The following is a 56,569-nucleotide window of genomic DNA, read 5'->3' on the forward strand; positions in this document are numbered from 1 at the left end:
CGAGCGGGCTCCTACAAAGAATCCATTCATTGGAGAACACCATGGCCACGCTGATCAAGATCAAGGACCTTGCCAAGACCTACGCGCGCGGCAAGCAGAAAGTCGAAGTGCTGCACCACGTCAACCTGGACATTGCCGAGGGCGATTTTCTCGCGTTGATGGGGCCGTCCGGTTCCGGCAAGACCACCTTGCTCAACCTGATCGGCGGCCTGGACACGCCGAGCGCCGGCAGCATCAGCGTGGGCGGCCAGCGCATCGACCAGTTGGGTGGCGGCGCGCTGGCGAAGTGGCGTGCGTCGAATGTCGGCTTCGTGTTCCAGTTCTACAACCTGATGCCGATGCTGTCGGCGCAGCGCAACGTGGAGCTGCCATTGCTGCTGACCAAGCTGTCGGCGGCGCAGCGCAGGAAGAACGCCGCCATCGCGCTGCAGCTGGTCGGCCTGGCCGACCGCGCGGGGCACAAGCCGGGCGAGCTCTCCGGCGGCCAGCAGCAGCGCGTGGCGATCGCCCGCGCGATCGTCTCCGACCCCAGCCTGCTGGTCTGCGACGAACCCACCGGCGACCTCGACCGCCAGTCGGCCGAGGACGTGCTCGGCCTGCTGCAGCAGCTCAACCGCGAGCACGGCAAGACCATCGTGATGGTCACCCACGATCCGAAGGCGGCCGAGTACGCCAGCCACACGCTGCACCTGGACAAGGGCACGCTGGTCGAACAGGCGCTGGCCTGTGGAGGTCTCCCATGAAATACCTCCACCTGATCTGGGCGGCGCTGTTCCGGCGCAAGACCCGCACCGTCCTCACCCTGGTGTCGATCGTGGCCGCATTCCTGCTGTTCGGCATGCTCGACGGCGTGCGCACCAGTTTCGCCAACGCCGGCAAGAGCGCGGCCGGTGCCGAGCGCCTGCAGACCGGCTCGAAGCTGTCGTTCATCCAGCCGTTGCCCTCGGCGCTGGAGGCGAAGATCGCCAACGTGCCCGGCGTGAAGGACGTGGCCTACGCCAACTGGTTCGGCGGCGCCTACCAGGACTCGCACAACCAGATCTTCACCTTCGCGGTGAGCCCGAACTACGTCGACATGTACCCGGAGATCGTCGTCGCGCCGGAGCAGCGCAAGGCGTTCGAAGCCACCCGCACCGGCGTGCTGGTCGGCGACGTGCTGGCGAAGAAGTACCACTGGAAGGTCGGCGACAAGATCCCGCTGATGTCGAACATCTTCCCCAACCGCGACGGCAGCAAGACCTGGACCGTCGACATCGCCGGCATCATGTACGCCAAGGATCCCGACCACGGCGAATTCCTGCAGGGCGGCATCCTGATGCACTGGAAGTACTTCGACGAGTCCAATCCTTACAACCAGGGGCAGGTGGGCTGGTACGTCAGCCGCGTGGCCGATCCTGCCCAGGCCGACCGGGTGGTGCAGGCGATCGACGCGTTGTCGGCCAACTCCGACCACGAGACCAAGACGCAGACCGAACAGGCCGCGATGGCGTCGTGGATCAAGCAGATGGCGAACATCGGCCTGATCGTGTTCTCGATCATGGGCGCGGTGTTCTTCACCCTGCTGTTCCTCACCGGCAACACCATGGCGCAGGCGGTGCGCGAGCGCACCTCGGAGCTGGGGGTGATGAAGACCATCGGCTTCTCCAGCACCAGCGTGCTGATGATCGTGCTGGCCGAATCGGTGCTGCTGGTGCTGATCGGCGGCGTGCTGGGGCTCGGCCTGGCGGCCGTGCTGGGGCCGGTGGTCAGCGCCGGCAGCGGCGGCGTCATCAACATGCCGCCGGTGCATGCGGGCAGCTGGCTGCTGGGCGTGGGCCTGATGGTCGCCATCGGACTGCTGGTGGGGGTGCTGCCCGCGTGGCGGGCGATGCGCCTGAACATCGTCGATGCACTGGCCGGCCGCTGAAGGAGAATCCGTCATGGACAAGTTGAAATCGTTTCTGCGCGGCCTCGGCCTGAGCCTGGTCGTCGCCGCCGGCATCGCCGCCTGGACCGTGCTGCCGTGGCCGGCGCTGCTGGCGCTGGCCGTGCTGTTCGCGCTGTGGCTGCTGCTGGCGCGCACCGGTCGGCAGGCGGGCTCGGTCACTCGCGTCGGCGTCAGCACCCTGCCGCAGCGCATCGGTGCCTCGTCGGTGGTGGTCATCGGCGTCGCCGGCGTGGTCGCGGTGCTGGTGTCGATGCTGGCGATGGGCGTGGGCTACCGCGAAACGTTGAGCAAGAGCGGCAGCGCCGACACCGCCATCGTGCTGCGCGGCGGTTCGGCCTCGGAGGTGTCCTCCGTGCTCGACCATGCCAGTACCACGGTCATCGCGCAGGCGCCGGGCATTGCCCGCGACGCCGCCGGCAAGCCGATCGCCTCGCCGGAGCTGGTGGTGGCGGCGAACCTGCCGCTCAGCGATGGTAGCGGCGACGAGGGCAGCGTGCAGGTGCGCGGCGTCGGCGAGCAGGCCTGGACGCTGCGGCCGGAAGTGAAGATCGTCGCCGGGCGCAAGTTCAAGCCGGGCCTGCGCGAACTGGTGGTGGGCAAGGGCGCGCAGCGCCAGTTTGCCGATCTGGTGCCGGGCCGCGAGATCAAGCTGGGCAGCCAGACCTGGACCGTGGCCGGCGTGTCCGAGTCGGACAACGCGATGGATTCGGAACTGTGGGGCGACGCCAACGTGGTCGCCGACACCTACCGTCGCGGCAGCAGCCGTACCTCGGTGTTCGTGCGCCTGACCAACCCCGCGGCCTATGACGCGTTCAAGGCGGCGCTGTCCGCCGACCCGCGCCTGCAGGTGGACACCAGCACCACGCTGGACTACTTCCGCAAGCAGTCCGAGGGCGTCACCAAGGCCATCACCATCATCGGCATCGTGGTCGGCGTGATCATGGCGATCGGCGCGGTGTTCGGCGCACTCAACACCATGTTCGCCACCGTCGCCACGCGCGCCCGCGAGATCGCCACGCTGCGCGCGATCGGCTTCCGCGGCCTGCCGGTGGTGGTGGCGGTGATGCTGGAGACCATGCTGCTGGCGCTGCTCGGCGGCGTCGTCGGCGGCGCGCTGGCCTGGCTGGTGTTCAACGGCTACAGCGCCTCGACGCTGGCCCAGGGCACGGTCGGCACGCTCAGCTTCAAGCTGGCTGTGACTCCCGCGTTGCTGTGGACCGGCCTGAAGTGGGCGCTGGCGATCGGCTTCATCGGCGGTCTGTTCCCCGCCGTGCGCGCCGCGCGCCTGCCGGTGACCACGGCACTGCGCGAGCTGTAATGCAAACCATGCAGGAGCGCACTCTATGCGCTCCTGCGCATCACCGGCGGCACGCAGAGCCGTAGGGCGGGTACTGCCCGCCGCTCTCCGTCACTGCGCGAATTGGCGGGCAGTGCCCGCCCTACACTCATTGGAAAGGAGTCCCGGATTGTCGGCTTCTCCGAATCCGAATCCCGGCCCTCAAGGCATCACCGGCGGCACGTAAGTCAGCGTCATGCCCAGCAGCCACAGCATGCCCAGCACCAGTGGCACGTGCACCACCAGCTGCATGAAGGTGTAGCCGACCACGTCGCGCGCCTTCAGCCCGAGTACGCCGAGCAGCGGCAGCATCCAGAACGGATTGATCAGGTTCGGCAGCGCCTCGGCCGCGTTGTACACCTGCACCGCCCAGCCCAGGTGCACGTGCAGGTCGTTCGCCGCCTGCATCACGTACGGCGCCTCGACCAGCCACTTGCCGCCGCCGGAGGGCACGAAGAAACCTAAGATGGCCGAGTACGCGCCCATCACCGCGGGGAAGCTTTCCTGACCGGCGATGTGCACGAACAGGTTCGACAAGCGGTGCGCCAGCGTCGAGCCATCGGCGCCAGGAACATGGGTGAGCAGGGCGGCGATGCCGCCGTACAGCGGGAACTGGATCAGCACGCCCGACGTGCTCGGCACCGCGCGATGCACGGCGTCGAGGAAGCTGCGCGGGCGCCAGTGCAGCAGGATGCCGAGGGTGAGGAACAGGAAGTTGTAGGTGTTGAGGTTGGCGATCGCGGTCACCGCCGGCTTGCTGGCGAATTCGTGGCCCAGCCAGCCCAGTCCGAGCAGGCCGATCGCCAGCGCCAGCAGCGGACTGTATTCCAGCCACTCGCCCGGACGCGTGCGTGGCGGCAGCGCCGGCGTGGAGCTTTCGCCGATGTCGAAATCCTTCGAGGTGCGCGCGTTCGCATCCGACGGCGCGGTGAACCAGCACACCAGCAGCGAGACCACGATCAGCACCGCGGTCAGCACGATCGACTGCCACAGGAAGATGGTCTGGCTGAACGGCAGCACGCCGGTGATCGCCAGCAGCCCCGGCGGCATGCTGGCCGGGTTCGCCTGCAGCTGCGCCGCCGACGAGGACAGGCCCATCGCCCAGATCGCGCCAAGGCCGAGATACGCCGCCGCACCGGCCGCACGGTAATCCATGCGCAGGTCCTCGCGCCGCGCCAGCGCGCGCACCAGCAACCCGCCAAACACCAGCGAGAAGCCCCACGAGAGCAGCGAGGCCAGCATGCTGACCAGCGCGATGTAGACGATCGCGCCGCGGCCTGTGCGCGGCGCCCGCGCCAGCACGTCGATGAAGCGCGCCACCACCGGCGCGGTGGCCAGCACGTAGCCGCCGATCACCACGAACGCCATCTGCATGGTGAACGGGATCAGGCTCCAGAAGCCGTCGCCGAACGCGGTGACCGTGGCCGTCGGCGTGGCGCCGAAGGCGAACGCTGCCAGCGCCACGACGACCACGCCCAGCGCGGCGAACACCCATGCATCCGGAAACCAGCGCTCCGCCCAAGCGGCGCTGCGCAATGCCGCGCGCGCCATCCACCCGTCCTGCCTCGCGTTCATGCCGCTCTCCGCCGGTGACTCGCGCCATCGTCGCGCGGCGGTGGCCGCGTGGGCAAGCCGACCATGGTCGAGAACACCAGGTAGGAGCCCGCTCGCGGGCGATGCTTTGAAAGCCGGGATTCCGGATCCGCGAAAGCAAGAGCATCGCCCGCGAGCGGGCTCCTACGGTTCTGCGGTGTTTCCCTTGCGCTTCGCCAGCGTGATCACCGCCACGCCGGCCAGGATGATCGCCATGCCGGCCAGGTCGAACGGCCCCACGTGCTCGCCGGCCAGCAGCACGCCGAACAGCACCGCCACCGGCGGGTTCACGTAGGCGTAGCTGGTGGCCAGCGCCGGGCGCGCGTGCTTGAGCACGTACAGGTAGGCGCTGAACGCGATGATCGAGCCGAACACCGCCAGGTAGACGATCGCCAGAGTGGAACGCAGGGTCGGATGCACCGGCAGCCGTTCACCGCTGAGCAGGGCAAAGCCGAGCAGCGCGGCGCTGCCGCAGATCATCTGCGCGGCGGTGTTCATCGGACCGGGCGGCATTGCCTGGCGCCGGCTCCACACCGAGCCGAACGCCCAGGCCGCCGCGGCTACCAGCAGGGCAGCCGCGCCGATCGACGAGCCGGCCAGGCTGCTGCCCAGGTTCAGCACGATCACGCCGGCGAAGCCGATGGCCAGGCCGATCGACTCGCGCCGGTGCGGCCACTCGCCATACATGCCCGAAAACAGCGCCGCGAACAGCGGCATGCTGGCGACTGCCACCGCGGCGATGCCCGAGCTCACCCGCTGCTCGGCGAAGCACACGAGGCCGTTGCCCAGGCCGAGCAGCAGCAGGCCGGCGACTGCCGCGTTGCGCCACTGCTCGCGCGTCGGCGGTGCCATGCCGCGGCAGCGCAGGAAGCCATACAGCGCCACGCCGGCGCCGAGGAAACGCACGCCGGCGAGCAGGAATGGCGGCCAGCTTTCCAGCGCGAAGCGGATGCCCAGGTAGGTCGAGCCCCAGATCACGTACAACGCCAGCAGCGCCAACGGAATCAGAAAGCCGGGATCAGTCAGGCGGCGCGGCCTTGCGGCCGCGATGGAGGCAGCGGTATCGGACATGGGGGTGGATCGCGTGGGGAAGGCGCATTATCCGCCGGTTTCCCCGCCGCGGGTTCAATGCGTGACCGGTCGTCCCTGGCGGATCACCACGAACTCGCCTTCCATCACGGCCGGCCTAGCATCTGTCCTGGCAGCGGCCGGTCGGGCCGGGGTGCTGACCAGCTTCCACTGGCGCACGGCCAGCCACACCAGGCCACCGAGCAGCAGCACGCTGGCTACCACCAGCCCGAACACCAGCAGCACACCCAGCACCGCGATGCCGAGCAGCAACGACAGGGCACGCGCCAGCGGATGGCGGGGACGATGGTGGAGCGGCAGGACAAAACGCATGTGTTAAAAATCCGTGTGGTAAAATCAACGACTTACGCGTGCAACCATGGGGCCATCCGGCCCGCGAGGCAAGTGCCGATGGATACATTCACTCCCGCCCAGTCGACGAACCGGCAGGCGCTGTGCCGGCTGGACGAGATCCCCGATGGCGGCGCCACCGCCGTCGACGCCCGCCTGCTCGACGGCGAGGAAAGCCTGATCCTGCTGCGCCAGGGCGACGAGGTGCGCGGCTATCTCAACATCTGCCCGCACGCCGGCCGCCGTCTCGACTACGCCCCCGGCAAGTTCCTGCTGAAGGGCGACACCCTGACCTGCTGCGTGCACGGCGCCACCTTCAACCAGGCCGACGGCCTGTGCATCGGCGGCCCCTGCCGCGGCGAGCATCTGCGCACGGTGGCAGTGCAGGTGGAGGCGGGCGTGGTGAAGCTGGCGCAGTGAGGCTGGGGGATCGGGTTACAGCCGGCCGTCCACCGCAGCGGGCGGCAGCAGGCTCTTGATGTCGAACACGACACAGTTCTCGCGGCCGTAGCGGCGGATGTCCGCGTCGCCGTGGCCGAGGAAATCCCGGTGCGCCACGGCCAGCACGATGGCGTCGTAAGCATGCTCGACAGGCGCGTCGATTGGAGTGATGCCGAGTTTCTGCAGGGCTTCCTCAGGGTCGGCCCAGGGGTCGTGTACATCCACCCGGGCATGCGTGGCCTCGAGCTCGCGCACGATTTCCACTACGCGCGTGTTGCGCAGGTCTGGGCAGTTCTCCTTGAAGGTCAGGCCGAGCACCAGGATGCGCGAGTCGACCACGTGGATGCGCTTGTTCGCCATCAGGCGGATCACCTGGTGCGCCACGTACAGCCCCATGCGGCTGTTGATGCGCCGCGCGGCGAGGATCAGCTCGGGGTGGTAGCCGAGGATGGTGGCCTTGTGCGTGAGGTAGTACGGGTCCACCCCGATGCAGTGGCCGCCGACCAGGCCGGGCTTGAACGGCAGGAAGTTCCACTTGGTGCCGGCGGCGTCGAGCACGTCCTGGGTGTCGATACCCATGGTGTTGAAGATCATCGCCAGTTCGTTCACCAGCGCGATGTTGACGTCGCGCTGGGTGTCCTCGATCACCTTGGCCGCCTCGGCCACCTTGATGCTGGGCGCCTTGTGCGTGCCGGCGGTGATGATGCGGCGGTACAAAGCATCGACGAAGTCGGCGGTTTCCGGGGTGGAGCCGGACGTGATCTTGGTGATCGTGGGCAGCCGGTGCAGCTTGTCGCCGGGGTTGACCCGCTCCGGGCTGTAGCCGCAGGTGAAGTCGTGGTTGAAGCGCAGTCCGGAGGTGCGTTCCAGCACCGGCACGCAGATTTCCTCGGTGGTGCCGGGGTAGACGGTGGATTCGTAGATCACCACGTCGCCGCGCTTGAGCACGCTGCCGATGCTGGCGCTGGCGCTCTCCAGCGGGCGCATGTCCGGCCGGTTCGCCTCGTCCACCGGAGTGGGCACGGTGACGATGAACACGTTGCATCGCGCGAGGTCGCGCACGTCGGTGGTGAAGCTGAGCCGGCCGGCCGCGGCGAGTTCCCCGGCGGGGGTTTCGAGCGTGTGGTCGTGGCCCTGCCGCAGTTCGTCGACCCGGCTGGCGCTGGTGTCAAAGCCGATGGTGTCCAGCTGCTTGCCGAACTCCACCGCAAGCGGCAGCCCGACGTAGCCGAGCCCGACGAGGGCGATCCCGGGTTCGTTCAAGTGCGTATTCCCTGTTGCTGATGGCGGCGCATCGTGCGGCGCGCGGTCCGGCGGCGAAAATACCAGCGATGCGTGCTGCAGTCGCTCGTCCGGCGTGCATTCAATGGAACATCAAGTTGATCGCGAGCAGGGTGACGACGAGGACCAGGAAGGTCAGCGGCAGGCCCACGCGGAGGAAGTCCTTGCCCTTGTAGCCACCGGGGCCGGTGACCATCATCAGCGCGGGGTGGCCGGAGCTGAGCAGGAAGGTGTTGGAGGAGGACACCGCCACGATCAGCGCGTAGGCCGACGGGTTGCCTCCGGTGGCGACGGCCACGCTGATCGCGATCGGCACCATCATCACGGTGGCACCCACGTTGGACATCACCTGCGAGAACAGCAGGGTGAGCACGGCCAGCACCAGTTGCAGCAGGTAGGGCGAGGAGTTGCCCAGGTAGTGCAGCACCTGCTGCGCCAGCCACGCGGCGGTGCCGGTGGCGTCCATCGACCAGCCCAGCGGGATCAGGCAGGCGATCAGGAAGACGGTTTTCCAGTTCACCGCCTTGTACGCCTCGTCCATGTTCAACACGCCGGTCAGCAGCATCGCGATGGCGCCGGTCATCATCGCGATCGACAGGTCGAGGTTGGTGAACAACGCCAGGCCCTGGGCCAGCAGGAAGAAGCCCACTGCCTGCCAGATCTTGCCGGGGCGCTGCTGCTCCTTCGGGATGTCGGTGACGACGACCAGGTCCTTGTCTTCCGCGGCCAGTGCCAGGTCGTGCCAGTTGCTGTGCAGCACCACGGTGTCGCCGGCGCGCAGGCTGACGCCGCGCACATCGTCGCGGAAGACCTGATCGCCGCGGGTCACCGCCAGCACCGAGATGCCGAAACGCTTGCGCAGGCGCAGCTCGCCCACGGTGTGCTTGATGAAGCGCGACACCGGCGGGATCACTACCTCGGAAATGCCGGCGCGGGTCGGGTTGAACAGTTCGCCGAGCTGGCGCATGCGGGTGGACAGCCGGCACAGCTGGTTGTTGGCGAACTGGTTCAGTTGCTCGCGCGGGCCGAGTACGCCCAGCACCGAGCCCACCCAGATCACGTGGTCGGCCGGTGGCGCCATGCGCGCGTCGTTGCCGCTCTTGATCGCCAGGATCAGCGGCGCCTCGTGCAGCTGCTCCACTTCGCCGATGCTCATGCCGACCAGCGGGCTTTCCGCGGTGACGGTGAGTTCGGCGGTCTCGCCGACGATGCCGTAGGTCTCGGCGAAGTAGCTCTCGGTGCGCCCCGGCGTCACCTTCAGCCGTTCGTCCTCGTGTCCGGGCAGCAGCTTGCTGCCGAAGAAGTAGAAATACGCCACGCCAAGCAAGGCCAGCGTCAGGCCGATCGGAGTCACGCTGAACAGGCCGAATTTGGGGATGGTGTGCGCGCCGGGCATCAGGTTGGCGTTGGCGCTGGCGATCAGGTCGTTCAGCACGATCAGCGAGGAGTTGGCGATCAGTGTGGTGTTGGTGGCAGTGAGGATGCAGAACGCCATCGGCAGCAGCAGCCGCGACAACGGCACGCCGGTGCGCGCCGCCAGCCGGCTGGACACCGGGATCATCAGCGCGGCCAGCGCCTGGCTGGGGATGACCGCGCTGAACAGGCTGGCCACCAGGTTGATCACCACGCCCAGCCGCGACTCCACGCCGCGCGCCATGCGCATCACGAAGTTCGCGGTGAGGTTGAGCACGCCGGCGCGGTCCAGCCCCTCGCCCATGATCATGATCGCGATGATCGCGATCACCGCGTTGCCGGCAAAGCCGTTGAACACCCGGTCGGCGGGAATCAATCCGGTGAGGCCGATCACCACCACCACCAGCAGCGCCACCATGTCGGCGCGGATCCACTCCAGCACCAGCATCAGCATGGTGAAGCCCACCAGTCCGAGTACCAGGATCATTTCGGGGGTGAGCGAGAGTGCCACTAGCCGACGTCCCGGCGGGGCAGCTGGCAATCATGGATACGGCGGGGCAGTGGGAGCTTCACGCTGCGGTCGATTCGTCCCTGGCGGATGAGCGCGAGTATAAGCGGGGTGGTGCGATGACTGGTGAACCAAGGGCCAAGAGCGACCCCACCCCAGCCCTCCCTGCGACCGAAGGAAGTTCCTTTAGAGGCAAGCAGGGAGGGAGTGCAGCAGACGGGCCGGGTAGCTTTTCTTCCTCCCTCTGCGCAGTAGGGGAGGACACCGCCGCTCTGCTTCTCCCCCTGCGAAGTAGGGGGAGGTTGGGAGGGGGTCAGGCTCTGCGATAAAGCAGATCCCACACCCCATGCCCCAGCTTCAGCCCGCGCCGCTCGAAGTGGGTCTCGATGCGCCATGCAGGCTTCTCGGCGTACTCGCCAGGGCCGGTGGCGTTGCGCCAGTCGGGCGCCGCTTCCATCACCTCCAGCATCTGCTCGGCGTAGGGCTGCCAGTCGGTGGCCAGGTGCAGCAGGCCGCCGCTTTCCATGCGCGTGGCGAGCAGGGCGACGAATTCGGGCTGGATCAGGCGGCGCTTGTGGTGGCGCTTCTTGTGCCACGGGTCGGGGAACCAGATGCGCGCCTCGCTCAGCGTGCCCGGCGCGATCTCGAGCTGCAGCACTTCCACGGCGTCGTGCTTGTACAGCCGCACGTTCTGCGCGTTGCGCGCGGCCAGCGCGTTCATCAGGCGGCCCACGCCGGGGCCGTGCACTTCCACGCCGATGAAGTCACGCGCCAGGTCGTGCTCGCTGGCCCAGGCCAGTGCTTCGCCGTTGCCGAAACCGATCTCCAGCACCCGCGGCGCCGCGCGGCCGAAGGTCGCGGCGAAGTCGTGCGGGGTGCCCTGGTAGTCGATGCCGTAGCGCGACCACAGCGTGTCGAATGCACGCTGCTGCGCCGGTGTCATGCGCCCTTCGCGCAGCACGAAGCTGCGGATGCGGCGAATGTATTCGGGGGGCGTGTCGTCGATCGTCGGCATCCGTGCATTGTAGAGCTTTGCCCGACCCCAGCCCTCCCCGGCGAGCAGGGGAGGGGGCCATGCTCGCGGGTTCAGTGCTCTCCCTGGTCCTCACGCACCTGCCGCTTGGGGTTGGACGCTTCGCCGCGTTGTGGCTGTCGCGTTTCTGCGCGAGGCTGCGGCATGGCGCGCGGTTCCGGCATCGCGCGGGGTTCCGGCATGCCGCGCGGCTCCGGCATCGCGCGTTGCTCCGGCATGGCGCGGGGTTCCGGCATCGCACGTTGCGGCGGCTGGTAGCGCGGCATCGGTTCGCCGCGGTCCGGGACGGGCAGCGGACGCGACGGTTCGCGCACGTACTCGCGCGACGCGGGTTCGGGCCGCTGGAAGCGCGGCGCAGCCGATTCGCGCAACGTCGGCTCCATCGGCTGCGGTCGTTGCTGCTGCATGGCGCGTTCGGACCGGTAGCGCTGGAAGCGACCATCGTCCGCTGGCGTCGGCAAGCGGCGGGATTCGGCGCGACGGATCGGCGCCGGCTCCGAAGGCAGCGGGCGGTTGTCGGGGATCGCGCGCGGCCGCCCTTCGGTGGCTGGCGTGATGTAGCTGACGCCCGGACGCGGCATCGCCTCGGGGCGGTTCGCGTCGTCGCGACCACGCGGATGGGCGAAGCGAGCCGAGCGCAGTTCGGCAGCGTCGCGCGACATCTGCGGCCGGTCCCCGGGACCGGCCGCGGTGATGCGCGGAGCGACCGGAAGCTGCCCGGACATGGTCGCCGGCCGCCGCGGGCTGGCGTCGTTTCGATCGGTCAGGTCCGCGTGCTGGCTGCGCCCGGGCCGACCCGTGTCGTCGAGCACGCGTACGTTGCTGCGCGGCGTGGCGAAGCGATTGTCTCCGGGGCGGAAGGCAGCCTCGCGGGGCGCTGGTGGTACGCGTCGCGCCACCACCTCACGGTCGAAGCCGCCGGCAGGCAGGTCGCGCGCGTGCGCGCTGCGCGGCGGCCGGTCGGCGTTTTCCTGCGGGCGCAACCGGTCGATGCCGCGCACCGGCACCGGTGCGCCGGCGAGCTTGCGCGGATCGACATTGAGCAGGTCGCGTTGTACGCGGCGTCCTTCGGCGAAACTGCGGCCGGGTACGGCGGTGAAGCCGCGCGGCGCCATGCGGTTGGCGTAACTGGCGTCGCGGAGCGGACGGCCCGTGCGGTAGTAGTTGTACTGGTTATTGATGTTGTTGATGACGGTGGTGCGGTTGACGGTGTTGTGCACGTAGATGTTGGTAACGTTGACGCGCGTGTAGTAGCTGCGGTCGCAGCGATACCATGGGTTGTAGACCTCGCCCGGGCCGAGCGGGAACCAGCCCACCGGCGCGCTGCCGATGCCGATCGACCAGCCGCCGCCGCCGACGAAGGCCACCAGCGCTGGCGCGTAGACCGGGCGTACCTCGATCGGGCCCGGGATCCAGCCCCAGCCGCCGCCGAGGTAGGCCCAGCGGCCGTAGTGGTAGGGCGCGAAGCCCCACGGCGCGTCGTCCACCCAGGTCCAGCCCCAGGGTGCGATGTACGCCCAGTGGCCGCTGCGGTACGGCGCCCAGTCGACGTCGACGTCGGAGGGGTACCACACCGCGCCGTACTCGCTGGTTTCCCGCCAGCTGCCGTAGCGGTCGAGGTCCTGGTAGCCCACCACGTCCTCGGACACGTAGCGGCGGCTGGACGAGCGCGTGTAGCGGCGATCGCGCTGGCTGGCCCAGTCGTCGAACGCGTCGCCACCGGCGTCGTCGGTGATCGTCACCGTGGCCAGGCTGGAGTCGGTGAAGAGGTAGCTGCGGCCGGGGTTGATCGGGCGCTGCGCATTGTTCTCGCCGAACACGGTGGCGCGGCCGTCGAGCGCGGTGACCCGGGTGCTGCCGTCGCGATCGTCGACGTCGACGCGGAAGGTGCCGGGCTGGTCGGCCACCAGCGCCACCGTCGGAGTGTCGATCTCGTAGCTCTGGCCGTCGTCGAGGCGGCGCACGGTGAGGCTGAGCGTGCCTTGGGTCAGCTCGACCTGGGCCAGGTTGTCGTTGAGGTCGAGCAGGCCGAAGTCGGTCCGCCCGTCCATGCGCAGCGTGCCGCCGCCGAACTCCAGTTCGGCGCGCGCGCCGCGGGCGGTGGACAGTTTGTCGCCGCGGGTCAGCGGGCGGTTGATGTTGGCGTCGCTCCAGTCTTTCGCGCCGGCAGGCAGAAAGCCGAGGTCGCCGGCGATGTACGACAGTCGCGCCACCCGGCTCGGCGGATCGGCGCGGTCGTTGGCACGGTTCTGCGCGTGGGCCAGGCCCGCGACCAGGCACAGCAGCATCAGCGCCAGCGCTTGCCAGCGGCGGCGCCACGAAACGGGGAACTCGGCAAACCTGGGCATGCGACTCTCCTTGGGGAGCGCGTATGAGGCTGGAGCGGGGCGGGCGTTCGTCATGGTGCGGTCAACGTGCATTGTCAGGCCGGCGATGACGGCCGCCAGAGTGTCCGCAGAGGGCTGTTCAGCACGCGTTGGGCGCCGTGCCGCCGTTCTGCGTCCGCGCTGCATGCGGGGGTGTCCTGCGCCAAGCCAACATCAAGAGCCTCCCCCCGTCCTGGCCCCCTGCGATGCAGGGGGAGGGGCCGCCCGTGAGGCTGCGCGCCCTGCTCCCTCCCCTGCCCGGCAGAGGAGGGGCAGGCGACCGCAGGGAGTGCTTTAGCTGAGGGGTGCTCTTGGCTGACCGCGCATGAAGCCGCACGCTCTGCTCCCTCCCCTGCTAGCAGGGGAGGGTTGGGGAGGGGGTGCTGTTGGTCTCCCCAAGCTTTCCAACCACGCGAATCCCGGGTTACCATCCGTCGACCCGGCGGGTGTAGCTCAATGGTAGAGCTGTAGCTTCCCAAGCGTGCGACACGAGCCGTGTACGTGCGCGTTAAAGGCAGCCAGGGCCTCATAGCCTGGTAACCGAAGCCCCAAGCACTCCATTGTGCGCAAGGCGGGACACGGCCCGAATCCGTGGCACGTCAGCGTCGGTCACCGACAGTTGTGCAACAGGCTGTTGCACAATTTCAGGGGCCAACGCTATACACGGCGAACGCCGTGCGAGTAATTGTCAGTCGGCCTCAGGCCGAACTGACCCGGTGTTCAGCCACCGGTAGCCTAGGAGCAGTGCGGAACTGGAAACGGTTCCGTGCCAAGCGCTCTGACAATGTAGCCACCCTCACGGGTACGCTAGTTCCGCGAGGGACCAGCGTGACCTCGGAAGATGCATCCGAGTAGGCGCTAGGCTGTGCAGCAAGGGTTAGCGCAAGCGAACCATCGTCCTAAACGTCGTCAAGCTAACTGGGCCAAAGGCATTTGATAGGCCCTGCCCAAAACGGGACGAGGTCGGTCATTCCCCTGCTTGGTGGGAATGCGCTGATGGAGTACCTCCGGCGAAAAGATGGAACCCCAGCTACACTGTTACTTGTACGGAACGTGGAAACCCCGATAGGCTGTCGACACTTCGGTGCCGACTAAACATCCCGCAAGGGACGTTGAAGGCTTAGCGGGCACAGGATCGCGGAAAAAGCGAAGGCCCGGCTGTAATGGCCGGGATAGGGGATGAAACGATCGCCCCGACCCGAAAGGGTGCAGACTTCCGCGTGGTGGCCTGTCGCTAGACAGGCCTGACAACCAACTCCCGATGGGGCGACGCCCCCATCAGGGGACGTCCATCCCCAAAGGGTCATGGGCGGGTGTAGCTCAATGGTAGAGCTGTTGCTTCCCAAGCAACTGACGAGGGTTCGATTCCCTTCACCCGCTCCAACTTTGGAGGACTGATATGGACGCCAATACCCTTGGCGATGTCGCCTCCGCGCGCTGGAACCAGTGGCACACGATCCCGTGGGCCGAAGCGTTCCAACACGTCAGGAGGTTGCAGGCACGCATAGCGAAGGCAGCAAAGGACGAAAACTGGCGCACCGTGAAACGGTTGCAAAAGTTGCTAGTCCGCTCGACTACCGCACGAGCAGTCGCGGTGCGTCGAGTTACGGAGAACCGAGGCCGGAAGACCCCCGGTGTGGATGGCCTCACTTGGTCCACACCCAAGGAGAAGTGGAAGGCGATATCAGCGCTGGACTCGCGCGGGTACCGTCCCAAACCGCTTCGCAGGATCCACATCCCGAAGGCCAACGGCGGGAAGCGGCCCTTAGGCATACCCACGATGAAGGACCGAACCATGCAGGCGCTGCACTGGCTTGCACTCGATCCTGTCGCGGAAACCCGAGGTGACCTCAACTCGTACGGCTTTCGCTCTGGACGCTCAACGGCAGATGCCATCGCCCAGTGCCATAACGCACTGAGCCGAGAACATTCGCCGCAATGGGTGTTGGAGGGCGATATCAAGGCGTGCTTCGACAACATCAGCCATGACTGGCTGGTGTGCAACGTGCCGATGGATCGGCGCTTGCTGGAGAAGTGGCTAAAAGCCGGATTTGTGGAGGGTCGGAAACTGTTCCCGACGGATGCAGGTACGCCACAAGGCGGGATCATCTCCCCGTGTTTGGCAAACCTGGCGTTGGACGGCATGGAACGGTTGTTGAAAGACAGCCTCCCACGCCGGGACAAGGTGAACTTCATCCGGTATGCGGACGACTTTGTGGTGACCGGGGCCTCAAAAGAGGTTCTGGAAGCCAAGGTCAAGCCGCTGATCGTGGGTTTCCTATCCGAGCGCGGATTAGTGCTCTCGGAAAAGAAGACAAAAATCACTCACGTGACGGAGGGGTTCGATTTCCTTGGCTGGCATGTTCAGAGGCACAAGAAATTTCTGAACATTGTCCCGTCGAAACGAAACGCCAAGGCGTTCTACGCGAAGGTCAGGGACCGGCTGCGTGAACTACGAGGCGCAAGGCAGGATGACGTGGTGTTCGCCCTCAACCCGATTCTCAGGGGATGGGCCAACTACCACCAAATCGTGCATGCGTCACGGACGTTCGCAAAGCTGGATTACCAGATCACGCGCGCGCTATGGCGATGGGCAACGCGTCGGCATCCCATGAAGGGCAAGCGTTGGATCAAACGGCGGTACTTCCGCCGGGACGATTCCCGCGATTGGCTCTTTCGGACGGATGTGTCCAGCCTGATGCACCTGGCCAAGGTTCCTGTGGTCAGGCACGTGAAGGTTAGGTCCGATACCAACCCATACGACCCAAAGGACGAGGCCTACTTCGACGAGCGACTGACTCGGCGGATGCGGTCCACTCTGCAAGGACGCAGGAGGTTGTACTGGCTGTGGAACCGACAGGAGGGCGTCTGCCCAATCTGCTCCGCCAAGATCACCAAGGCCACGGGATGGAACGTTCATCACGTGGTCTGGAGGGTCTACGGCGGCTCGGACAAACTGTCCAACCTGCAGTTGCTCCACCCGACGTGTCACAAGCAGTTGCACGCGCGAGGCACGAAGGGATAGGCTGCCGCTCGTTCCGCGGGTGTGGATCGAGTTCTTGGCTGCTTGAGCCGTATGAGGCGAAAGTCTCACGTACGGTTCTTAGGGGAGGGGGTGGCCGCGAGGCCACCTCCTCACCCGACTACTGACGAGGGTTCGATTCCCTTCACCCGCTCCACTCCCCGGTCGCCGAACATCCCGAAACCCTATGGCGGATCTGATCACCGCGGCCCTGACGACCTTGGGCTGGCGCGAGCGGCTGGCGTTGCCGCAATTGGGCATCGACATGCTCAAGGCCAAGCTCGACACCGGTGCGCGCAGCAGTTCGCTGCATGTGGATACCCTCGAAGAATTCCAGCGCGACGGCGCGACCTGGCTGCGCTTCACGCTCCATGTGGGGCGGCGCCAGCCGGTGGAAACCCGTTGCGAGGCGCCGGCGTGGGACCGCCGCGCGGTCACCGACACCGGCGGGCGGCGCACCGAGCGCTGGTTCATCCGCAGCGAGATACAACTGGCCGGGCAGCGCTTCAGCGTCGACATCAACCTGACTGATCGCCGGCATATGCTGTTTCCGATGCTGCTGGGCCGCAGTGCGCTGAACGGGCGCTTTGCGGTGGACCCGGCGCGCTCCTACACCCAGCCGCGCCCGCCGCTTGCGGCCACGGACCTTCGATGACCCGCCCATGAAGATTGCGATCCTCTCGCGCAACACCCGGCTCTATTCGACCAAGCGCCTGGTCGAGGCGGCGCGCGAGCGCGGGCACGTGGTACGCGTGCTCGACCCGTTGCGCTGCTACGTGCGCGTCGCGCCGGGCGCCTCGTCGATCCGCTACAAGGGCAGGGAAGTGCGCGACATCGACGCGGTGATCCCGCGCATCGGCACCACCAGCACGTTCTACGGCACCGCGGTGCTGCGCCAGCTGGAAATGATGGGCGTGTACACGCCGAACCCGTCCGACGCGGTGCTGCGCGCGCGCGACAAGCTGCGCTGCCTGCAGATTCTCGCCGCGCAGGGCATCGACATGCCGGTGACGGTGTTCGGCGACAACCCGGACGACGCCGACGACGTACTGGCCCTGCTCGGCGATCCGCCGCACGTGATCAAGCTCAACGAGGGCAGCCAGGGTACCGGCGTGGTGCTGGCCGAGAAGCGTGCCGCCTCGCAGAGCGTGATCGAGGCGTTCCGCGGGCTGTATGCGAACTTCCTGGTGCAGGAGTTCATCGCCGAGGCGAAGGGCAGCGACTTGCGCTGTTTCGTGGTCGGCAAGAAGGTGGTGGCGGCGATGCAGCGCGACGCCACTCCGGGCGATTTTCGCGCCAACCTGCACCGTGGCGGCACTGCGATGGCGGCCACGCTGAGCGTCGAGGAGAAACGTATCGCCGTGCGCGCGGCCGGCGCGCTGGGGCTGGGTATCGCCGGCGTCGATCTGCTGCGCTCGAAGCGCGGCCCGCTGCTGCTGGAAGTGAATGCCTCGCCTGGGCTGGAAGGCATCGAGGCCGCCACCGGCGTCGATGTGGCCGGCGCGGTGGTGGAGCTGCTGGAGGCGCAGGCGCGCGAAGTGCCTGCCGAGACCCGCCCGCATCGCAAGCCGGTCAGGGCCTGAGCTGCCATTGCACGATGGCATCACGACCGGATGAGAACGGGTTAACCGCACCGTAACCCGGCACCCCCTATAAAGCGGTCACTGTTTTTTGCGGTACCGCGGCCTGCGTGGCCCGGTGAGGCAGACAATGGTATCGGGGCAGTAGCTCTTGGGCCCGGGTGGGCGACGGCGAGTCGCGCATCCGGGCTTTTTTCTTGCCGTGCACGTCCCCATTCAGTTTCACGGTGCCGCCGGCGCACCGGCTTCACCCAAGATTGTTAAGCTTGCAGCTCCAGCCGGCCCGTGCGCCGGCTGCGCAGGAGTGACCCATGCGCGTACTGGTAATCGAAGACAACAGCGATATCGCCACCAACATCGGCGACTATCTGGAAGACCGCGGCCACGTGGTGGATTTCGCCGGTGATGGCGTGACCGGCCTGCATCTGGCGGTGGTGCACGATTTCGACGTGATAGTGCTCGACCTCACCCTGCCCGGCATGGACGGCCTGGAAGTCGCGCGCAAGCTGCGCCATGAGGCGCACAAGCAGACCCCGATCCTGATGCTGACCGCGCGCGATGCGCTGGAGCAGAAGCTGACCGGTTTCGAATCCGGCGCCGACGACTACATGACCAAGCCGTTCGCGCTGCAGGAGCTGGCGGCGCGGCTGGAAGTGCTGGCGCGCCGCGGCAAGGGCCCGCAGAGCCGCGTGCTGAAGGTGGCCGACCTCACCTTCAACCTGGACACGCTCACGGTGAACCGCGAGGGCAAGTCGATCCAGCTGAACCCGATCGGCCTGAAGCTGCTGCAGGCGCTGATGGAGGCGAGCCCGTCGGTGGTCACCCGGCAGGACCTGGAGCAGCGCGTGTGGGGCGAGGAACTGCCCGACAGCGACAGCTTGCGCGTGCACATCCACGGCCTGCGCGCGGCGATCGACAAACCCTTCGACAAGCCGCTGATCCACACGCGGCACGGCATTGGCTATCGGATGGTCGAGCCGGATGCAATCCAGGCGTAAGCTGCGGTTCCGCCTGGTCGTCTCCTTCGCGCTGTTCGGCTTCGGCCTTAGCGCGCTGTTTGCGTTTGCGGCGTTGAACATCCGCACGCGGGTGGAGGATCAGCTGGTCAATGCCAGCCTGATGGACGACGCCAAGTGGGCGAATCAGCAGGCGCGCGAGCATCCCGGTGCCCCCAGCGGCTCCCGCCTGCTCACCGGCACGGTGCTCAGTGACCGCACCTTGTACAAGGCACCGCTCACCTGGCAGAGCCTCAAAAACGGGGTGCACGACATTTTCGAAGCAGGGCCGGACGGCAAGGAGCACCATTACAAGCTCGCCGTTTATCGCGAAGGCGGCATCATCAGCTTTCTGCAATATGACGTGTCGCGCGAAGAGCTCGGCAAGCAGCAACTGCTCTTCAGCGTGATCGGCGCGGTATTCCTGTTTGGCCTGCTCTCGCTGGTACTGGGCCTGTGGCTGTCGCGCAAGGTGCTCAAGCCGGTCAGCGAGCTGGCCAACCGCCTGCGCGATTTTCGCAAGGCCGGCAAGGCCGAGCCGCTGGCACCGCATTTCGCCGACGACGAAGTGGGCGAGCTGGCGCACGCGCTCGACGAGTACTCGGCGCGGCTCACCGCGATGGTCGAGCGCGACCGCGAATTCAATTCCGATGTCAGCCACGAGCTGCGCACGCCGCTGGCGGTGATCGCCTCCACCACCGAACTTCTGCAGGGTTCGCCCGACCTCACGCCCAAGCTCGCCGAACGCCTCAAGCGCATCGAGCGCGCCTCGCGCCAGGCCACCGAACTGATCGAGGCGCTGCTGCTATTGTCGCGTGCCGAGCGGCGCGGGCCCACCCGCGGCGAGACCACCGAGGTGGGCAAGGTCGCCGCCGACGTGATCGAGAGCCAGCGCCCGCAGATGCGCGGCAAGCCGCTGACCATCGAACTCGCCGTCAGCGCGCCGGTCAGCGTCAACGCGCCAGCTTCGGTGCTGTCGGTGGCGCTGACCAACCTGGTCGGCAACGCAATCAAATACACGCTTGAAGGCAGCGTGCGCGTCGAAGTGGGCGATGGCCGCATCGAGGTGATCGACACCGGCCCCGGAATCAAGCCGGAGGACGCCGAGCGACTGTTCCTGCGAGGCGTGCGCGGCGAAGGCGCGGGTGGCAGCGGCGCCGGCCTCGGCCTGGCGATCGTGCGCCGGCTGTGCGAGCTCTATGGCTGGGATGTCTCGATGCGCCCGCGTGCCGACGCCAACGGCGCGATCGCCAGCATCAGGTTCGGCTGAGCGCGGGGAGTGAATGGTGGAGCGAAGAGTGAGGAACGGTAATTAGCGCGTAGGCCGGGCACCACCAGCCGTTTTGTCACCGGACCACCGATCGAAAAGCCGGCGGGCAGTGCCCACCCTACGAAGCGTGGCTTGGGAGCGTGTGAGGAAGAGTGGGGAATGAAGGCTTTATGCTCTCATTTCTCACTCGTCGCTCCCACACGCACTTCTGCCCTCAGACCTGCTCCAGCCAGCCCCATTTGTCGTGGGTGCGGCCGTCGAACAGGCCGAAGAACAGCTCCTGCAGGCGCAGCGTCACGCGGCCGGCCTTGCCGGTGCCGACCTGCTTACCGTCGACCGAGCGGATCGGGGTGATTTCGGCGGCGGTGCCGCACATCAGCACTTCCTCGGCGAGGTAGAGGTATTCGCGCGGGATGTCGCGCTCGACCACCTCGATGCCGTCTTCGCGGGCCAGCGTCATCAGCGTGTTGCGGGTGATGCCGGTGAGCAGCGAGGCGCTGGCAGGCGGCGTGTGCAGCACGCCGTCGAAGACCAGGAACAGGTTCTCGCCGGCGCCTTCGCTGAGCAGCCCGGTGGAAGCCAGCGCAATGCCTTCGCCGAAGCCAAGGCGGCGCGCCTCGCGCGCGATCAGCTGACCGGACAGGTAATTGCCGCCGGCCTTGGCGCCGGCCGGGATGGTGTTCGGCGCGAAGCGCTGCCAGCTCGACACGCAGGCGTCGATGCCGTTCTGCAACGCTTCGGCGCCGAGGTACGGGCCCATCGGCCAGGCGGCCACCGCCATGTCGATCGGGGTCTCGGCGGACAGGCCGAAGCCGCCCAGTCCGCGATACGCCAGCGGGCGCAGGTAGGAAGCGCCCAGGCCGTTCCTCTTGATCACTTCGCGGCAGGCTGCGGCCAGTTCGTCAGCCGTGTACGGCAGCGCCATGTCGTAGATCTTGGCGGACATGTACAGCCGGTTCAGGTGGTCGGTGAGGCGGAAGATCGCCGCGCCGTCGGGCGTGGCGTAGCTGCGGATCCCCTCGAACACCGACGAGCCGTAATGCAGCGCATGCGACATCACGTGGGTGGTCGCCTCGGCCCAGGGCTTGATGCTGCCGTTCTGCCAGATCCATTCGGGGTATTGCTGGGCCATGTCGGTTCTCCGTTGGGGACCGCCCATGATAACTGCTGGCCGCCGGGGCGGCGTCAATGGCTGCGTCAATTCGCGCTGCGCAGCCACAGGCAGCCGGCCTGCCGTACCAGGTCGAAACGCAGTTCGCGCGGGGCGCCGCTGCCGTCGTTGCCGGCGACATGCAGCACCAGTTGCTCGCCGGGCGATGGCGCCGCCGGCGCGGTGTCCGTCACTGGCGGGGTGTCGGTGCTGACGGCAGGGGCCGGTGTGGCACCACCCGGCAAGTCCGCGTCCAGCAGCGGCTGCTTCATCAGTTCGGCCAGCGAACGGATATCCGCGATCACCGCACCGCGGCCGTAGCCGTTCCACAGCATCAGGCCGGCGAGGCGGTTGGCGTCACGGCTGGCGAAGGCGTCGATCACGCTCTGGCGCAGTTCGTCGGGGCTGGCGGCGCACAGGACGGGCGACGGCGCTGTCAGCGAAGTGGCCGGCGCGGACGGAGCGTTAGGGTTGACCGGAGTGGCTTGCAGCGCCGTGCAGGGCTGGTCGGTGAACACCGCGCCGCCGTTCGCGCCGATGCAGCGATGGATCGGCGACTGTGCCGCGGCGGGGGCGGTGACGGCCAGCAGGATCAGCGAGAGCAGGGCGGCCAGGCGGTGCATCGCGCCAGCATAACCGCCCCGCCAATCAGGAAAGTTGCTGCAGTACCGCCTGGGTCGCCTTCGCCCGGTTCAGCGTATAGAAGTGCAGCCCGGGCGCGCCGCCGTCGAGCAGGCGCCGGCACAGCTGCGCCACCACCTCGGCACCGAGCGCACGGACCGAATCGGCGTCGTCGCCGTGGGCCTGCATGCGCTTGGCGATCCAGCGCGGGATCTCGGCTCCGCACAGGTCGGAGAAGCGCTTCAGCTGGCTGAAGTTCGCGATCGGCATGATGCCCGGCACGATCGGCACCTCGACGCCGAGCCGGTGCACGTCGTCGATGAAGCGGAAATACGCATCGGGGTTGAAGAAGTACTGGGTGATCGCACCGTTCGCGCCGGCGTCGATCTTCGCCTTGAAATGCATGAGGTCGCGCAGCGCATCGTCGGCCTGCGGATGGGTTTCCGGGTACGCCGCCACCTCGATGTGGAAATGGTCGCCGCAGTACTCGCGGATGAAGCCCACCAGTTCGGCGGCGTAGCGGAAGTCGCCCGCGCTGGCCATGCCCGAGGGCATGTCGCCGCGCAGCGCCACGATGCGCCGGTAACCGGCGGCGCGGTAGCCGTCCAGCAGCGCGGCGATCTCCGCCCGCGTGCCGCCCATGCACGACAGGTGCGGCGCGACGTTGAAGCCATGCTGCGTGTGCAGCCGCGCCACGGTGTCGCCGGTGTAGCTGAGCGTCGAACCGCCGGCGCCGAAGGTGACCGAGGCATATTCCGGCCCGTGCGCCTTCAACACCTGCGCCGCGCGGTCGAGCTGTGCGCGCTGCTCGTCGGTCTTGGGCGGGAAGAATTCGAAGCTGATGGCTGGCATGGGCGTCCTTCGCGGCGGCTGCGGGCAATTCTATACGTTCATCGCGATGGAAAGATAGACGTCCGGATACGAGGCAGGGAAACCCCGCGTGATGTCCGCGCAAGCGGGTATCCACGTGATCTTTGGCAGACCCTCAGGGGATGCCCGCTTGCGCGGCCATGACGTCATCGTCAATCGGGCATGGCTCCCGGCAGGAAGAAGCACCGCGTGCGCTACGCTGGGGTTTTTTCATCGGCTCGGTCATGTCCATCGTCCTCACCCCGTTCGCCCGTGCCCGCCTGTTCCCGCGCGAGAGGCGCGGCAACACCATCCAGGACTGCACTCCCGAAACGTTCCAGCAGCGCCTGAACGACGAGCCGCCGTCGCGCGTGCTGGATGGCTACGCGCCGTTCTGCAAGCTGCACGTGCACCGCAACTGGACCTCCACGCGCTGCCTCACCGTGCCGATCACCGAGGCCAACCGCCCCCGGCTGCGCAGCGCCTACGAGGCACGCACCAAGGCCGAACTGGCGGTGCTGGTGCGCTGGTTCGAGGGTGTGGAATCGCCGGTGGCGAACTGGCTGATCCCCATCCTCTACAGCCGCGAGCAGCTGGCGAAAGAGGGCGAGCCGATCGACGCCGACTGGGGCATCGTCGGCTGCCTCTACACCATGGAGCCCGCGGAAATCCCGATGGCGCCGATCACCATGCTGCGCAACGCGCTGGGCGTGGACGAGGGCGGCTCCGGCGTGCCGCTGGACCGCGAGGCCTATCGGCGCAGTGTGGCGTTCTGGGAGGCCAACGCGAACTGGCGGCCCTGATCCATCCGGGCGTTGCGATGGGTGTTTTGCGTCCCCGCAAATGAAACGGACGCCGTGAGGCGCCCGTTTCATAGATGCACCAACGAAGCCCCGCTCAGTAGCGGTAGTGATCCGGCTTGTACGGACCTTCCAGCGGCACGCCGAGGTAGGCGGCCTGGGTCGGGGTGAGCGTGGTCAGTTTCACGCCGATCTTTTCCAGGTGCAGGCGCGCGACTTCCTCGTCGAGCTTCTTCGGCAGGATATAAACCTTGGCCTCGTAGCTGTCTTTGTGCGCCCACAGGTCGATCTGCGCCAGGGTCTGGTTGGAGAACGAGTTCGACATCACGAAGCTCGGGTGGCCAGTGGCGCAGCCCAGGTTGACCAGGCGGCCCTCGGCGAGCAGGAAGATCGCGCGGCCATCCTTGAAGGTGTACTTGTCCACCTGCGGCTTGATGTTGAGCTTGGTCACGCCGGCCATGGCGTTCAGCGCGTCGACCTGGATCTCGTTGTCGAAGTGGCCGATGTTGCAGACGATGGCCTGGTCCTTCATCGCTTTCAGGTGGTCCAGGGTCAGCACGTCCTTGTTGCCGGTGGTGGTGACGTAGATGTCGCCGCGGCCCAGCGTGCTCTCGACCGTGTTGACCTCGAAGCCTTCCATCGCCGCCTGCAGCGCGTTGATCGGGTCGATCTCGGTGACCACCACGCGCGAACCGTAGGCACGCAGCGAGTGCGCGCAGCCCTTGCCGACGTCGCCGTAGCCGCAGACCACGGCGACCTTGCCGGCCAGCATCACGTCCATCGCGCGCTTCAGGCCATCGGCCAGCGACTCGCGGCAGCCGTACAGATTGTCGAACTTGCTCTTGGTGACTGAGTCGTTGACGTTGATCGCCGGGACCAGCAGCGACTTGGCCTCGGCCAGCTGGTACAGGCGGTGCACGCCGGTGGTGGTCTCCTCGGAGACGCCCTTCCAGTCCTTGACCACGGTATGCCAGTAGCCCGGGCGCTCGGCGTGCACGCGCTTCAGCAGGTTCTTGATCACCTGCTCCTCGTGCGAGGAGGCCTTTTCGTCGACCCACTTCGAACCGTTCTCCAGCTCGTAGCCCTTGTGGATCAGCAGCGTCACGTCGCCGCCGTCGTCCACCACCAGCTGCGGGCCAAGGAAGCCGCCCTTGCCGTCGGGGAAGGACAGCGCGTCCAGCGTGCAGTCCCAGTACTCCTCCAGCGTCTCGCCCTTCCAGGCGAACACCGGCGTGCCGGTGGCGGCGATCGCGGCGGCGGCGTGGTCCTGGGTCGAGAAGATGTTGCAGGAGGCCCAGCGCACGTCAGCGCCAATGTCCTTCAGCGTCTCGATCAGCACCGCGGTCTGGATCGTCATGTGCAGCGAGCCGGTCACGCGCACGCCCTGCAGCGGCTTGGCGGCGGCGTACTTGCGGCGGATCGACATCAGACCCGGCATCTCGTGCTCGGCGATGTCCAGTTCCTTGCGGCCGAAGTCGGCCAGCGACAGGTCGCGGATCTTGTAGTCCTGGGTGTTTTCTTTGAGCGCGGCGTTCATCGGTGATCTCCGGTTAGTGCGAGGCTCTTTCGAGGAGCCCGGCCATGGATGGCCGGCCTGCTGCGAAGGGACTCGCGTACAAGCAACCGGGCGCCGTTGTGGAACGTGCCGCGCCGAGCCTGGCCGGTTCCCGCGAAGTTCGTTCACGGAACGGTCGCAGCGCCCCTCGGCGGGCAGTGCAGAAGGGCATTGTAACGGCAGACATGAGCTTATGCCGCATGGTTGGGTGTCGCCCGCGTCGGGATTGGTTACGCTGGGGATCAGGCCTGTCATGGAGTAGCCGTGTGGAAGCAAGTCGCGAACCCGAATTCCTGCCGCCCGACGGCCCGTTGCGCGAGGATGTCGGCCGGCTCGGCGCGATGGTCGGGCGCATGCTGGCCGAACAGGGCGGCAGGGCGTTCTTCGAGCGGGTCGAGCAGGTGCGCCAGGCGGCGATCCGCCGCCGCCGCGAAGGCGCCACGCTGGAGGAACTGGCCGCCTCGCTGGCCGGCCTCGACGCCCGCGACGCCGAAGCGCTGGCGCGCGCGTTCGCCACCTACTTCCAGGCGGTGAACACCGCCGAGCGGGTGCACCGCATCCGCCGCCGCCGCGACTACCAGCGCGAGGGCAGCGCGCCGCAGCCCGAATCGCTGCTCGACGTGCTGGGCCGGCTGAAGGCCGAAGGCGTGGGCGCCGACGAACTGGTCGGCTGGCTCGACCGGCTGTGGATCGAGCCGGTGTTCACCGCGCACCCGACCGAGGCGGTGCGCCGCTCGCTGCTGGAGAAGGAGCAGGCAATCGTTGCTTCGCTGATCGACGGCTTCGATCCGCAGCGTACGCCGCAGGAGCGGCAGGAGGACGACGACCGCATCTACATGGCGCTGTCCGCCGGCTGGCAGACCGCCGAGGCCTCGCCGGTGCGGCCCAGCGTGCAGGACGAACGCGAGCACGTGGATTTCTACCTGGCCCATCCGCTGTACCGGATCGTGCCGGCGCTGTACGAATCGCTGGCGCAGGCGCTGCAGACGACCTACGGCGTGGCGATCCGGCTGCCACGGCTGCTGCGCTTCGCCAGTTGGGTCGGCGGCGACATGGACGGCAACCCGAACGTGGGCGCCGACACCATCGCCGACTGCCTCGACTCGCAGCGCGCGCTGGTGCTGGAGCGCTACCGTGAGGACGTGGCCGCGCTGGCGCGGTCGCTGAGCCAGACCGAGGGGCGGGTGGCGGTGTCCGATGCGCTGCGCGTGCGGCTGGCCGACTACCGCGCGCGTTTTCCCGCGGCCGCGGCGCAGATCCGCCCGCGCCACGCCGACATGCCGTACCGCCGCCTGCTGCAACTGGTTGGCGCGCGGTTGGCGCTGACCCAGGACGACGACGCGGACGGCTATGCGACCAGTGACGAGTTGCTGGACGACCTGCAGCTGATCGCCGACAGCCTGTTCCAGCATCGCGGCGTGCACGCCGGCGCCTATGCGGTGGAACGCCTGCAGTGCCGCGTGCGCAGCTTCGGCTTCCACCTGGCCCGGCTCGACGTGCGGCAGGATTCGCGCGTGCACGACGACGCGCTGGCGGCACTGCTGGCCGAGCCGGACTGGGCCGCGCGCGACGGCGCTGAACGGGCCATGCGCCTGCGCCCGTACGCCAGCGGCGATGCGGTTTTCCCCCACAGCGAGGATGCTGGCGCCACCTCGCTGCAGGCGGTGTTCGCCACCCTGCGCGACAGCCGCAAGAGCCACGGCTGCGACGCCACCGGCCTGTACATCATCAGCATGGCGCGCTCGGCCGCCGACGTGCTGGCGGTGCTGGCGCTGGCGCGGCGTGGCGGGCTGGTCGATGCGGCGGGCGACGTGCCGCTCAACATCGCGCCGCTGTTCGAGACCGTCGACGACCTGAAGAACGCGCCGGCCACGCTGCGCGCATTGCTCGGCGATCCGGTCTACCGCCGCCACCTCGCCGCGCGCGGCGACCAGCAGTGGGTGATGCTGGGTTACTCCGACAGCGGCAAGGACGGCGGCACGCTGGCCTCGCGCTGGGGTCTGCAGCGCGCCCAAGTGGAATTGCTGGAGGTGGCGCACGCAGCCGGCATCCAGCTGGCGTTCTTCCACGGCCGCGGTGGCTCGGCCAGCCGCGGCGGTGCGCGCATCACGCCGGCGCTGATGTCCGCACCGCGCGGCGCGGTGGCCGGCGTGCTGCGGGTGACCGAGCAGGGCGAGGTGATCCACCGCAAGTACGGCATCCGCGCGCTGGCGCTGCGCAACCTGGAGCAGACCATGGGCGCGGTGCTGCGCGCCTCGCTGCGCCCGCGCGAAGACGAACCGCGCGAGGAACGCTGGCGCGAAGTGATGAACACGCTGTCGGCGACCAGCCGACAGAGCTACCGCGCCTTCGTCGAGCGCGACGGTTTCGTCGACTATTTCCGCAGCGCCACGCCGGTCGACGTGATCGAGCAGATGACCCTGGGTTCGCGCCCGGCCAGCCGCCGCAGCATGCGCGGCGTGCAGGATCTGCGCGCGATCCCGTGGGTATTCGCCTGGACCCAGTGCCGCTCGATCCTGCCCGGCTGGTACGGCCTGGGCAGCGCGCTGGAGCAGGGTGTACGGCAATTTGGCAAAGAAACGCTGGCGGAGATGGCGCGCGACTGGCCGTTCTTCTGCAACCTGCTCGACGACGTGGAAATGGTGCTGGCCAAGTGCGACCTGGACATCGCCGAGGCGTTCTCGAAATTGTCCGGCCCGGCGCACGACGAGTTCTTCGGCCTGATCCGCGCCGAGTTCGCACGCACCCGACACTGGCTACTGCAACTGAAAGGCAGCGACGTACTACTGCATGGCGAGCCGCGCCTGGCCGCCTCGATCCGCCTGCGCAACCCCTACGTCGATCCGATGAGCCTGCTGCAGGTCGACCTGCTGCAGCGCTGGCGCGCAGGCGAGCGCAGCGACGACGCCGTACTGCAGGCGCTGGTCGCCTGCGTCAACGGCGTTTCGCAGGGCTTGCAGAACACCGGCTGACCGCGCCCTCACCCTTTTTTGTAGGAGCCCGCTCGCGGGCGATGCTTTGAAGTCCGGGATTCAGGATTCGCAACAGCAAAAGCATCGCCCGCGAGCGGGCTCCTACGACGCGTGCGTGGTGGCGAAGTGGAGGGCCGCGATGCGTTCGGCGCGTGGCAACCGCTTCCACGCCATCTCCAGCTTCAGCGCCTCGCTGCGACTGGCCACCCACACCCAACCCAGCAAATGCCGCGGTGGGTTGGAGCGGGTGAAGCGCGCGCCCTTGCCGCTGAGGTGTTTCGCGTAGCGTTGTTTGGGGTCGCGCGCGATGCCGGTGTAGACGCGGCCATCGGCGCATTCGAGCAGGTAGACGGCCCAGGTGTCGGCGCCGTCGCTCATGCGTTCAGGCCCACTCGACCAGGCCTTCGGCCTCGCACGCCTGCTTCCACGACGTGCGCGCCTTCAGCCGTGTGGCCAGCGCGGCCAGGTGCGGCCACTCGGTGGCGGGCTTGGGCATGTTGCGCGACCAGCGCATCAGCATCAGCGCGTACAGGTCGACCAGGCTGAAGCGGTCGCCGAGCATGTACGGACCGTGCTCGGCGAGATGCGCGTCGATCTTTGACCAGCATTTCTCGATGCCGGCGCGGGCCGCCTGCTTGACCGTGTCGGCACCCTCGGGCAGGTGGTCACCGGGATAGAACCATTGGCGGAACAGCGGTTGCAGGTTGTTGGCCAGGTACAGCATCCATTGCAGGAACTCCGCACGCTGCGCGCTGCCGGGGGCCGGCGCCAACGCGGCTTCCGGATGCCGCTCGGCCAGCAGCATCGCCAGCGCCGCAGCCTCGCCGTGCGGCACGCCATCGACCACCAGGGTCGGCACCACGCCGTTCGGGTTGATCGCCAGGTACGCCGCGCTGCGCTGCTCGCCCTTCTCGATGTCGATGCGCTTGAGCTCATGCGGCGCGCCGATTTCCAGCAGCGCCAAGTGCACCAGCAGGTTGGCCGAACCGGGGGCGTAGTAGAGCGTGTACATGGTGGGTTTCCGTGGAGACAAGTCAGCAATTGTACGCCGCGGCAAGCCATCCAGTTCTGCCCGGTGCGGGTTCCGTCAGCGCCGTCCTTCCAGTTCGGCGATGGCATGCTGAAGGTTCACTATGGCCTGCTGTTCCATTGCATCAGGAAAGCAATCGCTGGTGTAGATTTTCGGCCGTTCCAGCAAGCTGCGCAGGATCGCCGCCCGCTTTTTCCGATAGAGAAACGCAGACACGAGTTTGTATTCCTGTCGCACTTGCTGCTCATAGCGCGCGTACACCGGCGGACTCGCGCCAAGTATCGACAGGTCGATGTCCACCAGTGCGGCCTCATCCCTGGTTTGCGCAGAGCCTGTGTGACGGGTGGTCATGATGAGCCGATGCACGCGGGTGGCAGCATCCGTGGCCACACCGTTATCCCGCATGAAAGCAGTGGCCCAATCTGCGCTGCGCAGTTCGTTGTCGTGGGACAGGGGTTTGTAGATCGCGTCATGGAACCACAGTGCGATCTCCACTTCATGAGGAGCATCGAGCCGAGCAGTGGTCAGGTCCAGATGCCGCAGGCACGCCGAGATGTGTTCGGCCGTGTGGTAATGGCGCCAGCTTTCCGAGTAGGCAGCCACCAGTGTGTCGAAAACCTCATGCCTGCGTGGGAAGCCCCAGGCAGTCATCAGCCGCGACCAGCGCTCAGGCGTCATCTGTGAGTCGTGGAGCATCGTCCCTCCTCAATCCGAAGGCCTGCAGCAGGTTCTTGCCAGCCAGCACGGCGTACAACCATGCCTTGCGCCAGCGGTTGCCAAGCAGAATGACATGAACGTGCCATCCCTTCTCGCGCCTTGCGCTGTACCCGCTGTAGAGAACCGTGAAGGCTTCGGTGTCGTTGAGCAGTTCCTGTGACAGGCGTTGTGCCTGGCGAATGCCAAAGTCGAGCATCTCGGCCACCTCCTCGGCCGATGGCTGACCTTGGCTCTTCGGGAAGGTCAGCAAGTAGTAATTCGGAATCAGCTCGTTCCGGATGGCGGAAAGCTCACAGCGCCGGCCGGAGGCCAGGTGAAGGGTTTTCATCTTCGGGGTGGTGGGCACGTCGAGTTTCCTTCGTCCATGGTCAGGGAAGGCCGGAGCAATCGGTTTCTTGCAGCAGGAAGCTTTTCAACAGCTGCAGGATTGGTCAAGCAGAGTCACCCTGTCTCCGCACGCCTTCATTGGGAGGCGCTGGATCCCGGCTTGACCGGCCTTCGGTCGTCATGAGGCGCCTCGCTGGGATGACGGGCAAAACGCGACTTCCCTCCCACGTTCAGGCAGAGGCTGCGCGCTCAGCCGTCCAGTTCCGACCAGCGTACATAGGCCGCGTCGAGTTCGGCCTGCAGCGTCACCAGCGCTTCGTTCGCCTTGACGATGGCGGCGCTGTCCTGCTGGAAGAACGCGGACCCGTTCATCGTCGCGGTGCGCGCGGCGATGTCGCCTTCCAGTTGCTCGATGCGTTTCGGCAGCTGTTCCAGTTCGTGCTGTTCCTTGAAGCTGCGCTTGCGCTTCGGCGCAGCCGGGGCAACGGGAGCCGGTGCGGTAGATTTGCCCGCAGTGGCGGCACTGCGCGGTGCCGGCCGCTGGCGCAGCCAATCGCTGTAGCCGCCCACGTATTCGCCGATCTGGCCTTCGCCTTCCAGCACCAGCGTGCTGGAGACCACGTTGTCGAGGAAGGCGCGGTCGTGCGAGACCAGCAGCAGGGTGCCCTGGTAGTCGGTGAGCAGTTCTTCCAGCAGTTCGAGCGTCTCGACGTCGAGGTCGTTGGTCGGTTCATCCATCACCAGCAGGTTGGACGGCTGCGCGAACAGCTTGGCCAGCAGCAGGCGGTTGCGCTCGCCGCCGGACAGGCGGGTGATCGGCGCGCGAGCGCGCTCGGGCGAGAACAGGAAATCCTGCAGATAGCCGATGATGTGCTTGCGCTGGCCGTTGAGCTCGATGTACTCGCGGCCCTCGGCCACGTTGTCCAGCGCGTTGAGCTGGTCGTTGAGCTGCAGCCGGTGCTGGTCGAAATAGGCGACCTGGATGCCGGTGCCCAGCTCTGCGGTGCCGCGTTGCGGCTGCAGTTCGCCCAGCATGATCTTCAGCAGGGTGCTCTTGCCGGCGCCGTTCGGACCGATGATGCCGATGCGGTCACCGCGCATGATGGTGGTGGAAAGGTCGTCGATCAGCACACGGCCGCCGTAGGCCTGGTGCACGTGCTTGAGGTCGATCACCTTCTTGCCGGAAGACTGCGCGTTGGCCGCGGTCATCCTGACGTTGCCATTGAGGTTGCGCCGCTCCGCACGCTCCACACGCAACGCCTTCAGCGCGCGCACGCGGCCTTCGTTGCGCGTGCGCCGGGCCTTGATGCCCTGGCGGATCCACACTTCCTCCTGCGCCAGCTTCTTGTCGAACAGCGCGTTCGCCTGCGCTTCGGCGTGCAGGCGCTCCTCGCGCCGGCGGAGGTAGTTGTCGTAGTCGCCCGGCCAGTCGGTCAGTGCGCCGCGGTCGATTTCGACGATGCGGGTGGCCAGCGCGCGCAGGAAGCTGCGGTCGTGGGTGACGAAGATGATGCTGCCGGCGAACTGCTTGAGGAAGCTTTCCAGCCAGCCGATCGCCTCGATGTCGAGGTGGTTGGTCGGCTCATCCAGCAGCAGCACGTCGGGCTTGCGCACCAGTGCCTGCGCCAGCAGCACGCGGCGCTTCATGCCGCCGGACAACGCGGCGAAGTCGGTCTCGCCGGGCAGCTCCAGCTGGGTGATCACGTCGCTGACGCGGCGATCCAGGTCCCAGCCGTGCTGCGCCTCGATCTGGTGCTGCACGTCGCCCAGCGCATCGAAGTCGCCGGTATCGAGCAGGTGGTGATAGCGCGCCAGCAGCCGGCCGAGGTCGCCCAGGCCCTCGGCGACCACGTCGAACACGCTGCCTTCGGTGCCGTGCGGCACTTCCTGCGCCATCCGCGCGACCACGATGCCGTTCTGCACGCGCACCTCGCCGTCGTCGGCATGCAGCTCGCCGGCGATCAGCTTCATCAGTGTGGATTTGCCTTCGCCGTTGCGGCCGACGATGCATACCCGCTCGTTCGCCTCGATCGACAGATCGACATGTTCGAGCAGGAGCGGGCCGCCGATGCTGAAGTCGACGCGTTGCAGTTGGATAAGGGACATACTGCAATTGTAGATGGCCGTGGCCGTCGGTGACATGGGTATCCAGGCGCGCGGAGCGGGATCATCGATCCATGCAGACATCGGGAGTTGCGCATGAACCAGTGGGATGAGCGTTACGCCGGGGAGTCGTTCCACTTCGGGACGATGCCGAACGCGTTTCTTGCGGCGCAGCGGCATCGCCTGCCCGCCCGCGGGCTTGCCCTGGCGGTGGCCGACGGGGAAGGGCGCAACGGTGTGTGGCTGGCCGAGCAGGGCCTGGACGTGCTGGCGGTGGATGCCTCGCCGGTCGGGCTGGACAAGAGCCGGCGGCTTGCCGCGGGGCGCGGCGTCTCGCTGCGTTACGAGCTTGCCGATCTGGCGACCTGGGATTTCGGTCGCGAGCGCTTCGACGTGATCGTCGCGATCTTCATCCAGTTCGCCGCGCCGGCGCTGCGCACGCGGATATTCGCGGGCCTGGGCGACGCCCTGAAACCGGGTGGCCTGCTGTTGCTGGAAGGCTATCGCCCTGAACAGCTCGCTTACGGTACCGGGGGTCCACCGATCGCGGAGAACCTGTACACCGAGGCTATGCTGCGGCAGGGCTTCGCCTCGCTGCAGATCGATGAGCTGGCGGCTTACGACGCGCCGATCCACGAAGGACGCGGCCACGACGGCATGTCGGCGTTGATCGATCTGGTGGCGCGCAAGCCGTTGCGTTGAGTGGACAAAAAAACGGGCCGCGCGAGGCGGCCCGTTCCTGTCGGCGGCTGAGGCAGCGGCCTACTTCAGTTTTGCATCCTTGCGCAGCGCCTCGGCGCGGTCGGTCTTCTCCCACGAGAACGTGGTGTAGGACTTGCCGTTGGCGTCCTTGACCAGCTGCGGGGTGCGGCCGAAGTGGCCGTAGCTGGCGGTCTGCTGGTACATCGGGTGGATCAGGTCGAGCATCTGCAGGATGCCGTACGGACGCAGGTCGAAGTGCTTGCGGATCAGCTTCTCGATCTTGTCGTCGCTGATCTTGCCGGTGCCGAAGGTGGTGACCGAGATCGAGGTGGGATGCGCCACGCCGATCGCGTAGCTCACTTGCACCTCGCAGCGGTCGGCGATGCCGGCGGCCACGATGTTCTTCGCCACGTAGCGCGCGGCGTAGGCGGCCGAACGGTCGACCTTGGACGGGTCCTTGCCGGAGAACGCGCCACCGCCGTGACGGGCCCAGCCGCCGTAGGTGTCGACGATGATCTTGCGGCCGGTCAGGCCGCAGTCGCCCACCGGGCCACCGATGACGAACTTGCCGGTAGGATTGATGTGGATCTTGGTGCCCTTGTGCAGCAGCTTGGCCGGAAGCACGGGCTTGAGGATGGTCTCGCGCACCGCCTCGATCAGGTCCTTCTGCTTGACCGACGGATCATGCTGGGTCGACAGCACCACGGCGTCGATCGCGGTGGCCACGCCGTGCTCGTAGCGCAGGGTGACCTGGCTCTTCGCATCTGGGCGCAGCCACGGCAGCGGCGAGTTCTTCCGCTTGCGGACTTTTGCCTGCTGCTCGACCAGCCGGTGCGAGTAGTAGATTGCCGCCGGCATGAAGTCCTTCGTCTCGTTGGTGGCGTAGCCGAACATGAGGCCCTGGTCGCCGGCGCCCTGGTCTTCCGGGTTCTTGCGGTCCACGCCCTGGTTGATGTCCGGCGACTGCTTGCCGATCAGGTTGATCACGCCGCAGGTGGCGCCGTCGAAGCCGACGTCGCTGGAGTCGTAGCCGATGTCGACGATCACCTTGCGGGTCAGCGCCTCCAGGTCGATCCAGGCGCCGGTGGTGATCTCGCCGGCGACGATCGCCACGCCGGTCTTGACCATGGTTTCGCAAGCCACGCGGGCGCGCGGGTCCTGCGCGATGATCGCGTCGAGCACGGCGTCGGAGATCTGGTCGGCGACTTTGTCCGGATGGCCTTCGGAGACCGATTCGGAGGTGAACAGGTAGTTGGACATCGCGGTTTATATCCCTTCGTACGGATAGAAAGATAAATGAAGTCGGGCATGATACATCGCCGCCCCCGGTTTTGCAGCTTGCGGCGATTCTGGCGGCTGCCGGGTTAGGCCCGTGTTCAGTCGTTTGGACGGCTTTACGGCCTGCTGCGGCGCTGCGGGGCGGCACGCGCATGACTCAGTAGGGGCTCGCGCGCGCCTGCACGAACGCGAAGAAGAACACCGCATCGGGGTCGTTGCGGACCGCCTGGAGTTCCGTGCGCATGCCTGCGACCGTGGCGGCCTCGACCTTTCCGGCCAGCACCAGCTGTTCGGCCGCCGACAGCAGCAGCTCTTCCCAGAATTCGATCATGTGCTTGCGGCGCGCCGGCTGGCGGTTGTCCAGATGGATGCTCTTCACTTCCGTCTGCACGTCGCGGTAGCCGCCGGCCAGCAGCAGGTTGCCCAGCTTGGCGCCGATGAACGGGTCGCCGCCGCTGTCGTACTGGTAGTCGTTGAAGGCCATCCAGTAGCGCAGCAGGTTCGGCGAATAGGGGTCTAGGAAGAAGGAGGAGTTCAGCACCTCGGTGACGTAGACAGTGGCGCCGGGGCTGAGCACGCGGCGTACCTCGCTGAGTACGCGCGCCGGGCTGGGCATGTGCTCGAGCACCCAGCACAGGTAGGCCGCATCGAAACTGCGTTCGGCGAAGGGAAGGTCCGTGGCGTCGGCCTGCTGCAGGGTATAGCGCGTCGCGCACCAGGGGGTTTGCGCCAGGTTGTGGCTGGCGGCGGCAAGTTGCGCGGCGGAGCGGTCGATGCCGGTGACGTGCAGTTGCGGAAACCGTCGCAACAGGATTTCGGTCTGGGCGCCAACCCCGGAACCGACTTCCAGCAGGCGCGTCGCGTCGCTGTAGTCGATGTGGCTGAACAGGCTGGTTTCGAACATGTGCGCCTGCCGCACCAGCCGCGACTGCTCCTCCGCGGAAAAGCCGTGGATATAGGGGAATTCACCTGCGGTCGTGCTGCTGTTCATCGTCGACGTTCAAGGAGCCGCTGCTGCCGGCTACGGTACTCCTCCGCCATGGCCGCGGGGCGCGGTCGACGATTCTGCGGCGACCGCGTTCAGGCCGCCAGGCGCGCCTCGTCCTGCAGCGCGGCGAAGTAGTCGCGGGTCAGGCGCAACTGCTCGGCGGCGTTCTCGGCGCGGTTGACCACCTGGCGGAAGGCGGCGTTCTCGGCGCGGTCCTTCGCATACCAGCCCAGGTGCTTGCGCGCGATGCGCACGCCGGCTTGCTCGCCGTAGAACGCGTGCAGATGTTCGAGGTGGCCGAGCAGGATCGCGGCGACCTCGGCCGGTTCCGGTTCGGGCAGCAGCTCGCCGGTGGCCAGGTAGTGGGCGATCTCGCGGAAGATCCAGGGCCGCCCCTGTGCGCCGCGGCCGATCATCACCGCATCGGCGCCGGTGGCGGCGAGCACCTGCTTCGCCTGCTGCGGGGTGCAGACGTCGCCGTTGGCCAACACCGGGATGCGCACCGCGGCCTTCACCGCGGCGATGGTCGCGTACTCGGCCTCGCCCTCGTACTTGTCGGCGCGGGTGCGGCCGTGCACGGCCAGCGCGGCGATGCCGGCGTCCTCGGCGATGCGCGCGATGTTCAGTGCATTCCTGTTGTCGCGGTTCCAGCCGGTACGGATCTTCAGCGTCACCGGCACGTCAACCGCATCCACCACTGCCTTCACGATGCGTGCCACCAGCGGTTCGTCCTGCAGCAGCGCCGAGCCGGACCACACGTTGCATACCTTCTTGGCCGGACAGCCCATGTTGATGTCGATCAGCTGCGCGCCGTTGGCGACGTTGAAGCGCGCCGCCTCGGCCAGCATCGCCGGATCGTAGCCGGCGATCTGCACGCTGACCGGCTCCGGCTCGCCGGCGTGGTCCATCCGGTGCAGCGACTTGCGCGTATGCCACAGCTTCGGGTCGGCGTTGGTCATCTCCGACACGGCCAGCCCCGCGCCTAGCCGCTTGCACAGCAGACGGAACGGCTTGTCGGTGACGCCCGCCATCGGGGCGAGCACCACCGGCGGGTCGATGCGGTAAGGGCCGATTTGCATCGGCGCATTGTAGCCGCGCCGGTTCGTGCGCGATGAATCGGGCCGTTCAACCGCGCCGCCGCGTCCGCGCGCGCCAGAACAGGAAGCCGGTCACCAGGAAGAACGGCGGCAGCACGCCGGTCACGGTCACGGTGAGCCGCCACGCCCGGCCGCCGACGCTGCCCGAGTGCAGCGGGTAGACCGCGTTGTTGATGCGCGTGCCGACGCCATCGGCGGTGGCGTCATGGCTGCCCAGCACGGTGGCGTTCCAGGGATCAAGCCAGATCGTGCTGCGCCCGACCGGGTGCCATTCGCCGGGCGCCTGCGCGCGGATCGCCAGCTGGCCGTTGCCGGCTGCCGGCAGCGTCACGCGGTGCAGGGTGGCGCCGGGCAGCGCCCGTTGCGCGGCGGCCAGCACGGCGGCCCAGTCGATCGGGGTATCGCGCAGCGCGATCGCCGCCGGTGGTTTCGGCGGCGGCGGTTCGGCGAACACGGCGCGCAGCAGCCGGCCGGTGCCGGCGCCGTAGACCATCAGCGTGCCGGTGAGGCTGACCAGCAGGATCAACGGCAGGGTGAGCACGCCGGCACTGCGGTGCCAGCTCAGCCAGCGCCGGGTGGGCGGCTGCGCGTGCGGGCGCAGGCTGGCGGCGAGGTTGCGTCGTCCCGGCCACCACAGCAGCGGCCCGGACAGCAGCAGGCACAGCGCCAGCCAGCCGAGCACGCCCAGCACTTCCTCGCCGGTTTTGCCGGCCAGCAGGTGGGTGTGCCACTCGCGCACTACCTGCAGCAGGTCGCCGCGCGGCGCGCGCGTCAGCAGCAGTTCGCCGCTGGCCGGGTCGAGATAGCGGCGCGTGCCATCGCCGAAATACAGCTGCCACACCGGCAGGCCGGGCAGCGGCAGGTCGGCCGCGCGCAGGCCTTGCGGCTGCCATTCCGCGGCGATGCGCGAGAGCACTGCCGCGCGTTGCGCCGCGTCGGGCAACGCGTGCCCGGCGAGCTGCGGGTAGGCCGCGCGCAGCCACGGATGCTGCCAGGCGAGCAGGCTGCCGCTGAGCGCGATCAGCGCATATGCCACGCCGACGCTGAGGCCGAGCCACAGGTGCAGCCGCTGCAGCCACTGTCGCGTGCGTCCGCGCAGTCGCCAGGGCGTCGGTTCGGCGGTGGCAGCCCGCCCGCTCAAAACACCTGCTGCCAGGTCAGCGAGACCACGCGGCCGCGGCCGGCGAAGTAGGAGTCGTTGTCGCCGACGGTCTGCGCGACGTAGTTGATGTATTGCTCGTTGGCGAGGTTCTGCACGCCCAGCGTCCAGTCGCCGGCGCCGCCGGTGTGCCACTTCAGGTAGGCGTCGGCGGTGCTGTAGCCGTCAAAGTGCGCGCTGCGACGGCCCAGCGTGGCGAAGCCGCGGCTATAGGCGTGGCTGACTTGCAGGTAGCTCGACCAGGCGTCGTTCCAGCGCTGCGTCCACGACAGGTTGAGCCGGTTCGGCGCGATGTTGGCGCCGTCGAGGTCGGAGTCGACCTGGCCGTCGCCGTTGCGGTCCGAGCGGCCGCGGTTGATCGCGAAGGAGGCATCGAGGCGCGTGCCGGCCAGCGGCTGCCAGTTCGCGCGCGCCTCCCAGCCGCTGATCGCGGTGCGCTGGCGCATCACGTTGTAGACCTGGTTCGGCGCGTCGAACACCAGCACCGAACCCAGCCGCGAACGCGAGACGTAGTAGCTGACCCGCGCGCCCACGCGGTCGGCGGCGTACTCGGCGCCCGCCTCGCGGTTGTCCGAGACCACCGGCTTCAGGTCGAGGAAGCTGGCCACGCTCTGGCCGGGCTTGTTGATCGCGCGCAGCACGCGGCCCACGTCCGGCAGGGTGTAGCCCTCGGCGTAGCTGGCGAACAGGTTGAGCCGGCCGCTGAGGTACCAGACCGCGCCGAGGTTCGGCAGGGTCTTGCTGAAGCTGGGCGAGCCGCCCTGCACGGTGACGCCGCGGTAGGCCGCCAGGGTGCGGAAGGTCGGCACCTTCAGCGTGCCGTGTTCGCGGCGCAGGCCACCGGACAGCGACAGCGATTCCAGCGGCCAGTATTCGGCCTGCAGGAACGGCGCCCAGCCGGTGTAGGTGCTGCTGGGCACCCAGTGGCGGCCGGTGTGGGTTAGTTCCTGGTAGGTGCGGTCGCGGTAGCCGTCGGCGCCAGCCAGCATGGTGAGCGTGCCGTCGAGCAGGCCACGCTTCGCCCACGACAGCCGCGCGCCGTCCTTGGTCGACACGTTCTGCGACTGGTCGAACAGCAGGCCCGGGCCGTAGGCCGGGTCCTGGAAGGTGTGCCGAAGGTGCCGCCGCCGAACAGCTCGCGGTTCTTCTGGTGATAGAGCTGCGCACGCAGTTCGCCGCCGGCCAGTTGCGGGTCGCGGTAGTCGAGGCTGCTGGTCAGCACGCGGTTGCGCGGCGCGTCGCCCGGCTGCTTGCCGCGCACCGAGGTGGTCGGCAGGTTAGCGGCTTTGTTGCCCGGCACGGCGGTGTAGTCGCCGTTGTCTTCGAGGTCGAAGCGGTTGACGGTGAGCTGCAGACGGCGTCCGCCGGCGAAGTCGTAACCGAACTTGGCGAAGCCGTCGGTACTCACCGAATCCATGAGGTCGCCCTGGGTGCCGTCGACGCCGATCAACCGCCCCTTCGCGTCCGAGTACATGCTGCGCTGGCGCCACGCCGCGCCGGCGACCAGGTCGAACGCGCCGCTGCGCGCGGCAAGCAGATACGAGGCGCCGTAGCCCAGCCCGTTGCCACCGCGGGTGGGTGCGCTGGTGCTGGCGGTGACGTCCTGGCGCACGCCATCCTGCTTCGGCGCCTGCTTGGTGATGATATTGATGATGCCGCCAGCGGCGCCGAGGCCCTGCATCGAGTTGGAGCCTTCGACGATCTCGATGCGCTCGATCATCGCCGGGTCGATGGTGTAGGCATCGCGCGAACCGTTGCGCAGAGGGCTGGATTGCGGCACGCCGTCGATCATGTACAGCGGGTTGCGCCCGCGCAGGGTCTGCCCGCGCGAGCTGAGCTTCTGCGTCGAGGGGGCGAACGAGGGCAGCAGGTTGCCGATGGCGTCGGAGAGGTCCGGGTTGATCGCCAGCTGCTGGTGCAGGTCCTCGGCGGTGATCACCGTGATGGTGGTCGGCAGCGCGCCCTGGCTCTGCGGCATGCGCAGCGTGCTCTCGGAAACCTCGATGCGCCGGAGTTCGACGGCATCCTTCTGGTCGGCAGCATGGGCGATGCCGGCGAGGGCGAACACGAGGGCAAGGGCGAGCGGTGGATGACATGGGGCCTCCGGTTGGGGAGGCGCATGTTAAATGAAAATGATTCGCAATAACAAACGCCGCCGCACCTGCTTCGCCCGGTTCAGTGTGTCGGCACGGCCCGTTGTGCCGCGAGTGGGTCGTGCCGGTGCTTGAACAGCGGCACGAACAGCACCGCCATCACCAGCGAGTAGCCGGCGAACGCCAGCCAGATGCCGTGCCAGTCCTTGCAGATCGCCACGGCGTCGTCGCATTGGTGGTTGGTGAAGAAGTGGTCGATCACGAAGCCGGCGATCAGGCTGCCGAGCACCGCGCCGACGCCGTTGGTCATCAGCATGAACAGGCCCTGCGCGCTGGCGCGGATCTTCGGGTCGGCCTGGCTTTCCACGAACAGCGAGCCGGAAATGTTGAAGAAGTCGAACGCCATGCCGTAAATGATGCACGAGAGCACGATCATCCACAGCCCGCCGGCCGGGTCGCCGAACGCGAACAGGCCGAAGCGCAGCACCCAGGCCAGCATGCTCATCGTCATCACCGCCTTGATGCCGAAGCGCTTCAGGAAGAACGGGATGGTGAGGATGAAGGCGGTTTCGGAGAATTGCGAGATCGAGATGATGATGGTCGAGTACTTCACCGCCAGCAGGTTGGCGTACTCGGGCACCTTGACGAAGTCGCTGAGGAAGGCGTCGCCGTAGGCGTTGGTCAGCTGCAGCGCCGCGCCCAGCAGCATCGCGAAGAGAAAGAACACCGCCATGTTGCGGTTCTTGAACAGCGTGAACGAGGTCAGCCCCAGTCGGTCGGCGAGGCCGCGGCCTTGCGCGCCGCGCAGCCGCGGTGGGCACTTGGGCAGGGTGAAGGCGTAAAAGCCGAGCAGCAGCGAGGCGGCCGCGGCCACGTGGAACTGCGCCGGCGAAGCTTTGAAGCCGAGCAGGCTGGTGGTCCAGGTCGCGGCGATGAAGCCAATGGTGCCCCACACGCGGATCGGCGGGTAGGTACTCACCACGTCCAGGCCGTCCTGCTTGAGCGCGTTGTAGGCCACCGTGATCGCCAGCGAGATGGTGGGCATGTAGAAGCACATGTTCAACAGCATCACCCAGAACATCTGCTCCGGGTCGCGCACGTGCGGGATTGCGAACAGCACCACCGCGCCGGCGATCTGCAGCATGCCGTACAGGCGTTCGGCGTTGATCCACTTGTCCGCCACGATGCCGACCAGCGAGGGCATGAACAGCGAGGCGATGCCCATGGTCGAGAAGATCGCGCCGAAGCTGGTACCCGACCAGTGCTGGGTCTGGAACCACCAGGTGCCGATGGTCAGCAGCCACGCGCCCCAGATGTAGTACTGGAAGAAATTGAGTACGGTAAGGCGGAGCTTGAGGCTCATGGACGAGGTTTCCCCTGCAAGGCCGGGGTCGACCCCGTGGCCACGATGTCGTGGCAGGGCAGGTTAGACGACGCCGGCGCCAAGCGGCAAGGTGCGATGCGGCAGCTCAATCGGTGTCGGCCAGCGCCGCGGCCACGCGCTTGCGCAGCACCGGCAGCAGCTCGGCCTCGAACCACGGGTGGTGCATTACCCACGGGCGGTTGCGCGGGCTCGGATGCGGCAGCGGCAGCACGCCGCGGGCCAGGTGCGTGCGCCAGTTGCGCACGGTGTCGGTGAGCGTGGCATCGCGCGCGTCGCCGAGCATGCCCACCTGCGCGTACTGGCCGATGGCGAGCGTCAGTTGCACGCCGGTGAGCAGCGAAAACAGCCGCGGATGCCAGATCGCCGCGCACGCCGGCCGCGGCGGCAGGTCGCCGCTCCTGCCCTTGCCCGGGTAGCAGAAATCCATCGGCACGATCGCCACGCGATCGGCGTCGTAGAACGTGGCGCGGTCGATCCGCAGCCAGTCGCGCAGGCGCTCGCCGCTGACGTCGTCGAACGGGATGCCGCTCTCCTCCACCTTGCGCCCCGGTGCCTGGCTGACGATCAGCAGGCGCGAGCGTGTGGAAGCCTGCAGTACCGGCCGCCGCCCCGGCGGCTGCTGCATCGCGCAGGTATGGCCGCAGCGGATCTCCGCCAGCAAGGCGTCGAGGCTGTGTTGCTGTCGAAGGCCGCCCGTGCTTTTCCTGTTTCCCATCTGCAACCACTCCCGCTACCGCGTTCGCGTGTCCCGTAACCCGAAACCCCGTACTCCGCCGCTCAAGGCAGCAACTTCCCGGGGTTGAGGATGCCGTCGGGATCGAACGCGGCCTTGATGTCGCGCATCAGCCCCAGCGTGGCCGGTTCCAGCGCCAGCGGCATGAACTCGCGCTTGACCAGGCCGATGCCGTGTTCGCCCGACAGCGTGCCGCCCAGCGCCAGCACCAGCGCGAACAGCTCGGGCAGCGCCGCGTAGGCGCGCTCGATCTCGTCCACGTCGCGCGGCAGCAGGTTCACGTGCAGGTTGCCGTTGCCGGCGTGACCGAAGCACACCAGCGGCACCGCGTGTTTCGCCGCCAGCGCCTGGGCGCCGTCCACCAAGGCGGGCAGGCGGCTCACCGGCACCGCCACGTCCTCGTTGATCTTGTGCTCGGTCACCGTGCGCTGGGCGAACGAGAGCGCCTTGCGCGCCGCCCACAGCGCGGCGTTTTCGCCGGCGTCGGCCGCGATATCCAGCGCTACCAGGCCTTCGCCGCGCGCCGCGCGCGCCACCGCGTCCTGCGCAAAGCCCACGGTCTCCGGGGTGCCATCGACCTCGATCAGCAGCAGCGCACCCGCCTGCGGAACGTCGGCGTCCGGCGCGTGGTCGCGCGCCAGCTTGAGCGCCAGCGCATCCATGAACTCCAGCGCCGCGGGCGTTACCGGCTGCGCCATGATGCGCGCCACCGCCTGCGCCGCGCTGGCCGTGTCGCGATAGGTGGCGCGCAGCGAGCGCACGACGGGAGGCCGCGGCGTGAGCTTGAGCGTGGCCTCGGTGACGAGCGCCAGCGTGCCTTCGGAGCCGACCAGCAGGCGTGTGAGGTCGTAGCCGGTGGAATCCTTGGTGGTGTGCGTACCGGCGACGAAACCCGCGCCAGTGCCGGCCACCGCGCGCAAGCCCAGCACGTTGTCGCGGGTGGCGCCGTACTTCACCGCGCGCGGGCCGCCCGCATTGCAGGCAAGGTTGCCGCCCACCGTGCACCACGGGGCCGAACCCGGATCGGGCGCCCAGAAGAAACCGTGCGGCGCCAGCGCCTGCTGCAGCGCCTCGTTGGTGACACCCGGCTGCACCACCGCAAGGCGATCGTCGGGAGCAATGTGCAGGATGCGGTCCATGCGGATGAAGCTCGCCACCACGGCGCCCGCCGCCGGCACCGCGGCGCCGGTGGAGCTGGTGCCGCCGCCGCGCGCGGTGAGCGGCACGCGATGTTCGCGACAGGCGCGCACCAGCACCTCTACCTGTTCGTGCGAGGTGGGGAACACCACGGCCTCGGGCAACTGCTCGTAGCGCGAGTTGTCGCGGGCGAACGCGCGTCGCTCGGTCTCGCGGATGGCGAGCGCGTCGTCGGGAAAGATCTCGCGCAGGCGCGCGAACAGTGCATCAGGCAGGGGCATCAGCCAAGCGTAATCCACTCGCGGGAAGAAATTGCTGCGCCAGCTCAGTCGAATCTGATCAGCCGGCTTCGAACGCGCCGCGCAACCATTCGCGGCGGATCGCCTCAGGCGGGCCGTCGTAGCTCACCACGTCGAAGCGGCAGTTGCGCCGCGCGTGCTGCGGATGCGCGGCGAGCCAGTGCTGCGCGGCAAGAATCAGCTTCGCCTGCTTGGCCGCGGTGACCGAGGCAACGGCATCGCCGTGGCTGGCGCTGCGCCGGTAGCGCACCTCGACGAAGACCACGGCGTCGCCGTCGCGCATCACCAGGTCCAGCTCGCCGTGGCGGGTGGTGTAGTTGCGCGCCAGCAGTTTCAGGCCGGCGCGTTCCAGCTCGCCGCAGGCGCGCTGCTCGAAATCGTCGCCGGCGGCGCGCATCAGTTCGCGGCGGGCTGGAAGGTTCCGCTCGGCACGGAACCCGCCGGTGCCGGCTCGGCGCTGGCGGGCGGGGCGTTCGAGGGCGCGTCGTCCAGCTGCAGGCTGCCGCCCAGCGGGCGCGCGAGGCCATTCTGGAACTGCGCCCAGATCAGCACCCGGCGTACCCGGCCGAACTGGTCGGCGGCGAGCTGGCCGCTGGCGCCGGGCACGTAGCTGCCCGGGTGGGCGCGCAGCCATTCCAGGTAGGGCACCAGGTTCCAGGCGTCCATGCCGAACGCGAACAGCCGCGCCGCGCCGCCGCGCGCGGCCGGCAGCCGCGCGGCGACGCCGTCGTGGTTGGGCAGGCCGGGCTGGGCGTCGAACAGCCACGGCGCGTCGCAGAACTCCACCCCGTCAAGGTCGCGGTTCGCGGCGACGTCGTCGCTGCCTTCGTAGACGTGCGAGGTGGCGATCACCGGCAGGTTCACCTGTGCGATGCGCAATTGCGGCAGCAGCAGGCGCGCCTGCTCCGGTCGCATGCTGATGAAGATGCCGGTGTCGCCTACCGCGCCGCTGGCAGCAGGCGCCGCGGTGGTGCCGGCTGCCGCAGGCTGGACCGGCGCCGCCGCTGCATTGGTGCCGACGGGAAGCTTCAGGCCGGCGATGAGGCTGGCGTAACTGGTGACGCCCGGCGGCAGGGTGACCATGCCGGCCAATTCACCGCCGCGCGCCGCCAGCTCGGCCTTGAACGCGCTGGCGGCGCGCTGCGCGAAGTCGTCGGTGGAAACCACCGCATAGACCCGGCGCAGGCCGCGCTCGACCATGTGGTCGGCGGCCTGGGCGCCTTCGGTCTCCGGCAGCAGGCCGAATTCGCTGGCGTCGCCGGCAGGCAACTGCTTGTCGTCGGGGTGGTTCAGCGCCAGCAGCGGCACCGGCAGCCGCGGCTGACTGAACACCGCGGCAACCTCACCGCGAGTCAGCGGTCCGACCACCAGTCGGGCGCCGTCGCTGACCGCCTGCTGGTACGCCTTGACCGCGCCGTCGGCGGTGCCCTGGCTGTCGTAGACGCGCACCGACGGGCGCGGTGCGTGATTGCGCCCGGCGTCGAGGTAGGCGGCGAAGAAGCCTTCGCGGATGGCCGTGCTTGCCGCGGCGTAATTGCCGTCGCTGGGCAGCAGCAGCGCGACCTGGCTGGGCGCCTTGTAACCCTCGCGCACGTTCGCGTTGGCGCCGGGCAGCAGGGTGCCGACCGGCTGCTGCAGCTCCGGCGGCGGCTGCGCCACGGCGACGCCGAGCCGGCTCAGCGCTTCGTTCACCCACGGCAGCATGCGGTCGCCGCGCTGCATCGCGGCGGCACGCTGCTTGAGCGAGTCGACACCGACCTGGCCCAGCAGGTCGAGCACCTGCTGGCGGTTCTGGGAGTGGTCGTAGCCGCTCAATTGGCCGTCCATCTGCACGCGGGTGCGGGCGGCGCCCCAGGGGTCGCCGCTGGCCGCCATGGCGCGGGCACGCCACTCGAGCAGGCGCAACTGCAGTGGCGCGGGCACCGTCACGTTCGGCTGGGTGGTCAGCCGCAGCGCGGTGGCGGCGTCATGCCGGTTGAGCGCGAGCTCGGCCTGCAGCAGGTCGAAGCGCAGCGGTTCGTCGCCGCTCAGGCGCTGGCGCTTGATGTCCGCCAGCACCGGGATGACTTTGTCGAGCTGGCCTTCCTCGCGCCATGCTTCGGCGGCCAGCAGGCGGTAGCTGTCGGCATGGCCGCGCGATTGCGCGGCGAGTGCCAGCCACGCCTGCGCGGCCTGGTCGAACTGGCCCTGGCGGGACAGCGCCTCGGCGCTCTGCGCGGCGGCGAGCTCGGCCGGCGAGCGCGGCGTATTGGCCGGCACGCAGGCCACCAGCACCAGGGCGGCCAGCAGTGCGATCGCGGCGACGCGCGAGAGGCGCATGAAGCGCATGGGAGTTCCCTTGTTCGTCATGGTCGTCAATGCGCGATCATAGCGGATCGACTTGCCGGCTTACGGCGCAGGAGTTTGCAGATGTCAGCACAAATGGGCTGCCTGTGGGTGGTCGCCACGCCCATCGGCCACCGCGACGATCTTTCCGCGCGCGCCATCGACACGCTGCGCCAGGTGGCGGTGATCGCGGCCGAGGACACCCGCCACAGCCGGCCGCTGCTGGTGCATCACAACATCGACACGCCGCTGATCGCGCTGCACGAGCACAACGAGCGCGAGGCGGTGGAAGCGATCGTGCGCCGCATGCAGGCTGGCGAGGCGGTGGCGCTGATCTCCGATGCGGGCACGCCGCTGATCAGCGATCCGGGTTTCCGGCTGGTGCGCGCCGCGCGCGCCGCCGGCATCCGTTGTATTCCGGTGCCGGGCGCCTGCGCGGCGATCGCCGCGCTGTCGGTGGCCGGCCTGCCCAGCGACCGTTTCGTGTTCGAGGGTTTCCTGCCGCCGAAGGCGGCGGCGCGGCGCAGCCGGCTGCAGGAACTGGCGGGCGATGGGCGCACACTCATCTTCTATGAGTCGTCGCACCGCGTTGCCGAAAGCCTCGCCGACATGCGCGACGTGTTCGGCGCCGGGCGCGAGGCGGTGCTGGCGCGCGAGCTGACCAAGCTGTTCGAGACGGTGCTCGGCAAGCCGCTGGCGGAGCTGGCCGAACGGGTGGCGAACGATCCCGACCAGCAACGCGGCGAATGCGTGATCCTGGTCGCCGGTCGCGGCGAGGAGGCCGACGCGAAGCTGGCCGAGGGCCAGCGCGTGTTCGCCATCCTGCGCGAGGAACTGCCGCCGGCGAAGGCGGCCAAGCTCGCCGCCGCGATCAGCGGCGCGCCGCGCAAGCTCTTGTATGGCGAGCAGGGAACAGGGAATCGGGAATAGGGGAATCGGAAAAAGCGCGGCGCGCGAGCTTTTGCTTCTTCCCATTCCCTATTCCCGACTCCCGGCCACTACAATGGCCAGTGGAGTCGGCCGGACAGTCGCGTCGCACGCAAGTGCATCGAGGAAAGTCCGGGCTCCGCAGGGCAGAGTGCCAGGTAACTCCTGGGCAGCGTGAGCTGACGGCCAGTGCAACAGAGAGCAGACCGCCGATGGCCTCGCAAGAGGATCAGGCAAGGGTGAAAGGGTGCGGTAAGAGCGCACCGCGTACGGGGCCAACGCCGTACGGCACGGTAAACCCCACTCGGAGCAAGACCAAATAGGGGAACGATAACGCGGCCCGCGTTGTTCCCGGGTAGGTTGCTGGAGCCAGGCGGCGACGCCTGGCCGAGAGGAATGACTGTCGCGCCGCAAGGCGTACAGAACCCGGCTTACAGGCCGACTCCACCTCGTTCCCGCCTTCGTCACCACCGCAACCGCATCGCGGTGGTGACGAAGGCGCTTGTGTGAACGGTGGTTCATCCAGGAACGCCAGCGCGGGCCGATATGGCCGGGTTTCGCCCGGTTCGGGCGCCATGCGGCGCATTTTAATTTATAAAAAATTCCCTGCTTTCAAACACCTTGCTGGTGTTCCTCAGAAAATGCTGCACATGTGGTCAGTATTCTGCCTTTACTCCTTGATTCACAAGCGAAATTCCCTTGACAGTCTCATGGGGCGAGATTATCGTGGGCCCCAGTGTGAAATCGTGGGTTTTAGTGGAGTCCATTGAACGTGTTCCAGGGCGAAACCGCCATCACCGTTGACGACAAGGGCCGCCTGACCATCCCGACCGCTTATCGGGAGCAGGTGGCGGGCGAGTGCGCCAATCGTCTGGTGATCACCTACAACCCGTTCGAGCCGGGCTGCCTGTGGCTGTTCCCGTACGCGGCGTGGGAGCTGGTGCGCGACCAGGTCAACGCGCTTTCCAAGGTGGTCAAGGCGCATCGCGACATGCAGATGAAGCTGGTCGGCGCGGCCGCGGTGGTCGAGCCCGACTCGGCGGCGCGGGTGCTGCTGCCGGCCAGCCAGCGCGCCACCACTGGCATCGAGAAAAAGGCGGTGCTGCTGGGCATGGGCGACAAGTTCGAGCTGTGGAGCGAGCAGGAACACCTCAAGAAGATCCGCCAGACCATCGGCGAAGCGGAGATCACGCAGGCAATGGCGGAATTGCGCCTGTAAGGCGCGATCGGCATGTGGGCGGGACGGGAGCGGGAGTGCGGCATGGCCGAGCAAGTTTTGCGGCACATCCCGGTGATGCTGGGTGAAGCAGTGGAGGGACTCGCCGTGCAGGCTGGCGGGCGCTATCTCGATGGAACCTTCGGTCGTGGCGGTCACGCCCGCGCGGTGCTGTCGCGCCTGGGCTCCAGCGGCCGGCTGCTGTTGATGGACCGCGATCCGACGGCGATCGCCGCCGCGCGAGCCGAGTTCGCCGGTGATCCGCGCGTGGCGATCCGCCACGCGAATTTTTCCAGCCTGGCCGAGTGGGACGAGACCGCCGCCGGCCTCGATGGCGTGTTGCTCGACCTCGGCGTGTCCTCGCCGCAGCTGGACGAAGCCGCACGCGGCTTCAGCTTCATGGCCGACGCGCCGCTGGACATGCGCATGGACCCCAGCCAGGGCGAGAGCGCCGCGGAATTCCTGGCCCAGGCCAGCGAGCGCGAGATCGCCGACGTGCTGTGGCATTACGGCGAGGAACGCCACAGCCGGCGCATCGCCCGCGCCATCGTGGCGGACCGCGACGCCACCCCGTTCACCCGCACCGGCCAGCTGGCCGCGCTGATCGAGCGGGTGGTCGGCCGGCGCGAGCCGGGCAAGCATCCGGCCACGCGCAGCTTCCAGGCGCTGCGCATCCGCGTGAACGGCGAGCTGGATGCTCTCAAGCAAGGGCTGGACGCGGCGCTGGAGCGGCTCAAACCCGGCGGCCGGCTGGCAGTGATCAGTTTCCATTCGCTGGAAGACCGCGCGGTAAAACTGTTCATCCGCGACCACTCCGGCCGCGTGCAGAACAGCCGCCGCGGGCCGCCGGTGCAAGTCGCGCCGGCGCGGCTGACCGCGGTCGGCAAGGCGCAGTTCCCGTCCGCGGCCGAGCAGGCGGCGAACCCGCGCGCTCGCTCGGCCGTGCTGCGCGTGGCGGAGAAGTTGACGTGAGGGCGCTCGGCGCCCTGAGCCTGCTGATGCTGCTGATCGCGGTGCTGGCCAGCGCGCTCGGCGTGGTGTGGACGCGCCACGAGAGCCGCGTGCTGTTCGTCAACCTGACCGCGCTGCAGAACCAGCGCGACGAACTGAACATCGAGTACGGCAAGCTCGAGCTGGAGCAGGCCACCTACGCCGAACCGCGGCGCATCGACGACGAGGCCCGGCAGAAGCTGGGCATGGTCGACCCGCGTCCGCAAGACATCCGGTTGCTGCGCTGATGAGCTGGCGCAACCACAGCACTCCCGCCCAGCCCGGTCGCCGCCGCGGCGCCGGCCCCAGCGCGCGCCGGCGCCTGGTGGTGGTGGTCGGCCTGCTCGGCCTGGTCTCGGTCGGGCTGGTGGCGCGTGCGTTCGACCTGCAGGTGGTGCGCAAGCAGTTCTACCAGCGCCAGGGTGACGCGCGCTTCCTGCGCGAGATGCCGATTCCGGTGTCGCGCGGCACCATCTTCGACCGCAACGGCGAGCCGCTGGCGGTGTCGACGCCGATGATGTCGATCTGGGCCAACCCGGCCGAGGTACTGGACAGCGACGAGCGCATCCCCGCGCTGGCGCAGGCGCTGGGGGTGGACGCGGACAGCCTGAAGGCGCAACTGGCGCAGCGCTCGGACCGCGAGTTCGTCTACCTGCGCCGGCAGATGGCGCCGGCCGCGGCGCAGGCGGTGCTGGACCTGGGCATTCCCGGCATCAATGGCCAGCGCGAGTTCAAACGCTACTACCCCTCCGGCGAAGTGACCGCGCACGTGCTCGGCTTCACCAACATCGACGACCGCGGCCAGGAAGGGCTGGAGCTGGCCTACGACGACTGGCTGGCCGGCAAGCCGGGCGCGAAGCGCGTGATCCGCGACCGCATGGGCCACGTGGTAGAGGACATCGAGCAGGTGCGCGCGCCGAAGCCGGGGCAGAACCTCACCCTCAGCATCGACCGCCGCATCCAGTTCCTGGCCTACAGCGAACTGAAGAACGCGCTGGAGAAATCGCAAGCCGACTCCGGCTCGATCGTGGTGCTCGACGTGAAAACCGGCGAAGTGCTGGCGATGGCCAACCTGCCCACCTACAACCCGAACGCGCTCGGCGGCAGCCGGCCCGGCCAGCGGCGCAACCGGGCGATGACCGACGTGCTCGAACCCGGCTCCACCATCAAGCCGGTCCTGATGGCGGCGGCGCTGTCCAGCGGCAGGTACACGCCGACCAGCCCGATCATCGACACCACCGGCGGGCACTGGTACTTCCAGGGCCACGACATCCACGACACGCACAATTACGGGCTGCTGACGCCGACGGGGGTGATCACCAAGTCGAGCAACGTGGGCGCGGCGCGCATCGCGATGACGCTCGACACGACACTGATGTACGACACCTACCGCGCGTTCGGCTTCGGCAACAGCACCGAGAGCGGCTTCCCCGGCGAGGCCGCCGGCTCGCTGCGCATCGGCCGCAGCTGGCGCCCGCTGGAGAAGGCCATTCTCGGCTACGGCTACGGCCTCAACGTGACCGTGTTGCAGCTGGTCAATGCCTACGCCACCATCGCCGATGGCGGCGTGATGCACAGCCCGAGCTTCATCAAGGGCGGCGACGCCACCTCCAAGCAGATCATCTCGCCGGAAGTGGCGGGCCAGCTGCTGCGCATGATGGAGACGGTGACCGGCCCGGGCAGCACCGGCACACTGGCGCGCATCGCCAACTACAGCGTGGCCGGCAAGACCGGCACCGCGCACAAGGCCAGCATCGGCGGCTACGCCAAGAGCAACTACACCTCGGCATTCGCCGGCATCGTGCCGGCGTCCAATCCGCGCCTGGCTGCGGTGGTGGTGATCGACAACCCGCAGAAGGGCAGCTACTACGGCGGCACCGTGTCGGGGCCGGTGTTCTCGCGGGTGATGGAAGGTGCGCTGCGCCTGCTCGACGTGCCGCCGGACAACATCGGCCGCTGGTACGTGGGCGGTCCGCTGCAGAACGTCGACGGCCTGGTTGGCAGCAAGCCGCCGGTCGATGCGCCGATCGACGACGCCCCGGTCGACGAGGACACGCCATGAGCAGCGGCCACCTCGACCAGTTGCTGCTGGGCATCGCCGACGCGCCGATCGCCGCGGCGCCGGAAGTCGGCCGCATCGTGGTGACCGGGCTGAGCCTGGATTCGCGCCGGGTGCAGCGCGGCGATGCGTTCTTCGCCCTGCGCGGCGGCCACGCCCATGGCATCACCTTCGCCGCTGGCGCCGTGCAGCGTGGCGCACGGGTGGTGCTGGCGGAAGCGCCCGCGCCAGGTGAGTCCCTTCCCTTGTCTGCAGGGGAACGTGCCGAAGGCGGAAGGGGTCGACTGCCCCAGGCGGTCGACGAGGTTCCCGTGCTGTGGATCGACGGCTTGCACGGCCAGGTCAGCGAGATCGCCGCGCGCTTCTACCGCCGCCCCAGCGAGTCGATGCGGATGGTTGGCGTCACCGGCACCAACGGCAAGACCTCGTGCGTGCAGCTGCTGGCGCAGGCGTTGACTCTGCTCGGCCACCGCGCGGCGTCGATTGGCACGCTCGGCGCCGGCGTGCATGGCCAGTTGCACGAAGGCGAGCGGACCACGCCCGACGCGGTGACGGTGCAGGCGCTGCTGGCGGAATTCCGCGACGCGGATGTCAGCCACGTCGCGATGGAGGTGTCCTCGCACGCCCTGGAGCAGGGCCGTGTGGCGGCGGTGGATTACGAGGTGGCTGCGTTCACCAACCTCACCCGCGATCACCTGGACTACCACGGCAGCATGCAGGCCTATGGTGCGGCGAAGGCCAAGCTGTTCGCCTGGCCGGGCCTCCGCAGCGCAGCGATCAACATCGACGACGCGTTCGGTCGCGAGCTGGCCGGGCAGTTGCCTGCCGACGTCGAGCGGCTGCGTTTCAGCATGGCCGGCGACGACGAGGCGGAAGTCGCCGCCAGCTCGATCGTCAGCTCGGCCGAAGGGCTGGCGTTCCTGCTGCGCACGCCGTGGGGCACGCGGGCGGTGCGCAGCCAGCTGATCGGCCGCTTCAACGTGGCCAACCTGCTGGCCGTGGTGGCCTGCCTCGGCGCGCTGGGTGAGCCGTTCGCGCGCATCGTCGAGGTGGTCGCACAGCTGCAGCCGGTGAACGGGCGCATGAGCCGGCTCGGCGGCGTGCAGGGCCAGCCGCTGGTGGTGGTCGACTATGCGCACACGCCGGATGCGCTGGAGCAGGCGCTGACCGCGGTGCGCGCGCATTGCGCCGGCAAGCTGATCTGCGTGTTCGGCTGCGGCGGCGAGCGCGACGCCGGCAAGCGTCCGCTGATGGGCGCGATCGCGGCGCGGCTGGCCGACGTGGCGATCGTCACCGACGATAACCCGCGCGCCGAGGACGGCGACGCGATCGTGGCGCAGATCGTCGCCGGCATGGCGGCGGCGCGCGCGATGGCGGTCGAGCGCGATCGCGCTACGGCAATCGCTGATGCGCTGCAATTCGCGCGGCCTGGCGATGCGGTGCTGATCGCCGGCAAGGGCCACGAAACCTACCAGGAGGGCGCCGCCGGCAAGCGACCGTTCGACGACATGGCGGTGGCCCACGCGGTGCTCGCGCGGATCGGCAGGGAGGCACGCCCATGATGCAGCTCGCCGCCATCGCGTTGTGGACCCACGGTCGCCTGCTCGGCAGTGACGTCGAGGTGACCGGCGTCGCCATCGACACGCGCAAGCTCAAGCCCGGCGACCTGTTCGTGGCGATCAGGGGCGAGCGGGTGGACGGCCACGACTACCTGGCCGAGGCCGCCGCGCGCGGCGCGGTCGCTGCGCTGGTGACGCGCAAGGTCGACAGTGCGCTGCCGCAGCTGCTGGTGGACAGCGCCGAACTGGCGCTCGGCGACCTGGCCAGCGCGGTGCGCGCCCAGCGCAACGTGCGTGTGGTGGGCATCACCGGCTCCAACGGCAAGACCACGGTGAAGACGCTGGTCGCCTCGATCCTGTCGCGGCACGGCCGCACCCACGTCAGCGCGGGCAACTTCAACAACGAGCTGGGCCTGCCGCTGAGCCTGCTGGCGATGCCGCAGGACACCGAGTACGCGGTGTTCGAGATGGGCGCCGGCAAGCCGGGCGACATCGCCTACCTGGCTGCCATCGCACGGCCCGATATCGGCCTCATTACGCTCATCGCGCCGGCGCATCTTGCGCGCATGGGCAGCATCGAGGGCGTGGCCGAGACCAAGGGCGCGCTGTACCAGGCCTTGCCGGCCGACGGCATCGCGATCATCAACGCCGACGACGCGTTCGCCAGTTTCTTCACCGGCCTGGCCGGCGCGCGCAAGGTGCTGCGCTTCGGCCTCGACCAGCCGGCCGACGTAGGCGCCGACATCATCGAGCAGCGTGTGGACGGCTCGCGCTTCGTGCTGAGCACGCCGCAGGGCGATGCCGAGGTGGCGCTGCCGCTGCCCGGCCGTCACAACATCGCCAACGCACTGGCCGCCACGGCGGTGGCGCTGGCGCTGGACGTGCCGCTGGACACCATCGTGACCGGGTTGGAGCAGGTGCCCGGCGTGGCCGGCCGGCTGCGCCGCGAAGTGGTGGCCGGCGGCTGGACGCTGATCGACGACAGCTACAACGCGAACCCGAGCTCGATGGCGGCGGCGATCGACACCCTGCTGCTGGCTGGGGGCGAACGCTGGCTGGTGCTGGGCGACATGGCCGAGCTGGGTGCGGATGCTCGCGCGCTGCACGCTGGCATCGGCGAGCGTGCGCGAGCGCGTGGTGTCGACCGGCTGTTCGCGGTCGGCCCGCTCGGCGCGGCCACGGTCGAGGCGTTCGGCGCGGGCGGCGAGCATTTCGAGGACAAGGCGGCGCTGATCGCCGTGCTGCAGGCGCAACTGCACGCGGGCGTCACCTGTCTGGTGAAGGGTTCGCGCTCGGCCGGCATGGAACAGGTGGTGGCGGCGCTCGGCGGTCATGCCGGCAAGAACAAGGGGGGCGCATCCGATGCTGCTTGAACTGGCCGACTGGATGGCACGGCATTTCACCGCGCTGCATCTGTTCCAGTACATCACCTTCCGCACCATCATGGCCGCGCTCACCGCGCTGTCGCTGTCGCTGCTGTGCGGGCCGTGGCTGATCAACCGGCTGGCCGCGCTGAAGGCCGGCCAGGTGGTGCGCAGCGACGGTCCGCAGACGCACCTGGTCAAGGCCGGCACGCCGACCATGGGCGGCGTGATGATCCTGCTCTCGGTCACCGTGGCCACCTTGCTGTGGGCCGACCTGCACAACCGCTACGTGTGGGTGGTGCTGGCGGTGCTGCTGAGCTTCGGCGCGATCGGCTTCTACGACGACTACCGCAAGCTGGTGCTGAAGGACAGCCGCGGCCTGGCCAGCCGCTGGAAGTATTTCTGGCAGTCGGTGTTCGGCCTCGGCGCGGCGCTGTTCCTCTACCACACCGCCCAGCTGCCGGCGGAGACCGCATTGTACGTGCCGCTGTTCAAGCACGTGGTGCTGCCGCTGGGGCTGTTCTTCGTGGTGATCACCTATTTCATGATCGTGGGCTTCTCCAACGCGGTGAACCTCACCGACGGGCTGGACGGCCTGGCGATCATGCCCACCGTGCTGGTTTCCGGTGCGCTCGGCGTATTTGCCTATCTGGCCGGCAACAAGGTGTTCTCCGAGTACCTCGGCATCCCGTCGATTCCGGGCGCGGGCGAGCTGGCGATCTTCACCGGCGCGTTGTCCGGTGCCGGGCTGGGCTTCCTGTGGTTCAACACCTATCCGGCGCAGGTGTTCATGGGCGACGTCGGGGCGCTGGCGATGGGCGCGGCGCTGGGCTGCGTGGCGGTGATCGTGCGCCAGGAGATCGTGCTGCTGGTGATGGGCGGCGTGTTCGTGATGGAAACCGCCTCGGTGATGATCCAGGTGGCGAGCTTCAAGCTCACCGGCAAGCGCGTGTTCCGCATGGCGCCGATCCACCACCACTTCGAACTGAAAGGCTGGCCCGAGCCGCGGGTGATCGTGCGCTTCTGGATCATCAGCGTGGTGCTGGTGCTGATCGGCCTTGCCACGCTGAAGGTGCGTTGATGATGAGAGCCGGGAATAGAGAATCGGGAATAGGGAATAGGAAGAGCGGGCAGGCGCGCGCTTTTGCCGATTCCCTATTCCCTGTTCCCTATTCCCTGGCTGCGGAGCAGACCCATGTTTGACGCCACCACCCAGGCCAAACGCCGCAGCGGTCCGTGCGGCAGCTTCGATCTGTGGCTGCTGGTTGCGCTGGTCGGGCTGGCCGGCGTGGGCGTGGTGATGGTGACGTCCAGTTCGATCGCGGTGGCCGACAGCCAGCACCTCGGCGCGTTCTATTTCCTGAAGAGGCATCTCTTGTTCCTCGGCTTCGGGCTGGTCGCCGCCGGGCTGGCGATGCGCACCGAGCTGAAGCTGCTGGAGAAGTTCGCGTTCCCGCTGCTGGCGCTGGCGTTCCTGATGCTGCTGGCGGTGTTCGTGCCGCACCTGGGCATGCGCATCAACGGCGCGCGGCGCTGGCTGAACCTGCTGGTCACCACGTTCCAGCCGGTGGAGGCGGTAAAGCTCATTCTGGTGATCTACGTCGCCAGCTACCTGGTGCGTCATCGCGAAAATGTGGAGACGAAGTTCCTGGGCCTGTTCAAGCCGGTGCTGGTGGCCGGCATGATCGTGCTGCTGCTGCTGGCGCAGCCGGACTTCGGCTCGGCCACGCTGGTGATCGCGGTGACCATCGCGATGGTCTGGCTGGGCGGTGCGCGGCCAATCTTTCTGTTCCTGATGGGCCTGCCGCTGATGCCGCTGCTGTACGTGGCGGCAACCGGCGAGAGCTACCGCATGAAGCGGCTGACCTCGTTCATGGACCCGTGGAAGGACCCGTTCAACGACGGCTTCCAGCTGACCCAGTCGCTGATGGCGATCGGCCGCGGCGAATGGACCGGGGTGGGGTTGGGCTCCAGCGTGCTGAAACTGTCCTACCTGCCGGAGGCGCATACGGATTTCATCTTCGCGGTGATCGGCGAGGAGCTGGGCCTGGCCGGCGTGCTGCTGGTGATCGGCCTGTTCGGCCTGGCGGTGGGGCGCGGCCTGTATCTGGGGCTGAAGGGCGTCGAGGTGGGCCAGCGCTTTGCCGGCTACGTCGCGTTCGGCGTCTCGCTGATGCTGGCAATGCAGGCGTTCGTGTCGGTGGGCGTGAACCTGGGTGCGCTGCCGACCAAGGGGCTGACCCTGCCGCTGATCAGCTACGGCGGCTCGTCAATGGTGTTGACCTGCGCGATGGCCGGCGTGCTGCTGCGCGCCACCTGGGAGATCAACCGCGCACTGGACGCGCGGCAGATGGCCACCCGGATGCCGGCGGCGGTGGCCGCGCTTGACGGGAACGTCGCGGCGAAGCCGCGCGAGGCGGTGGCGGCATGAGCATGGCCGGGAATAGGGAATTGGGAATAGGGAATTGGGAAAGCACGCTGCGCGAAGCTGCAGCGATGTCGACCATCCCCGGCCGCGAGGGTGTTGGTGCGCCGTGCTCTACCGATTCCCGATTCCCGATTCCCGATTCCCGGCCCAACGACTCCCGGCCCGTGCTGATCATGGCCGGCGGTACCGGCGGCCACATTTTCCCCGGCCTGGCCGTAGCCGAGTGCCTGCGCGCGCAGGGCATGCCGGTGGTGTGGCTGGGCGCGGTCGGCGGGATGGAGACGAAGGTGGTGCCGGCGCAGCGGATCGAGCTGCACACGGTGGCCGTCGGCGGACTGCGCGGCAAGGGCCTCCGGACCCGGCTGCTGGCGCCGCTGATGCTGCTGCGTGCACTGTTCGCTTCGCTGGCCGTGCTGCGCCAGGTGCGGCCGCGCAGCGTGCTGTCGATGGGCGGCTATGTGGCCGGCCCAGGCGGTCTTGCCGCGTGGCTGCTGCGCCGTCCGCTGCTGGTGCATGAGCAGAA

49 protein-coding genes, 1 tRNA gene, 1 other RNA gene and 1 riboswitch (1 of these 52 cut by a window edge) are annotated in these 56,569 nt (G+C 68.1%); of the genes, 24 read left to right on the forward strand and 27 right to left on the reverse strand.

All coding sequences use genetic code 11. The annotated features are described in order from the left end of the window. Window positions 1-41: 41 nt before the first annotated feature. From UUA_RS01600 to UUA_RS01610, 3 genes are read left to right on the forward strand one after another with little or no spacing between them, the layout of a single operon-like run. Complete coding sequence (locus tag UUA_RS01600; RefSeq protein ID WP_039953401.1) at window positions 42-743, forward strand: ABC transporter ATP-binding protein; 702 nt, start codon at window positions 42-44, stop codon at window positions 741-743. Next, window positions 740-1,906 carry an ABC transporter permease gene (locus UUA_RS01605; RefSeq protein ID WP_008433691.1) on the forward strand — a complete coding sequence of 389 codons (1,167 nt, stop codon included), beginning with the start codon at window positions 740-742 and terminating at the stop codon, window positions 1,904-1,906. Before UUA_RS01600 ends, UUA_RS01605 begins: the two co-directional genes overlap by 4 nt. 13 nt (window positions 1,907-1,919) lie before the next feature. After that, the gene (locus tag UUA_RS01610) at window positions 1,920-3,245 is read left to right on the forward strand and encodes an ABC transporter permease (protein WP_008433692.1); all 1,326 of its coding nucleotides are present in this window, start codon (window positions 1,920-1,922) and stop codon (window positions 3,243-3,245) included. Between the two features lie 180 nt (window positions 3,246-3,425). Here UUA_RS01610 and UUA_RS01615 read toward each other — a convergent pair whose 3' ends face one another. From UUA_RS01615 to UUA_RS01625, 3 genes are all read right to left on the reverse strand, one after another. Next, window positions 3,426-4,814, reverse strand: a complete 1,389-nt coding sequence (locus UUA_RS01615; protein WP_008433693.1) for a short-chain fatty acid transporter — start codon at window positions 4,812-4,814, stop codon at window positions 3,426-3,428. Window positions 4,815-5,000: 186 nt separating this feature from the next. Next, on the reverse strand, window positions 5,001-5,927 hold the full coding sequence (gene yedA / locus UUA_RS01620; RefSeq protein ID WP_008433694.1) for a drug/metabolite exporter YedA: 927 nt from the start codon (window positions 5,925-5,927) through the stop codon (window positions 5,001-5,003). Window positions 5,928-5,981: 54 nt separating this feature from the next. Further along, window positions 5,982-6,257, reverse strand: a complete 276-nt coding sequence (locus UUA_RS01625) for a hypothetical protein (protein ID WP_008433695.1) — start codon at window positions 6,255-6,257, stop codon at window positions 5,982-5,984. Between the two features lie 78 nt (window positions 6,258-6,335). Here UUA_RS01625 and UUA_RS01630 point away from each other — a divergent pair, with 78 nt between their 5' ends. Beyond that, the gene (locus tag UUA_RS01630) at window positions 6,336-6,695 is read left to right on the forward strand and encodes a Rieske (2Fe-2S) protein (RefSeq protein ID WP_008433696.1); all 360 of its coding nucleotides are present in this window, start codon (window positions 6,336-6,338) and stop codon (window positions 6,693-6,695) included. A gap of 15 nt (window positions 6,696-6,710) precedes the next feature. On the opposite strand, the gene UUA_RS01635 is transcribed toward UUA_RS01630, so the two are convergent. The 4 genes from UUA_RS01635 to UUA_RS01650 all read right to left on the reverse strand — a co-directional run bounded on the left by UUA_RS01635 (window position 6,711) and on the right by UUA_RS01650 (window position 13,299). Next, the gene (locus tag UUA_RS01635) at window positions 6,711-7,979 is read right to left on the reverse strand and encodes a nucleotide sugar dehydrogenase (protein ID WP_008433697.1); all 1,269 of its coding nucleotides are present in this window, start codon (window positions 7,977-7,979) and stop codon (window positions 6,711-6,713) included. A gap of 100 nt (window positions 7,980-8,079) precedes the next feature. Next, on the reverse strand, window positions 8,080-9,897 hold the full coding sequence (locus UUA_RS01640) for an SLC13 family permease (RefSeq protein WP_008433698.1): 1,818 nt from the start codon (window positions 9,895-9,897) through the stop codon (window positions 8,080-8,082). 334 nt (window positions 9,898-10,231) lie between these two features. Beyond that, window positions 10,232-10,933 carry a tRNA (guanosine(46)-N7)-methyltransferase TrmB gene (trmB, locus tag UUA_RS01645; protein WP_008433699.1) on the reverse strand — a complete coding sequence of 234 codons (702 nt, stop codon included), beginning with the start codon at window positions 10,931-10,933 and terminating at the stop codon, window positions 10,232-10,234. A gap of 71 nt (window positions 10,934-11,004) precedes the next feature. Beyond that, the gene (locus UUA_RS01650) at window positions 11,005-13,299 is read right to left on the reverse strand and encodes a FecR family protein (RefSeq protein ID WP_008433700.1); all 2,295 of its coding nucleotides are present in this window, start codon (window positions 13,297-13,299) and stop codon (window positions 11,005-11,007) included. Window positions 13,300-14,626: 1,327 nt separating this feature from the next. On the opposite strand from UUA_RS01650, the gene UUA_RS01655 reads away from it, so the two are divergent. The 6 genes from UUA_RS01655 to UUA_RS01680 all read left to right on the forward strand — a co-directional run bounded on the left by UUA_RS01655 (window position 14,627) and on the right by UUA_RS01680 (window position 20,184). Then, window positions 14,627-14,700 (forward strand) — tRNA-Gly (locus tag UUA_RS01655). Window positions 14,701-14,716: 16 nt separating this feature from the next. Then, a complete protein-coding gene (gene ltrA, locus UUA_RS01660; RefSeq protein ID WP_008433702.1) occupies window positions 14,717-16,342 on the forward strand; it encodes a group II intron reverse transcriptase/maturase in 1,626 nt (541 codons plus the stop codon). A 184-nt stretch (window positions 16,343-16,526) separates the two neighbouring features. Next, window positions 16,527-16,994 carry an ATP-dependent zinc protease family protein gene (locus UUA_RS01665; protein WP_008433703.1) on the forward strand — a complete coding sequence of 156 codons (468 nt, stop codon included), beginning with the start codon at window positions 16,527-16,529 and terminating at the stop codon, window positions 16,992-16,994. Window positions 16,995-17,001: 7 nt separating this feature from the next. After that, a complete protein-coding gene (gene rimK, locus UUA_RS01670; protein ID WP_008433705.1) occupies window positions 17,002-17,922 on the forward strand; it encodes a 30S ribosomal protein S6--L-glutamate ligase in 921 nt (306 codons plus the stop codon). Between the two features lie 308 nt (window positions 17,923-18,230). Beyond that, on the forward strand, window positions 18,231-18,917 hold the full coding sequence (locus UUA_RS01675) for a response regulator transcription factor (RefSeq protein ID WP_008433707.1): 687 nt from the start codon (window positions 18,231-18,233) through the stop codon (window positions 18,915-18,917). After that, window positions 18,901-20,184 carry a sensor histidine kinase gene (locus UUA_RS01680; RefSeq protein ID WP_008433708.1) on the forward strand — a complete coding sequence of 428 codons (1,284 nt, stop codon included), beginning with the start codon at window positions 18,901-18,903 and terminating at the stop codon, window positions 20,182-20,184. The genes UUA_RS01675 and UUA_RS01680 overlap by 17 nt, the downstream gene beginning before the upstream one ends. A gap of 214 nt (window positions 20,185-20,398) precedes the next feature. On the opposite strand, the gene UUA_RS01685 is transcribed toward UUA_RS01680, so the two are convergent. The 3 genes from UUA_RS01685 to metF all read right to left on the reverse strand — a co-directional run bounded on the left by UUA_RS01685 (window position 20,399) and on the right by metF (window position 22,807). Further along, on the reverse strand, window positions 20,399-21,316 hold the full coding sequence (locus UUA_RS01685; protein WP_008433710.1) for a branched-chain amino acid transaminase: 918 nt from the start codon (window positions 21,314-21,316) through the stop codon (window positions 20,399-20,401). Window positions 21,317-21,381: 65 nt separating this feature from the next. Next, window positions 21,382-21,957, reverse strand: a complete 576-nt coding sequence (locus UUA_RS01690; RefSeq protein ID WP_008433712.1) for a DUF4124 domain-containing protein — start codon at window positions 21,955-21,957, stop codon at window positions 21,382-21,384. Window positions 21,958-21,982: 25 nt separating this feature from the next. Further along, window positions 21,983-22,807, reverse strand: a complete 825-nt coding sequence (gene metF / locus UUA_RS01695; protein ID WP_008433714.1) for a methylenetetrahydrofolate reductase [NAD(P)H] — start codon at window positions 22,805-22,807, stop codon at window positions 21,983-21,985. Window positions 22,808-23,049: 242 nt separating this feature from the next. Between metF and UUA_RS01700 the strand changes: the two genes are divergently transcribed. Next, entirely contained in the window at window positions 23,050-23,607 is a 558-nt protein-coding gene (locus UUA_RS01700) for a DUF3228 family protein (RefSeq protein WP_008433715.1), read from the forward strand. Between the two features lie 94 nt (window positions 23,608-23,701). Here the strand turns inward: UUA_RS01700 and ahcY are convergent, their stop codons facing one another. Beyond that, window positions 23,702-25,141 (reverse strand): adenosylhomocysteinase, encoded by a 1,440-nt coding sequence (ahcY, locus tag UUA_RS01705; protein ID WP_008433716.1) that lies wholly within the window; start codon window positions 25,139-25,141, stop codon window positions 23,702-23,704. Window positions 25,142-25,222: 81 nt separating this feature from the next. After that, window positions 25,223-25,315, reverse strand: a riboswitch (S-adenosyl-L-homocysteine riboswitch). Between the two features lie 110 nt (window positions 25,316-25,425). Here ahcY and ppc point away from each other — a divergent pair. After that, window positions 25,426-28,131 (forward strand): phosphoenolpyruvate carboxylase, encoded by a 2,706-nt coding sequence (ppc, locus tag UUA_RS01710; protein ID WP_008433717.1) that lies wholly within the window; start codon window positions 25,426-25,428, stop codon window positions 28,129-28,131. A gap of 102 nt (window positions 28,132-28,233) precedes the next feature. On the opposite strand, the gene UUA_RS01715 is transcribed toward ppc, so the two are convergent. The 5 genes from UUA_RS01715 to UUA_RS01735 form a co-directional block, all read right to left on the reverse strand. Then, complete coding sequence (locus tag UUA_RS01715) at window positions 28,234-28,509, reverse strand: GIY-YIG nuclease family protein (protein WP_008433718.1); 276 nt, start codon at window positions 28,507-28,509, stop codon at window positions 28,234-28,236. Window positions 28,510-28,513: 4 nt separating this feature from the next. After that, window positions 28,514-29,143 carry a glutathione S-transferase family protein gene (locus UUA_RS01720; protein ID WP_008433719.1) on the reverse strand — a complete coding sequence of 210 codons (630 nt, stop codon included), beginning with the start codon at window positions 29,141-29,143 and terminating at the stop codon, window positions 28,514-28,516. 75 nt (window positions 29,144-29,218) lie between these two features. Next, entirely contained in the window at window positions 29,219-29,857 is a 639-nt protein-coding gene (locus UUA_RS01725; RefSeq protein WP_008433720.1) for an HD domain-containing protein, read from the reverse strand. Next, window positions 29,829-30,224 (reverse strand): hypothetical protein, encoded by a 396-nt coding sequence (locus tag UUA_RS01730; RefSeq protein WP_008433721.1) that lies wholly within the window; start codon window positions 30,222-30,224, stop codon window positions 29,829-29,831. The genes UUA_RS01725 and UUA_RS01730 overlap by 29 nt, the downstream gene beginning before the upstream one ends. 230 nt (window positions 30,225-30,454) lie before the next feature. Next, window positions 30,455-32,311 carry an ATP-binding cassette domain-containing protein gene (locus UUA_RS01735; protein WP_008433722.1) on the reverse strand — a complete coding sequence of 619 codons (1,857 nt, stop codon included), beginning with the start codon at window positions 32,309-32,311 and terminating at the stop codon, window positions 30,455-30,457. 93 nt (window positions 32,312-32,404) lie between these two features. Between UUA_RS01735 and UUA_RS01740 the strand changes: the two genes are divergently transcribed. After that, entirely contained in the window at window positions 32,405-33,010 is a 606-nt protein-coding gene (locus UUA_RS01740; RefSeq protein WP_008433723.1) for a class I SAM-dependent methyltransferase, read from the forward strand. Window positions 33,011-33,070: 60 nt separating this feature from the next. On the opposite strand, the gene metK is transcribed toward UUA_RS01740, so the two are convergent. The 11 genes from metK to UUA_RS01790 all read right to left on the reverse strand — a co-directional run bounded on the left by metK (window position 33,071) and on the right by UUA_RS01790 (window position 45,506). Beyond that, complete coding sequence (gene metK / locus UUA_RS01745) at window positions 33,071-34,270, reverse strand: methionine adenosyltransferase (protein ID WP_008433724.1); 1,200 nt, start codon at window positions 34,268-34,270, stop codon at window positions 33,071-33,073. A gap of 175 nt (window positions 34,271-34,445) precedes the next feature. Beyond that, window positions 34,446-35,279, reverse strand: a complete 834-nt coding sequence (locus tag UUA_RS01750; RefSeq protein WP_008433725.1) for a class I SAM-dependent methyltransferase — start codon at window positions 35,277-35,279, stop codon at window positions 34,446-34,448. Between the two features lie 89 nt (window positions 35,280-35,368). Beyond that, window positions 35,369-36,355, reverse strand: a complete 987-nt coding sequence (dusB, locus tag UUA_RS01755; protein ID WP_008433726.1) for a tRNA dihydrouridine synthase DusB — start codon at window positions 36,353-36,355, stop codon at window positions 35,369-35,371. A 46-nt stretch (window positions 36,356-36,401) separates the two neighbouring features. Further along, on the reverse strand, window positions 36,402-37,514 hold the full coding sequence (locus UUA_RS01760) for a PepSY-associated TM helix domain-containing protein (protein ID WP_008433727.1): 1,113 nt from the start codon (window positions 37,512-37,514) through the stop codon (window positions 36,402-36,404). After that, a complete protein-coding gene (locus tag UUA_RS19190) occupies window positions 37,511-38,587 on the reverse strand; it encodes a TonB-dependent receptor (RefSeq protein ID WP_153022895.1) in 1,077 nt (358 codons plus the stop codon). The genes UUA_RS01760 and UUA_RS19190 overlap by 4 nt, the downstream gene beginning before the upstream one ends. Further along, window positions 38,473-39,600: a TonB-dependent receptor plug domain-containing protein gene (locus UUA_RS18490; protein WP_008433731.1), complete on the reverse strand. Its 1,128-nt coding sequence runs from the start codon at window positions 39,598-39,600 to the stop codon at window positions 38,473-38,475. The genes UUA_RS19190 and UUA_RS18490 overlap by 115 nt, the downstream gene beginning before the upstream one ends. Before the next feature lie 107 nt (window positions 39,601-39,707). After that, window positions 39,708-40,988 carry a nucleoside permease gene (locus UUA_RS01770; protein ID WP_008433733.1) on the reverse strand — a complete coding sequence of 427 codons (1,281 nt, stop codon included), beginning with the start codon at window positions 40,986-40,988 and terminating at the stop codon, window positions 39,708-39,710. A gap of 106 nt (window positions 40,989-41,094) precedes the next feature. Then, window positions 41,095-41,724, reverse strand: coding sequence for a uracil-DNA glycosylase family protein (locus UUA_RS01775; RefSeq protein ID WP_050981769.1), 630 nt, complete (start codon window positions 41,722-41,724; stop codon window positions 41,095-41,097). Between the two features lie 62 nt (window positions 41,725-41,786). Further along, window positions 41,787-43,160: an FAD-binding oxidoreductase gene (locus tag UUA_RS01780; protein ID WP_039953403.1), complete on the reverse strand. Its 1,374-nt coding sequence runs from the start codon at window positions 43,158-43,160 to the stop codon at window positions 41,787-41,789. 58 nt (window positions 43,161-43,218) lie between these two features. Continuing rightward, complete coding sequence (locus UUA_RS01785; protein ID WP_008433738.1) at window positions 43,219-43,575, reverse strand: YraN family protein; 357 nt, start codon at window positions 43,573-43,575, stop codon at window positions 43,219-43,221. Then, window positions 43,575-45,506, reverse strand: coding sequence for a penicillin-binding protein activator (locus UUA_RS01790; protein WP_008433739.1), 1,932 nt, complete (start codon window positions 45,504-45,506; stop codon window positions 43,575-43,577). The genes UUA_RS01785 and UUA_RS01790 overlap by 1 nt, the downstream gene beginning before the upstream one ends. Window positions 45,507-45,587: 81 nt before the next feature. Here UUA_RS01790 and rsmI point away from each other — a divergent pair, with 81 nt between their 5' ends. The 11 genes from rsmI to murG all read left to right on the forward strand — a co-directional run. Then, window positions 45,588-46,433 (forward strand): 16S rRNA (cytidine(1402)-2'-O)-methyltransferase, encoded by an 846-nt coding sequence (gene rsmI, locus UUA_RS01795; RefSeq protein ID WP_039953404.1) that lies wholly within the window; start codon window positions 45,588-45,590, stop codon window positions 46,431-46,433. 82 nt (window positions 46,434-46,515) lie between these two features. Next, window positions 46,516-46,880: RNase P RNA component class A (rnpB, locus tag UUA_RS18495), an RNA gene on the forward strand. A gap of 322 nt (window positions 46,881-47,202) precedes the next feature. Then, window positions 47,203-47,649: a division/cell wall cluster transcriptional repressor MraZ gene (gene mraZ, locus UUA_RS01800; RefSeq protein WP_039953406.1), complete on the forward strand. Its 447-nt coding sequence runs from the start codon at window positions 47,203-47,205 to the stop codon at window positions 47,647-47,649. 42 nt (window positions 47,650-47,691) lie between these two features. Next, complete coding sequence (gene rsmH / locus UUA_RS01805) at window positions 47,692-48,618, forward strand: 16S rRNA (cytosine(1402)-N(4))-methyltransferase RsmH (protein WP_008433744.1); 927 nt, start codon at window positions 47,692-47,694, stop codon at window positions 48,616-48,618. 26 nt (window positions 48,619-48,644) lie between these two features. Then, on the forward strand, window positions 48,645-48,884 hold the full coding sequence (gene ftsL / locus UUA_RS01810) for a cell division protein FtsL (RefSeq protein WP_039953407.1): 240 nt from the start codon (window positions 48,645-48,647) through the stop codon (window positions 48,882-48,884). Then, window positions 48,884-50,698 (forward strand): peptidoglycan D,D-transpeptidase FtsI family protein, encoded by a 1,815-nt coding sequence (locus tag UUA_RS01815; protein WP_008433747.1) that lies wholly within the window; start codon window positions 48,884-48,886, stop codon window positions 50,696-50,698. Before ftsL ends, UUA_RS01815 begins: the two co-directional genes overlap by 1 nt. After that, window positions 50,695-52,257, forward strand: a complete 1,563-nt coding sequence (locus UUA_RS01820; protein WP_008433749.1) for a UDP-N-acetylmuramoyl-L-alanyl-D-glutamate--2,6-diaminopimelate ligase — start codon at window positions 50,695-50,697, stop codon at window positions 52,255-52,257. The genes UUA_RS01815 and UUA_RS01820 overlap by 4 nt, the downstream gene beginning before the upstream one ends. After that, entirely contained in the window at window positions 52,254-53,627 is a 1,374-nt protein-coding gene (locus UUA_RS01825) for a UDP-N-acetylmuramoyl-tripeptide--D-alanyl-D-alanine ligase (RefSeq protein ID WP_008433751.1), read from the forward strand. Before UUA_RS01820 ends, UUA_RS01825 begins: the two co-directional genes overlap by 4 nt. Then, on the forward strand, window positions 53,617-54,699 hold the full coding sequence (mraY, locus tag UUA_RS01830) for a phospho-N-acetylmuramoyl-pentapeptide-transferase (protein ID WP_008433752.1): 1,083 nt from the start codon (window positions 53,617-53,619) through the stop codon (window positions 54,697-54,699). The genes UUA_RS01825 and mraY overlap by 11 nt, the downstream gene beginning before the upstream one ends. A gap of 114 nt (window positions 54,700-54,813) precedes the next feature. Further along, window positions 54,814-56,049, forward strand: coding sequence for a putative lipid II flippase FtsW (ftsW, locus tag UUA_RS01835; RefSeq protein WP_008433753.1), 1,236 nt, complete (start codon window positions 54,814-54,816; stop codon window positions 56,047-56,049). A gap of 170 nt (window positions 56,050-56,219) precedes the next feature. Then, window positions 56,220-56,569 carry the 5' portion of an undecaprenyldiphospho-muramoylpentapeptide beta-N-acetylglucosaminyltransferase gene (gene murG / locus UUA_RS01840; RefSeq protein ID WP_039953408.1) on the forward strand. The gene runs 697 nt beyond the window's last position, so 350 of the gene's 1,047 nt are visible here — the first part of the coding sequence; its start codon is at window positions 56,220-56,222; its stop codon lies off the right edge, out of view.

The organism is Rhodanobacter thiooxydans LCS2, assembly GCF_000264375.1.
GTDB lineage: Bacteria > Pseudomonadota > Gammaproteobacteria > Xanthomonadales > Rhodanobacteraceae > Rhodanobacter > Rhodanobacter thiooxydans.

Coding starts and splice junctions, on each gene's coding strand:
- UUA_RS01600 (WP_039953401.1), top strand. CDS start 42: ATGGCCACGCTGATCAAGATCAAGGACCTTGCCAAGACCTACGCGCGC.
- UUA_RS01605 (WP_008433691.1), top strand. CDS start 740: ATGAAATACCTCCACCTGATCTGGGCGGCGCTGTTCCGGCGCAAGACC.
- UUA_RS01610 (WP_008433692.1), top strand. CDS start 1,920: ATGGACAAGTTGAAATCGTTTCTGCGCGGCCTCGGCCTGAGCCTGGTC.
- UUA_RS01615 (WP_008433693.1), bottom strand. CDS start 4,814: ATGGCGCGCGCGGCATTGCGCAGCGCCGCTTGGGCGGAGCGCTGGTTT.
- yedA (WP_008433694.1), bottom strand. CDS start 5,927: ATGTCCGATACCGCTGCCTCCATCGCGGCCGCAAGGCCGCGCCGCCTG.
- UUA_RS01625 (WP_008433695.1), bottom strand. CDS start 6,257: ATGCGTTTTGTCCTGCCGCTCCACCATCGTCCCCGCCATCCGCTGGCG.
- UUA_RS01630 (WP_008433696.1), top strand. CDS start 6,336: ATGGATACATTCACTCCCGCCCAGTCGACGAACCGGCAGGCGCTGTGC.
- UUA_RS01640 (WP_008433698.1), bottom strand. CDS start 9,897: ATGATCCTGGTACTCGGACTGGTGGGCTTCACCATGCTGATGCTGGTG.
- trmB (WP_008433699.1), bottom strand. CDS start 10,933: ATGCCGACGATCGACGACACGCCCCCCGAATACATTCGCCGCATCCGC.
- UUA_RS01650 (WP_008433700.1), bottom strand. CDS start 13,299: ATGCCCAGGTTTGCCGAGTTCCCCGTTTCGTGGCGCCGCCGCTGGCAA.
- ltrA (WP_008433702.1), top strand. CDS start 14,717: ATGGACGCCAATACCCTTGGCGATGTCGCCTCCGCGCGCTGGAACCAG.
- UUA_RS01665 (WP_008433703.1), top strand. CDS start 16,527: ATGGCGGATCTGATCACCGCGGCCCTGACGACCTTGGGCTGGCGCGAG.
- rimK (WP_008433705.1), top strand. CDS start 17,002: ATGAAGATTGCGATCCTCTCGCGCAACACCCGGCTCTATTCGACCAAG.
- UUA_RS01675 (WP_008433707.1), top strand. CDS start 18,231: ATGCGCGTACTGGTAATCGAAGACAACAGCGATATCGCCACCAACATC.
- UUA_RS01680 (WP_008433708.1), top strand. CDS start 18,901: ATGCAATCCAGGCGTAAGCTGCGGTTCCGCCTGGTCGTCTCCTTCGCG.
- UUA_RS01685 (WP_008433710.1), bottom strand. CDS start 21,316: ATGGCCCAGCAATACCCCGAATGGATCTGGCAGAACGGCAGCATCAAG.
- UUA_RS01690 (WP_008433712.1), bottom strand. CDS start 21,957: ATGCACCGCCTGGCCGCCCTGCTCTCGCTGATCCTGCTGGCCGTCACC.
- metF (WP_008433714.1), bottom strand. CDS start 22,807: ATGCCAGCCATCAGCTTCGAATTCTTCCCGCCCAAGACCGACGAGCAG.
- UUA_RS01700 (WP_008433715.1), top strand. CDS start 23,050: ATGTCCATCGTCCTCACCCCGTTCGCCCGTGCCCGCCTGTTCCCGCGC.
- ahcY (WP_008433716.1), bottom strand. CDS start 25,141: ATGAACGCCGCGCTCAAAGAAAACACCCAGGACTACAAGATCCGCGAC.
- UUA_RS01715 (WP_008433718.1), bottom strand. CDS start 28,509: ATGAGCGACGGCGCCGACACCTGGGCCGTCTACCTGCTCGAATGCGCC.
- UUA_RS01720 (WP_008433719.1), bottom strand. CDS start 29,143: ATGTACACGCTCTACTACGCCCCCGGTTCGGCCAACCTGCTGGTGCAC.
- UUA_RS01725 (WP_008433720.1), bottom strand. CDS start 29,857: ATGCTCCACGACTCACAGATGACGCCTGAGCGCTGGTCGCGGCTGATG.
- UUA_RS01735 (WP_008433722.1), bottom strand. CDS start 32,311: ATGTCCCTTATCCAACTGCAACGCGTCGACTTCAGCATCGGCGGCCCG.
- UUA_RS01740 (WP_008433723.1), top strand. CDS start 32,405: ATGAACCAGTGGGATGAGCGTTACGCCGGGGAGTCGTTCCACTTCGGG.
- metK (WP_008433724.1), bottom strand. CDS start 34,270: ATGTCCAACTACCTGTTCACCTCCGAATCGGTCTCCGAAGGCCATCCG.
- UUA_RS01750 (WP_008433725.1), bottom strand. CDS start 35,279: ATGAACAGCAGCACGACCGCAGGTGAATTCCCCTATATCCACGGCTTT.
- dusB (WP_008433726.1), bottom strand. CDS start 36,355: ATGCAAATCGGCCCTTACCGCATCGACCCGCCGGTGGTGCTCGCCCCG.
- UUA_RS01770 (WP_008433733.1), bottom strand. CDS start 40,988: ATGAGCCTCAAGCTCCGCCTTACCGTACTCAATTTCTTCCAGTACTAC.
- UUA_RS01775 (WP_050981769.1), bottom strand. CDS start 41,724: ATGGGAAACAGGAAAAGCACGGGCGGCCTTCGACAGCAACACAGCCTC.
- UUA_RS01780 (WP_039953403.1), bottom strand. CDS start 43,160: ATGCCCCTGCCTGATGCACTGTTCGCGCGCCTGCGCGAGATCTTTCCC.
- UUA_RS01785 (WP_008433738.1), bottom strand. CDS start 43,575: ATGCGCGCCGCCGGCGACGATTTCGAGCAGCGCGCCTGCGGCGAGCTG.
- UUA_RS01790 (WP_008433739.1), bottom strand. CDS start 45,506: ATGCGCTTCATGCGCCTCTCGCGCGTCGCCGCGATCGCACTGCTGGCC.
- rsmI (WP_039953404.1), top strand. CDS start 45,588: ATGTCAGCACAAATGGGCTGCCTGTGGGTGGTCGCCACGCCCATCGGC.
- rsmH (WP_008433744.1), top strand. CDS start 47,692: ATGGCCGAGCAAGTTTTGCGGCACATCCCGGTGATGCTGGGTGAAGCA.
- ftsL (WP_039953407.1), top strand. CDS start 48,645: ATGCTGCTGATCGCGGTGCTGGCCAGCGCGCTCGGCGTGGTGTGGACG.
- UUA_RS01815 (WP_008433747.1), top strand. CDS start 48,884: ATGAGCTGGCGCAACCACAGCACTCCCGCCCAGCCCGGTCGCCGCCGC.
- UUA_RS01820 (WP_008433749.1), top strand. CDS start 50,695: ATGAGCAGCGGCCACCTCGACCAGTTGCTGCTGGGCATCGCCGACGCG.
- UUA_RS01825 (WP_008433751.1), top strand. CDS start 52,254: ATGATGCAGCTCGCCGCCATCGCGTTGTGGACCCACGGTCGCCTGCTC.
- mraY (WP_008433752.1), top strand. CDS start 53,617: ATGCTGCTTGAACTGGCCGACTGGATGGCACGGCATTTCACCGCGCTG.
- ftsW (WP_008433753.1), top strand. CDS start 54,814: ATGTTTGACGCCACCACCCAGGCCAAACGCCGCAGCGGTCCGTGCGGC.